The organism is Pedobacter caeni (assembly GCF_900129215.1).
Classification (GTDB): domain Bacteria; phylum Bacteroidota; class Bacteroidia; order Sphingobacteriales; family Sphingobacteriaceae; genus Pedobacter; species Pedobacter caeni.
Genome location: NZ_FQUQ01000002.1, coordinates 1,267,930 through 1,325,600, shown reverse-complemented (window position 1 = coordinate 1,325,600; position 57,671 = coordinate 1,267,930). Strand labels below are relative to the sequence as shown.

Here is a 57,671-nt window from a genome sequence, read left to right as displayed (position 1 = left end):
TTTCCCATCTTTAATTATTGCCAGTAATTCCTGGTTTTGAAACAATTCACCTGCACGCACGCTCCATTGTCCTTTAGCCGAAAAATCATCACCTGTAATAAAACTTCCCGTAACAACTGCAGAAAGCGTTCTCGCCTTATTCGCTCCTATATTTTCCGTTCCAAGAACCACATGGTCTGCATCCATATAATCATACAAATGGGTTTGCCACCAGCCATAAGTAAGGCTATTGAGGGTATATTTTGTGTCTCTTATAGATTTGAAAGCATCACAGGCGATTCTTCTCACATGAATGTATCTGCCTGAGGCCATGGTTGGAGAAATCGCCGCATAGACCAGCATTTTATTGTCCAGTTGCTTGAGCAAAAAGGTCATTCCGGTATCATATGCCTGCATTCCTGTGGTAATTTTTGGATCATAAAAATGATCTGATTCTATTGCAGCATGTCCAAGGAAATCAATTTTGATCATTTCATAGCCGCATTCCTTTAACTTGCCGATCACCAATGCAATCCTTTGCTGCGTGCCGGGATGCGTAGGATCTAAAGCTCTTGCCCCATCAATATCGTGGTAACCAGAACCTACTTTGGTCCAGAGCTCAGAAAATTTGTAGTTCCCTCCTTCCGCTCTTCTGTCGCCTCCTGATTTAAAGCCCCAGTCGGTAAAAGGTGCCCAGTAAATACCCGGTTTTAGTCCCCGCTTTTTTACATAATCTGCAAACTCTTTTAGCTTTGAATAGTCTCCTTCCAGGCCTCCTTTCAGCATATTGTCCCAAAAGGAATCCAGGTCAATGTATAAGGTGCCTTCACTTCTGAATTTCTCTAAGCTGTCTGCAAAGAAATCAGTCACCTTTACCACTTTATCAAAGGAAATTTTCTCCTGCATCACGCCCCAGCTGTTCCATCCCAAAGGAGTTGGATGTTTCCATTTAAACACAATTGGAGGCTCTGCAATTCTGTTTGCTGCTGCATAGGCATTCATGCCCTTTCTCCAATCGTCGAATAAGCCATAAAAAACCTTTGGAGAGGTAACCACATGGCCTGTCAGGATCCCATGAGCAATGGTATCTCTGGTAATGCTTTTTTCCGTAAAACCAGCTTGTACCCTGATAAAGGTATTGCCAATACTATCAACACCTGTAACCGCACCTGTTTTCCAAACCCTATGGTTTACTGATCCGGAAATCACACCTTTGAACGAACTGTTGTCGTAAATGGCAGCAACCTCCGAACTGATCTGTTGCTCATTTTTTGACAAGGACTTTGAATTATAGCTGATAAAGGTGTCATTATCAAAAGGAACAAACACGCTTCTGAGCGCTTTAGCACCATTCAAAATAGGAAGAAGGCCTTGAACAGGGGTCATTTCATTGCTGCTGACATCCGCACCTGAAACTTCGATCTCCACGAAAAAATAAGGTAGCTGATCATAAGTGTAAAATATTTGCCTCATGTCTGGTTTTCCGGGACTGCTCAGGTTAATTGTGTGTCTGGTCCCTTTTCCAAATTGATCTGAAATCTGGATACTGGTATAGTTCCTTGTTAAATAATCTTTTGAACTATACACCGTGCCATTTTCTTTAAGGGTTGAAAAGCCATTTTTCAGGAATTCATCGGAATTCAGATCAGCATTAAAAGTTCCCGACTTCAGGTCATAGCTGATCTTCCCGGACTTCCCAAACTTAAACGTAAGGGCATTGGCCTGGCTCAGAAAGAAGAGCAGGAAGAACAAACATGAAAGTATTTTATTTTTCATTGGAATATAATTGTTTTTTATCGGTGATGAAGCGATCATGCGCATATTCATTGTTGTTTGTAAGCGGTATGCTTATGATGGTTTTATCATCTTGTGTTTTCAATTGTGTGTGTCGAAAATTTTATATCATTAAAGGCGCTGAGATACGATCTCTTTCAGCTCGCCATTCAATTTTACCTTAACCTTTTTTGCCATAGGCGAAGCAATACGATAACTGAGAATTTTGCCGTCTTTCCAATTCATGTCTATGGTAAAATTACCTCTGGCTTTAAAGCCTTTAATGTTTCCGTATTTTTTCCAGGCATCTGGTAATGCAGGCAACAGCTCAATAAAACCATCATGGCTTTGCAAAAGCATTTCGGCAATGCCGGCAGTAGCACCAAAATTACCATCAATCTGGAAAGGAGGTCCGGCCGACAGGATATTGGGATACACGCCCCCACCTGCACCATAATTGATATCGGTTCTTAAGGTTGGTTTTAGGATCTCTTTTAGCAGTTTGAAAGCGCGGTTCCCGTCCTGTAATCTGGCCCAGAACAACAGTTTATAAGCGATCGTCCAGCTAGGACCATCATCTCCCCTGACTTCCAGTGTTTTCTTTGCTGCGGCGGCGAGTTCAGGTGTAGAAAACGGGCTGATCAGCGATGCAGGATATAAACCATATAAATGAGAAATATGCCTGTGTTGCAGATCCGTTTCTTTATAATCCTCCAGCCATTCCTGGATGCGCCCATCTTTGCTGATCACAGCTGCGGGCGGCACAGATTTTAAAGTTTCCTGTAATTCTGCGCTGAATGTAACATCAGTATTTAACAGTTTTGAGGCTTTGATCACGTTTCCAAACAGCTCTCTTACAATTTGGTTGTCTATCGTTGGCCCCATAGAAATGCTTGCCGTTTTCCCATTAGGGAGATAAAAGGAATTCTCGGGAGATACTGAAGGTGAAGTAACCAGCCATCCGGATTTTGGATCTTTGATCTGCGCGCTTTTGTAAAACTCGGCAGAGCCCTTTAGTATTGGATAGATGCTCTTCAGGTATTTTAAGTCCTGGCTAAACTCATAATGCTCCCATAAGTTATTACACAACCATCCGGATCCGGCATTGGAAGCGCCCCATGAAGCACTTTCCCCAGGTTCTGTAAAGCCCCAGACGTTGGTGATCACATGAGCAATCCAGCCATTTGCATTGTAATAGGCTTTGGCCGTTTTCTGCCCTGGTTTTACCAGTCCCCTTACCAATTCTGCCAAAGGCAGGTTCAGCTCAGAAAGATTGGCCACTTCCACAGGCCAGTGGTTCATCTGTACATTTACGTCAAGGTGGTAATCACCATTCCATGGTGTATTGATTTCTTTGGCCCATAAGCCCTGAAGATTAGGAGGAAGTAAGCCTACCCTTGTACTGCTGATGCTTAAATATCTCCCAAACTGAAAGAACAAAGAGGCAAGAGAAGGATCTGCCTCAAAATTTTTATAGAAGCCATCTAACCTGACATTGGTAGGCAGTTTTGCAGATGCGCCCTCCCCAAGGTCAATGCTCAGTCTTTTAAATAGCTTAGCATAGTTTGCCATATGCGTACTTTTCTGCAATTCATATGGCTTTTTAAGGGCAGCTGCCAATACTTGTTTTGTTTTCTCTTTAAAAGGAAAATTTCTGAAATTTGTTGCCGCAGCCACATAAATGGTCACTTCTGTAGCGTCTTTGATGGTCAGCGAATTTTGATCCGTAGTAAGTGCTCCCCCCTTCAGTCTGGCACTAACCCTGGCCATGTATTGCATGCCTTTCCCATCAGTTCCATTATCCAGTTGCCCGGACATCTGCAATTCATTCCCTTCTGTTTGTACAGCATATCTCTCGGGTCTGTTCAGCAGGATCCTGAGGTTCAGCTGGCCAGGCTGATCGGCGGTTAAGCGGATCACACTGACATCATCATCAAAACTGGTAAAGTAGGTTCTTTTATAATTTACCCCATTTACAGTAAAGCTGCAATTGGCCATAGCCTGCTCCAAAGACAATTCCCGATGGTACTGTTTGGCTTCAGGCTGAGCTGTGCTGCCCCCTTTATAGGTAAATTCCAGTTCCAAAGCGCCAAGTGTTTGGTACTTACCCCATTGCGGACCGCCGGAACCAGGGCCTTTACAAACAAAATCACGGTTGACCAGATCCTGAGCTTCGTCATTTTTCCCTTCGAGAATGAGCTGTCTGATCTTAGGTAAACTTTTATAAGCCTCATAATTGTTGGCATCCTGCGGGCTGCCAGACCATAGGGTGATGTCGTTAAGTACTATTTTTTCTTTGACTACTCCACCATCGGGAGTCATCCCCAAACGCCCGTTTCCTAAGGGAAGAGTTTCCTCCCACTGCGCAGCTGGTTGATGATAAAATAGTTTTAAGTTTTTGTTCTGGCCAAAACTGAATAAAGCAGCAGCGATACATGCAGTTGTGAGCAGGCATTGTTTGTTTAGGATCATTGTTTCAAGTTGTGTGTGTGGTTCAATACTGGTCACCTGCCGGTTCGTTAAAAAAACCGACAGGTGATCAGGTAACAATTATAAGGCATATAACCTTAAACTTCTTATTTTCATGTAATGATCTGTATTAAAGGACAAAACCATTCCTACAGAAACAACCATGGTTTCCTTTAATTCAAATTCAAAGCGGTTATTTTTAACCGCAGTGCTCCCCAGTGCTGTTCCCAGCTGATCAACATTTGGAATTCCTGTTCCAGCAGCTGCTACGATATAGGCAGGCGGATTACCATCATAATTATTATCTGATAATTCGCTTGCAAATGAGTATTTACCAGGAGGCAAAGTAATGGTTTGATAAATTTTCCCGTTGTTAATGGCATTTGATCCCCATCCGGCTTCAATATTTATGATCCCGTCATTATCACTGGCATATCCACCCATACCATTATGGTTCTTCATGGCGCTGTTGGTTACCCAGTCGGCCAGGTCTCCCCATCTGTTATTGTCGTACGCGGATCTCTTAAAAGGCACCATATAGTTTTTTAAATATATCGTACTTACTTCTCCTTTTAAAGAAAGCGTTTCGTAGTTCGAGTAGAACTTATCTATGCTCAGGGGGTCGGGTTTATTAATGATCCTGTACTCGATCGGATTGCCTTTGAATTTAGGGAGTGTTACGATCTGGTCTTTTAACTGCGCTACCACTACTGTATCATGAGTGGTATTGTCTGTATGTTTATAGCGGATCTGCATTCCAACTGTACCACTTGCGGCAGAAATATCCTGGAACCTGAGCCTCGCTTCCCCCTGGGCATTAAATTCTGTACTTAAAATTGCCCTGCTGTTTAATGCCGAACGGTAACGTTCTCCGTATACATTCCCCACCACATTCATAGGCACAGAAATATGTCCTTCAGAGTCATAAGTACGGACCTCAAAGCTCAGCGGTCCTTCCTCAAGGTTACTGATGATGTAATTTATGCTATCCTTTCCTCCGGTACGTTTCACCGGCACATCGACAGAATCAAGCTTACTATTCCAGAATACCCTGAACCTGACTACTTTCGGATCCGGATTTAAGGCTCCGGAAACCTTAACCCTGCCATTTCCGGAAAGGATCCTTAAAGAATCGATTTTAGCCGGATAAACCACTTCACCATTCTCAGTGAATTTTTCAAAGTCATCCTGTTTCTGGCATGCTGCGATCATCAAGACAAGCCCCAGTATTCCGATGGTCTTATTTATATTTTTCATATTTTCTAAGCTAAAATCAATTAATATACCCCCCAGATGGATACCTGAGCAATTTCCATAAAATAGCTACTTCTCCAGTTTTTCAGATTTCTGATCCTTAAATACTTGAATTTAGCCGCATCTTCAGGAAAATCAAATGACCAGCCTGCTTTACCATAAGCTTCATCTGCTCCGGTGTCTGTACCCACTGGTGATCCGGAAGGTTTCATCACGGTACTGGTCATCAGTTTGGTCCAGCTTGCCCAGCTTCCATCCTGAGCCGGAGTATTAGATCCCCAGACTTCAAAATCCCTTAGATTTCCTTTATCATAATAACCCGATTCTCTTCTCGGATAGATCACAATCCGGCTCAGCTTTGCTTCCTTGCCTATACTAAAGCTCACCGTTTGTGGGCTACCAGCACTTTCCTGAGTATACATGCATGGCCATTGCCCGTTGTCGGTTCTTTTGTCCCATATCATGTTCAATGTAGTATTGTACATATATTCGGCATCCCCAGGTAACCTTAGTTCCTGAAAAAGATCTTTGTTCAGGAGGTTCTCTTCCAGGGGCGTGAGGTCGATCAGTAAGGTATCAGAACGGTTCAGCCACCTGTCGCGCACATAAAAAGCAAATTTGCCCCGCTTTGGTTTTAATCCTCTGATGCTTGCACTGATGACGGAATCCCTGGTATACACATTGTCCAGATTTGCCCAGTCTCCATTACCTAAAGAATCCAGTAAGGGAACAATCGCTACCGTTGCTTTGAACTTATTAATGGCATTTACCCGAACTCCACCAAATGTGGCACTGGCTTTTAATTCATTAAAAATCAATCTGAACGGAGCAATTAAAGGGTTAACACTTACCGTAACAGGTTCAGAAGCTTTTTCGCTTTTGTTTACTGCATATAATTTGATTTCATGGGGGCTGGTATCTGCAAATCCATCTACAATCAGGTTATTGGTATAACCTGATGCCAGTACTTCTCTTTGCTGCCCGTTGGCTATACTATAAACCGCTTTGATATAAAGCAGGTCTTTATTATTTGGCAGATTATAGCTGATTTTTGCCTGGCCATTTCCGTTTTCCACCTTCACATTACTGACCGGATCAGGAGCATTCGGGTTGTTTTCCAAAATCCCATTGAGCTCCGCCTTATTACAGGAGAGCAGTACAAACAGCGTACAAAAAATAGGGAATATGATATATTTATTTCTTTTCATGTTAAAATCGATTTGAGGTTTATCCTGTTTTTAATTACCATCCCGGGTTCTGAACGAGGTTTGGATTGACCAATAGGTTATTCTCTCTGATCGGCCATAAGTAATCTCTTGGCGCGATAAAACGCTGGGGATAGATATTTATGAGCCTGTAAAACAATTCCGGATGGTCTTTATCCTGATCCCTGTCCCAGCCCGTAATATTTTTATTCAGTTCCTGTGCGGCTAGTTTCCAGCGGCGAAGGTCCCAGAATCTGCTGCCTTCGAATGACATTTCAATATTACGTTCTCTGCGGATGATGGCTTGTAAGCCCGGCTGATTTAATGGTTTAGAAGGATTGTTTGAATACTTGCTCCAGGAATTGACCACGCCTTCCAGCCCGGCACGTTCCCTCACTTTATCCAGGTAAGTATACACTTCCTGCGAAGGTCCTTCAGCTTCATTTAAAGCCTCAGCATACATTAAGTAAAGGTCTGCAAGCCTGATCATCGGAAAAGGGTACTCCTCTATGTGGTTGCTGTTTCCTTCTTTAAAGGCAAACTTCCAGTTGACCAGTTTTTTGGGATAATAGGTGGTTACGGTAATGGATAAACCACTTCCATACTGCCCCAGTTTAAGCTGTGCAGAAAAAGCATTGTCATCAGATCTGTTGCTTTCCATGAACCACTTGCCACCGTCAAAACCAAGGTCTGCATAGAACCGTGGTTCCCTGTCGAAATTTATTCTTGCGGTCTGGTAATTTTCAATGATGTAATAGCGTTCGCTATTTGTTCCTGTTCGGAGTTGTGCTTTGTTAGAGAAATCCAGTGTATGGTCTTCATCAATCGGAACACCATTTTTAGTATAAAACTGCTCTACAATTTTCATTGGTGGGGCCAGAGTTCCGTGTACACTGTTGTTCCCGGAAAAAGAAGGATCTATATGTGCCATAGAAGAATACTGCAGCTGCCAGGTTCTGGAATTAGGATTTCCCCAAATGATCTCAGAATTCCACTTCTCCGTCACTGCATTTCTGATGCTCATTTCCCTAATGGTTGTGCCGGAAAGCGGGAAAGTAGTACCAGGAAAAGTATATAATTTAATTCCTGCTCCTTCAGCAGCAGCTATAGCCTCTTTAGCCGCATTTGCAGCCTTTTTCCATTTATCCGTACTTCCTGTTTGGTTAAACAGGACCTGGCCATCAGGATTTTTAAAATTAACATAATCCTTATTCCCGTTAAATAATGGGCTTGCTGCATACAGCAATACTTTAGCTTTAATGCTCAAAGCAATTGGCCTGGTAATATGACCAAGGTCCGTTGCCGGGATCATCACATTGTTTGGTAACTTTCCAGCAGCCTGATCCAGTAATTTCACGATGTAATTCACCACAGAATCCACCGGCTGGCGTTTTACCTTGGTTTGTTCGATTGGAGTATTTACGGGAAGGCTCACATCAATTACAGGGATTGGCCCATAATGCCTGAAAAGAAGGAAGTGATAATAAGCCTTTAAAAATTCAACTTCACCAAGCCAGCGGTTGCGTTCATCATTACTCATGTCACGTACTTTGCTCAGGTCGCTTACATTTTCGAGGAAAGTATTACAATCGCGGATGGCATTGAACATTCCTCCATCCCAATAATTTACCAAAGGGTTCACTACGCTCTGGTTTCCCCTCGCCATTGCCCAGTTTTCAGCATTGATACTTCTGGAGGGAAAGTCCAGCCAAAATTCATCACCGCCCATATAGGCTATATTTTGTGTCGGCTCTCCATCGTTTGGCAGATAAGAATAACAGGTTGCCAGGTACTTAATGGCTTCATTGCGCATGGTAAAAGCATTGTCCAGCGTGGGTACATTGTCTGGAACTACATCAAGGAAGCTCTTTTTACAGGCATTCAGGCTAAATAACAACACTAAAACCGGTAGGATATATATTTTCGTTTTCATGATTATTCTCTTTAGTTAAAATCCAACATTCAGACCTATGTTATACACTGCCTGAACAGGATACCCAAGACCTTTAGATCCCATTTCCGGATCCCATAATTTAAAGGGGCTGAACACTGCCAGATTGGAGCCATTCAAGTAAAATCTTAAGCTGGATAACCGATAACGGTTGAGCGCTTTTTTGGGCAGGTTGTAACCAATTTCCACAGATTTTAACCTCAAAAAGCTGCCATCACGCTTCCACCAGGTAGAAAACTGGTTGTTGTTGCTATTGAAACCATCGGTAAGTCTCGGCCATAAGGCGTGCAAATTCCGGTTATCTTCCGACCAATGGTCGTCTGCAATTGCTTTAAGCAAACCATTTTGAGAAGAACCATTCAGCGCAAAAGGTGTAATGTTTCCCGGGTCAATGAAGAAAGATGAGCGTGCTGATCCCTGGAAAAACGTACTGAGGTCAAAGCCTTTAAATCCTAAAGAAAATCCAAAGCCATAGATAATTTCCGGATCTGTTGATAAACCGATTGGCACTTTATCCTTATCTGTGATCTGGCCATCTCCATTAATATCGCGGTATTTGATGTCTCCTCCCATGGTTGGAATCAAGCCGCCAAAATTCTGGGTGGGCGAGTTTCTGGCCTCAATGTCGTCCACAAACAGGCGTTCAGCGATCAAACCGTATTTTTGTTCAAAAGGGAAGCCCAATCTGGATAAATGCTTTAGGCCGTCCGGGTAGTCGGGTTCTTCGTTTACCATGACTTCATTTCTGGCATAAGTAAAGTTACCCCTTGCCTGAATCCACCAGTTGGAGCCGAATGTTTTGCTATAGTCCAGTGCCAGGTCGAAGCCCTCATTTTTTGCTTTACCTACATTGGCCTGAACGGTGCTGCTAAAGCCCATTGTACTCGGAATGTTGGAGCGGTCCATCAAAATATTGCTGCGGATTGATTTGTAATAATCAAACACCATTGAGAATCCGTTTTTGAAGTTCAGGTCAAAGCCCAGGTCTGTTGTTGTGGCCTTTTCCCAGGTAATTTCGTAATTTTCATACCTGCTTATAGAATAACCAGGTTTGAAATAATCCCATTTATCTCCCCAGGTAAATCCCCGGAAACGATCATTCGGATTGACATTGGAAAGGTAAAAGAACCGGTCCTGAGGTCTTCCGATCTGGTCGTTTCCAACCAAACCATAGGTCCCTCTGAGTTTAAGTCTGGTGATCACAGATTTAAGCGGTTCAAAAAAGCGCTCCTCAGAGACATTCCATCCCAGACCTGCAGAAGGGAAAAACCCAAAGCGGTGATTGGCCGCAAAACGTTCAGAACCATTATAGCCAAAATTACCTTCGAAAAGATAACGGTTATCATAAGCATAGGTTAATCTTCCTGAAAGGCCTAAATTCCTTGATGGTAATGAAGCCTGTAAATCACCTCCGTTGGCAGTCAGGTAATTTCTAAGGATCCCGATCAGCATCCCTGTAACTGCATGTTTTTCTCTGAATGTTTTGCTGTAGTTAAGTGCAAGTTCACCATATGTTGTCGTGTTCTGATTTCTGTTTCCTGTATCATAACCCAGAAATTCAGTACCACCTTCCGGATTCAGGGGGGAAAGTATACGCTCTGTACTCCCCGGAATAACACTCAGATTGTAATAAAAGGGTTTAAAACTCCGCGACACGTCAAAGTAAGAATAGCGCTGGGTATAAGCCATTAAGCGGGTCGACAAGCCTTCTGTAATTGCCTTCAGGTCCTGTTTCAATTCCAGCTGGACATTTACTGTTGAAGTATTGTATTGCTGATACCCTGACACCATCCTTGCATATGGATTCATGTACATATCTTTTGAATTGCCTATAAAGGCATTTCCAAACAAGGGATGTTTTGCGAATGGTGAATATTCTGCCGGATATACTGCAGGGAACATGACCGGATTAGACCACAATGCCGTCTGAAATACTGCTGCACCGCCATTGATCAGGTTGCCCCATTCATCGCGACCGCCAATAGGACCGGTATAATCATCAAACTGGGCAGAGGTTCTTACGATAGCTTCGGTAGTTGGTGTAAGCTTTAAATTCACGTTAGAGCGCACCGCATAATTCTTAATTTTTATGTTGTTATCAATATTGTTTTTCTTATCCGTTCTTAGAATCCCATTGTCTACATTATAAGTTCCGGCAACATAATAGCGTGCGGTACTTCCACCACCACTTACGTTCATGTTGAAACGCTGGTTATTGGTATAATCTTTAATCAGCTGCTCTATCCAATTGTTACTTGGGTACAGTAAAGGATTGTCGCCCGCAGCAGTATGGTCAATTTTATTGGGAAAATAAGGAAGTGTTTTTTCAGGATCTCTCGTTAAAACGGCTTCATTTGCCAGGTTCATATAGGTGATGTTATCAGCAAATTTGAAATTCCTGGTATTGGAAGACAATGAGTTTTCAAACCTGACATTAAACCTGGCTGTTCCTATCTCACCTTGCTTGGTGGTTACCAATACGACTCCATTGGCTCCCCTCGCTCCATATAAGGAAGAAGCGGCAGCATCTTTAAGTACGGAGAAACCCGCAATATCATCGGGCTGCAACCTGGCAAGATCTGTTCCTGTAGATTCCATTCCGTCAATCAGGATTAAAGGATCTTTTTTCCCGGCACCGAAACTGCCTACTCCCCTGATAAAGAAAGAGGCATTGTCCATACCCGGTTCGCCACTTCGCTGATAAGCCACCATTCCGGCGATACGTCCGGCGAGCATGGTCGTTAAATTTGAAGTGGGACCTTTTAGTTCTTTTGGATCTATAGTGGTAATTGAAGCCACCATACTGCTTTTCTTCTGTGTACCATAAGCCACAATGGCTACTTCTTCCAGGCGGTCCTGTGCGGACACCAATCTTACGGTTACCGGTTTGCCCTTCTGAACATACATCTCCCGGGGCTTGTAACTCACATAAGAGAAAATCAGCGTGGCTCCTTCTCCCGAAACGTCTAGGATAAACTTTCCATTACTGTCTGTCTGAGTTCCCTGTTTGGTTCCTTTAATCATCACAGAAGCATTTGGGACAGGTGCTTTATCGGCACTGTCGATAACGAGCCCTGTAAGCCGCTGTCCGGTATTTTGGGCCTTAAGCGAATTTACATTGCCAATGCAAACCAGCAGCAATAGCCAACAGCTGTACATTGAAAAAAATCTGGTAAAATTATATTTCATATTGATTTAATTTGGTTCAGCGTGTAGTCATATGCCAGCAGAATAGCGGCAGTTGGATCCCATAGATGAGCAGAATTCATAATTTATATTTGGTTGGTTTGTTGGTTTGGCAGTGTAGTATACCCTACACTATACTACACTACACTAGTGCCAAGATTATGGAAAATATTTTACAATCCAAAATTTATTTTTCAGAAGTACTTTTGAAAAACAGAATTAACAGCTCAGGAGCTGTGATCTGCATAAGGAAATGAAAATCAAAGTGATAGGAAACTAATCTATAGAGAATTTCTTCTGATCAGTTCATTTTTCATGATGTGTCTTATGGGTTTTCTGAATAGGACAAACTCTGCTGCCATTTCGCCCATTTTTGCAAAATCAATAGAAAATGTAGTAATTCCGTCAAAAATTATTTCTTTGACATTGTCATCATTATGAGATAGGATCCCTAAGTCCTTACCCGGTTTTAACCCCTTGATTTTAGAGTCCTTAAGGATTTCCCATAATTCTAAATTATGAATGGTAAAGTATACTTTATCTGGTGCGATACTACCTGGTTCATATTTACTTTTTACGATGCCATTGACCTTATAGTCTTTGATAAACCGCTGAAACGAGTTCAGGATATCATTTGGCTCTGCTGATTCCTGCTTAAAAAAGAAAACAAACTGTTCAAATTCTTTGATCCGGTCTGCAAGTTCCTCAAAAGCCTTGTAGGATGACTCTTTAAATTCCTGTACAATAAAGGAATGCTCTTCGCTCAGCTCCAGCTGCCGGTCTACAATCAGCAGCTTATTCATTGGAAATTGTGCGACCAGAGGGATTGCTTCAGGCGAATCAATCGGAGCGATCACATACATCCCGTATTTACCTTTAACGTTATTTATCGTATTCTCAAATACGGCGAAATTGTTATGGTGAAAGAAAAGATCCAGCTGGACATTTTCGCCCAATTTATTCCTGAAAGTCTGGTAAAAGGTTTCCTGAAAGGTATCAAATGCATAGATCAACAAGCAAACCCTAAGATGCTGTTCCGTATCCTCGTTGGCAACAAAATACCCTTTTCTATGTTTAGATTCAATGATGCCCCGGTTTACAAGTTCCTTATAAGCCTTTGCAATGGTTTCGCCGGCAAAACCAATTTCCCTGATCATCCGGTTTACAGAAGGTAAAGCATCTCCCCTGACCAATATCTTTTGATCCAGGGCATTGATGATTCCCTGAACCAATTGTTCATGTTTCGAAAATGTGGACACATCTTCCAGCGCTTTAATTTCTATAATTAATTGATGTAGCTTCATGCAGAAATGCGATAAACCGCAACGATGAGGTGAAGATATAAAAGTTTTTTTAATCAAAGAGTTGCGTCATGGGCTATTTTTCAATTTAGAGACCACCAATGCGGCTACACTATGCCCTATTGTATTGGTGATTGCCCTTGCCTCACTCATAAAACGATCGATACTGAGCAGCACTGCCAAACCTTCTACCGGAATTTTATGGATACTGCTTACTGTAGTAACCAGCGCCAGGAATCCGGTCCCTGGTATACCAGATGCCCCTTTTGAAGTCAGCAAAATGATCAGGACGATGTTACAGAGTTCAGAAAATGTAAAGCTCACATTATTGAGTTGCGCCAGGAACATCACAGATATTCCCAGATAAATACAGGTTCCATTCAGGTTCAGGGAATTACCTGTTACGGTAACCAGTCTTACAACCGGTTGCTTCAGCCCAAGGCCCTCCAGCTTTTCCATCAGTAAGGGGATTACAGAACTGGAAGATGAGGTACCCATCGCATACAAAAGTTCGTCTTTAATCGTACCCAAAAACACAAAAATATTCACCTTGAAAGCAGCGAGGAGGCTTGCAAGCACAGTGAATACGAACAGGAACATGGAGATATATGTTCCTGCGAGCATCTTACCGATCGGCACCAATGTCTCCAGTCCATAACGGCCAACGGTATAGGCAATCCCGCAGAAGGTGATGACCGGGGCAAGCAAAAAAAGATACCTTAACAATTTCAGCAAGATCAGTTTTATCCGGTCAATCACCACGAGCACTTTGTTTCTGTACTTATACTGGTTGATAAACAGACCAATCACAATGGCCAGCACCAAGATAATGAGCATGCTGTTTTGCAGGACCACATTTAGCCATTCATGATAATTACTCTCCTCTACTTTCGGGGGAGAAATTGTCTCTAAAAAGGTCCGGTCTATTCTTCCTGGCTTAATCAGCAACCCACAGCAAATGCCAAAAATGATGGCAGTACTGCTCACAAGGATGAAATAAACCAGGGCTCTGATCGTAATCCTTCCGGCAAGTCTCAGATTTTCCATACTGCCAAACAAGCTCACAATACTCAGAAAAATGACTGGCGGAACAAAGGGTTCAATAACAGTAACGAATGAAGTACCCACCCATTGCATTCCCATAGAAAGCTTCGGAAAACAAACACCGCAGAGCGTTCCCATAACGATGGCAGCAAGTATCTGCAAGCTTAGGTAACGATTCAGCTTGTGTAAGTTCAGCTCTGTTTTTGTCGGGATGCTCAAATCTTCTGGCCGGATTTTTTTGATGAAGATACTCAAAACCTTTAGTTAACCGGCAATCAAAGGGCTTTCGTTTTTTATCGTTTTGCCTGGCCCGTCTCCTTCTCCCCTAAACCTCTGGAATTAAGAATGTTTTCATTTAGTTTATGCCGGCAAATTTTCCTTCTTTAATTTCAGCATCCTCATTGCTCCATTCCTGTTCCTCTCCCTCTGCTACCGGATTGAATTCTTTTTCACTTTTGGCGATGACAATCGTAGCGACACCATTACCGATGATATTCGTCAGCGCACGCGCCTCACTCATAAACTTATCTACACCGAGTAAGAATGCCAGTCCTTCAACCGGTATTTTGTGCAAGGCAGTTAGCGTAGAGGCAAGTACGATAAACCCACTTCCGGTAACACCTGCAGCCCCTTTTGAGGTGATCATTAAGATTCCGATGATGCTGAGCATTTCCCAGGCAGAAAGCTCCACTCCATAAAGCTGTGCAAGGAAAATCACTGACATAGAAAGATAGATTGAGGTTCCGTCAAGATTAAAGGAATACCCTGTTGGAATCACCAGTCCGACCACAGACTTACTGCATCCCATCTTTTCGAGTTTCTGCATAATTGATGGAAGGGCAGATTCTGACGATGAGGTTCCCAGAACCAGCAGCAATTCCTCCTTAATGTATTTGATGAACTTCCAGATGCTCATCTTGTAATATTTCATAATCCCTCCAAGAACAAGGAAAATAAAAATTCCCATGGTCAGGTATACCGTTCCCATGAGTTTAGCCAATGGAACAAGGGTGTGAAGACCAAATTTTCCGACAGTATAAGCCATTCCTCCAAACGCACCAAGGGGTGCCAGGTACATCACATACTTTAATCCAAGGAAAACGATTTTGGACAAACGACCTAAACCCGTCACTGCTTTTTCCCTGTGTTTTGAATAATTGAGAATAATACCCACAATTATGGCAACCAACAGCACCTGAAGCGTCAGGTTGCTCATAAAAAACTCCATCCAGTTGAACTCCTTTGCAGCTCCTGAGGTATATTTAGAAGCATCTCCGACCTGAAGTTTTGATTTATCAATGTTTCCCGGCTTTAACAGAACAGCCATTAAGATCCCAATTGCAAGGGAGAAGGTCGATACGACCTCAAAATATAAAAGTGATTTCAGGCCGATCTTACCTACCTTTTTCAGGTCCCCGATCCCGCTAATCCCAAGAACTATGGTTAAAAAGATAATGGGCGCAATGAAAAGTTTGATGATATCGATAAAAGTCTTTCCAATAATTTCCATTTTCACTGCGGCAGCAGGCGCATAACTGCCCAGTACTATACCGGCAATAATGGCAATAAGTACCCAGAAAGTCAGGTTGGTAACGATCCGCAGCCATATGCTTAATGGTCGTTTCTGTTGCTGAACAGCAGTTTGAGGTGATTTTTCAATTAACATGTGGCTCTTGTTTTATTGGTCTGTATTGATATGGAGGATAAATCTGCAAGAAAGATCAGGTTTTCTATCCTAAGTTTTATATTTGGTTGTTTCCCGGACAACAAATTGCCCTACCCGGAACTTAAATATGGGTATAAGGAGCCTTGAAAATGGATTTATATCAATAAACGACAGGATAAATAAACAAACGACCGAAACTGAATAAACCACCATGAAAAAATGATCCTGCTGCTAAACCTTATCTTTTTAATTTTGGTCCTGAGGCTTTCCTTCGAAAAGAGCGTCATGAATGTCCTCTTGAATGGGAAATGGCCGGGTGTGATCTATATGCAGCATATCCTGTTCTGGCTAGGTTTTATTGGCGTTAGTGGTTACGTTTACCTCAGTTTGTTTAATGTACAGGAAGCGCTATACCGGCTCCTGTTTATGCTGGCGATTAATATTCCACTGTACCTGTTATGCTTTAAAAGACTCGTTCCTCAATACTACCAAACTAAAAGATATGGGGAATATGTGCTGTATACGGCTGGTATTTTTGTGATCTCCAGTCTGATCAGAATACTGCTTGAACCTGAACTCTTCAACAATGGAATTGAAGCCGAAGGAAAGTACATCTTTATGATTTACCTCACACAGATCATCATTATTCTCGTTCCTTCCATGCAGGGCATATCGAGGTATAAACTGATGGTGGAGCAGGAACTGGCAGAACTCGTGATCAGGAAAAAAGAAGCGGATCTGGAGCTGGTAAAATCAAAGATCAACCCACATTTTCTCTTCAATACCCTGAACAATATCTATTCACATAGCTATGCCACAGACAGCGATTCTGCAAACCTGATTAAACAATTAAGTCTGCTGATGCAATACACCACTTACGAGGTGGAGAAAAAGACGATCCCCATAGAACGGGAAATCCAGATGATTACCGCATTGGCAACACTATATCAGCTAAAAAGTAAAAGCAAGCTGGATATGGAGCTTGACTTTGAAGCGAATGAACTTTTTAGTGTGATGGAGATCCCCCCTACCATATACCTCACTCTTTTTGAAAATGCAGTCAAATATTCTGTTATAGGACAGGATGAAGATGCCTATATCAGGCTTAAACTATCGCTCGATGATTCGGTAGCGAGCTTCTCAATTTCAAATTCCATCTCTGAGGAGAAAGTAACAGAACATTCACCATCCTACAGGGGCGCAGGTCTTCAGGTCTTGAAAATGATGCTGGATAACCAATATGGGGAGAATTACACTTTGGAATCTGTGCAGAAGGGCGTAGATTACAGCACCCTATTAACCATCAGAATATGACCGCTATCAAAGCCATTTATGTTGATGATGAGTCTCCGGCATTGGAACTCATTCGTAAATACTGTGACGATCTCCCTGAAATTGAGCTTCTGGCTTGTTTTCTTGATCCAAGGAAAGCGCTGGCCTACGATCGTCTTGATGAGGTGGAGTTGTTTATCCTGGATATCGAAATGCCGGGCCTTTCCGGAACGGAGATGCTGGCGTTGATCCCTAAGGGCAAATTAGGCATTTTCATTACCGCTGATCCGACTCATGCAGCAAAGGCCTACGACCTGGACGTTATTGATTATCTGGTTAAACCTGTTTTTCCGGAGCGTTTTGTTAAGGCTGTTCAAAAGGCCATTGACTATAGAAAGGTAACTGATACCGGAACTGAAGAAGAATTTCTGATCTTCAGATCAGACTATATGTTAAATAAAATCCCTTTGAAGGACATACAATGGATTGAGGGTTTTGGAGAATACCTGAAGGTCATCACCAGATATAAACAATACATGGTTTTACAGCGTTTCTCTGATTTCATTGAAAAGAATGAAAAGCTTGGTTTTGTCCGGATCCATAAGTCTTATATTGTACAGAAAGGGCATATATTATCTCATAACTCCCAGTTCGTCCTATTAAAGGATGGTAAACAGCTTCCGGTCGGGAGAACTTATAAAGATGGAATTAAGTAATTTTCTTATTATTCCATAATTCTATCCACTCTTCTATTTGTAATAATTCTAAATAAGTATATATTTGTCAAAAAAAGCCACACGGTTTCGGACCCGTGTGGCTAAATCCGGATAACCGGTCACCTTTAATCTCTTATTAAAAGTTATGCAAATTAAAAAAATTTTGCTACTAACCGTACTATGTATTTACGGGATCTTAACCTATGCCCAAAACCGGAGTTCCAGTTTAAGCGGGCATTTAAAAAGCAGCTCAGGAACCTCTATTGCTGCAGCCACTGTTAAACTTCAAAATCAGGCTTACAAATTAGTTTCTGATGAAAAAGGGGAATATCGTTTTCCCAGTTTAAAACCAGGCAATTATGTCGTTCATATTTCAGCTATGGGTTTCAAACCCCAAAAGCAGGAGGTCAGGATTAACGAAGGAGAAGATGCCAGATTAAACTTTACCCTTACAGAATCTGCAGAGCAAATGGAAACAGTGACTGTAATCGGCCGCACTCCTATTCAGGAAATCAATCAGCAAGCCTTTAATGTCAGCTCCATCGATGCCAAAAAACTACACAATTCTACCTTAGATATTGCCAGTGCACTGGATCGTGTTTCCGGGGTAAGGGTTCGTGTTGCAGGAGGACTGGGATCTCAGATGGAACTGTCTTTAAATGGCTTTACCGGCAGGCAGGTTAAGTTTTTTATCGATGGGGTACCTATGGATAACTTCGGTTCCTCTTTTCAGCTGAGCAATATTCCTATCAACCTGGCGCAACGCGTTGAGGTTTATAAAGGAGTAGTTCCGGTATGGCTGGGTTCTGATGCACTGGGTGGGGCCATTAACATCGTCACTGATAACAATTTGAAAAGTTATGTGGATGCCTCCTATTCTTATGGTTCATTTAATACCCACCGTACCTTCTTCAATGCAGGTTATACCTCTGAATCGGGATTCAAATTCCAATTGAACGCTTTCCAGAATTATTCTGACAACGATTACAAGGTGACCACAAGTACTGCAGATCTTTTTACAGGTCAGTATTACCCAAACCAAAAGTTTAAACGCTTTAACGACACTTATCATAATGAAACCATTATTGCAGGTGCCGGAGTGGTTAATAAAAGCTATGCTGATCAGTTGATGATAGGTCTCACCATGGGACAAAACTATAAGGAAGTGCAAACAGGCATCCGGATGGCAAGTGTATTTGGTAAGTGGTTCAGGGAAGGTAACATCATCATGCCCACCTTGAAATATGCGAAGAAAGATCTGTTTGTAAAAGGTCTGGACCTAAGGGTAAATGGTAATTTCAACCTCGGAACAGAAAAAAACATTGACACCGTATACCGCCGTTACAACTGGCTTGGACAATTCCGTGAATATGCCGGAGCAGGGAGTGAACGTGAACGCAGTTTGTATAAATACAGAAATAACAATGGCCTTGCAACAGCTAATTTAAGTTATGTATTAAATGAACATCACTCTTTTTCCCTCAACAATGTGTTAAATACCTTCAACAGGAAAGGACATGATGAGCTAGATCCGACAAAGGCCATCTACGAACAACCTTTTATCAGCAATAAGAACATTTTAGGATTGGGCTACAAGTACAATGCATCTGAAAAATGGAATACTTCCCTATTTGTAAAACACTTTTCCCAGTTAAATAAGTTCTCTATTGCTTACAATCCAAGTGGTTTATGGGGAGATGTTGCTTATCAAAATCAAAAAACCGATTATAGTAAACTGGGCTACGGTATTGCCACTACTTATTTCCTGAAACCGAATCTTCAGATCAAAGCTTCTTATGAGAAGAGTTTCCGACTGCCGGAAACTGACGAATTATTCGGAGACATAGAAAACTTAGAAGGGAACATCGGTCTTAAGCCAGAACATAGCTATAATTACAATGCTGGTCTGAGTTTCCAAACCCATATCAATAAGATACATCGCTTTAGTTTTGATGGAAGTGTGCTGTACAGAGATGCTAAAGATTTCATCAGACCATCCCTCAATCAAAATCAAACCAAGAGAACCATGGGAAATTTAGCGAGCGTAACCAATCTTGGCCTGGAAGGTGAAATCAGGTATTCATTTAAACAGCTATTTACCGCAGGAATTAACGCAACTTATCAGAACCTCCGTAATGATACCCGGTTTGAAGAGAACATGGTGATGGAAAGCCCTTTGTACCGGGATCGCATTCCTAATATGCCATTCCTTTACGGCAATGCCGATGCTTCTCTATTTTTCAAAAATGTAGGACAAAAGGGCAATACTTTAACTCTTGGTTATAATGTATTGTATGTTCATGATTACTATTTATCCTGGCCAAGTCAGGGAGAGCGCGCGGATAAATATGATATCCCCCGTCAATGGCAACAAGATGTGAATGCAGTTTATACACTGGGAAATGGAAAATACAACATCGGCCTGGAATGTAAAAACATTACCGACAACAGGATCTATGATAACTTCTCACTGCAAAAACCAGGACGTGCTTTCTATGCTAAGATCAGGTACTTTATCAGCAAAAACAGATAGTCAATGCTTCAAAACTCCAGCAAAACATTTATAAAATTAAATTCTCAAAAGATGAAAACCAACTATACTTTTTTATTACCTGTGCTAGTCCTGGTGACCATGTTTAGCGCCTGTGATAAACCCCTTCCTGATCCTTTGGATCTGGCAGACAATGATTTTGAACTAACAGGAGCGACCAAATACATCATTGCAGCCACTCCGGTCGGTACTTCCGGAATTGCGGATTATCTGTTGACTGCTGCTGATCTGGACCAGGGAAAAATCACAACCAGAGGAAATGGAATGGAGCAGGAAGGTTCTTACCGATATTATGTATCCAATAAAAACAGATTTTTCAGCCTGCTTTATGGTCAGGGAAATCCGGGTGCCGTAACTTCTTATAAGCTTGATGCAACAGGAAAATTAAGTAAACTCACGAATTTCCAAACGGAAACCATGCAGGTTCTCGCTCCGGCTAAGGATGACATTTTCACGATTAAGGTACCAAGATCAGGCAATGAATTTGCAACTATGTTTAGAATCAACGCACGTAAATACCAGATTGTAGGTGAGCAACAGGCAAACATAGTTAAACTGGCCGGTAATGGTGAGCGTGCTCATTTTACCTGTGCAGTGCAGACAGGAGATAAAATTTTCATTCCCTACATGAGTATAAAAGGAGAACCCAGAGGTGGTGATACTTTCGGAACAAAATATCCTGATAGTACCTGGGTAGCAGTTTATTCTTATCCTGAGCTTAGGTTCGAAAAAACCATCCGGGATAACAGGACGAGTTTTATCGGTAATTATTTTGTGAATGGAATGACAGTGACAGATGAGGGAGACATCTATGCTTTCTCTCCGGCAGCAGCTACAAATAATGGAAAGGCAGTTTCGACAAAACCGTCTGCAATTGTTCGCATTAACAAGGGAACCACAGAGTTTGATCGGAGTTATTTCTTTAATGTACAGCAAGCTGCTGGCGGACATCATATTTCTGGTCAGACCTATGTAGGCAAAGGCTTATTTATTCTGGAGATGTATCCTCAGCCCAACTCGCTGGATGGGGAAGGAAAGAAATTCGCGGTAGCCGATGTGGTCAATAAAACCTTCAAATGGGTAACCGGAGTTCCTGACAATATCACAAGTACAACGCCAAATAATTATTCGCCAAAAGATGGAAAAAAGGCCTATATCGGAATCACAACTGCCAGTGAAGGAAGTTATGTATATGTTTTTGACGCAGAGATTGCCGTAGCAAAAAAAGGGCTTCAGGTAGAAGGCGGAACAATTACTGCTATCAATGCATTAAATTATTAAATCTGAAAGGTCTGCCTCTGCATTTCAATTGAGGCAGACCTTTTAAATTAACCCTTGATTATGCACGCTTATTTAAGCTTTGCATCAACTGTTCATACAGGTCCTCTGAGACTGGTTTCTGAGGTTTGATCTTTTTAACTGTTGCCCTTTTCCCTTTGGCTTTAGACTTTATGATCTTCAATAATTCTTTGGAATAGTCATTTTTAAAAGCGCTGATGTCAAACTTTGTTGAATATTGCCTGATTAGCGCCAGACCAACCTGCAGCTCTTTCGGCTTGATGGTGATTTCTTCTTTTAACTTCAGTTCTTTGGCATCTTTGATCTCTTCCTGAAAACGGATTTTCGTAATGACAATAATTCCGTCCATGGGATGGATGACACATAGATGTTCCTGGTTTCTCAGAACAAAACGTGCAACCCCCGCCTTTTTGGATTTCAGTAATGCCTGAAATAACAATGCATATGCTTTTTTTCCCTGAGTGTCAGGTTGAGTATAATAAGAAGTTTCATAATAAACGGGATTGATCTCAGCGATATCTACAAAACTTTCTATTTCTATCACCTTCGTCTTTTCCGGCTTCACCTCTTCAAAATCATGATCATCGAGGACAACATACCGGTCCTTCAGAAAATAGCCTTTTACGATGTTTTCAAAAGGCACTTCCTTATGCGTTTTTTCATTTACCCTCTTGAATTTGATATTGGAATGATCTCTTTCATCCAACATGTCCAAATCAAGATGACTACTTTGAACTCCTGAAAACAATTTTACAGGGATATTCACTAAACCAAATCCAATAGCACCTTTCCAAATAGATCTCATCAATACATTATTTTAGGTTAACGGTTATTTTTAATCACTTTCATCAGATCGATTCCTTTTCCCAGCACAGGTTTAAAGATATCTCCCATTTCATTTGCCCTTGATACCGCATTGAAAATGGTAAAATCCTTCATTTTCAATCCCTTTTTCACTTCCTCCCAATGCAGGGGCATGGAAACCGTGGCCCCGGGTTTAGGCCTTAAGGAATAGGGAGCTGCGATGGTGGCCTGCGACCTGTTTTGAAGGAAGTCCAGGTACATCTTTCCTTTGCGATCGGCAACCACCCGCTCCAGGCTGGTAAATTTTGGCAGTTCACGGTTGACAAGCGTGACAATAATTCTGGCAAATTCCTTACTTTGATCGTAGGTATACTTATTCCCCAGAGGAATGTAAATGTGCAAGCCGGTTGAGCCGCTGGTTTTACAATAGCCAGGTACCCCCATATCATCCAGAATGGCTTTGGTTACCTGTGCAGTCTCGACTACCTGATCAAAAGAGTTCTTGTCCGGATCAAGGTCTATGATACACCAGGTCGGGTAGTCCGGTTTTTTAATGGTACTGCTCCAGGGGTGTATTTCTATGCAGCCCAGACTTGCCATATACAAAAGTGTGGCCTTATCCTTCCCCACCAAAAAGTGCTTATCAGTATCGTCCCCTTCTGCATGATAGAGATAAGTTTTGATCCAGCCAGGCACTTTCCCGGTCACATCTTTCTGGTAAAAGTTCTGTTCGGTAATCCCATTGGGATACCGGTTTAAGGACTGGGGCCTGTCTTTGAGGTATGGCAGGATAAACGGGGAGATCTGATCGTAATAGTTGATCAGGTCGCGCTTGGTTATTTTTTCTACCGGCCAGTAGATCTTGTTTAAGTTGGTGAATGTTAACTCCTGCTGGTTTACCTTTTTCACCTGTGTCTCTTCTCCTTTTTTGATCAACATATCTTTAGGATTAATGGGCTGCGGAACAACTTTATTGACCTCTGTTTCTTTTTCCAGCACCACTTCTTTCGCCTTTTTATCCTCTCTCATCCCTTTAAAAGAAGGATGTCTCATTACTCCGTCTGTGGTCATTTCTGCAAAGCTGACTTCACAGATCAACTCCGGTTTTAACCAGGTCGCTTCTGCCTGAGGGGAATTGAACCTGAACTGGTTGGGCTTATTAATGTCAGGTTCATCAGAAAATGGGCACTTATCTATAATCAGGGGCTGAAACTCCTTAAGCAATTCTCTTTGCATCTTAAGGCTAAAGCCCGTTCCGATCTTTCCTGTGTAGATCAGTTTCTTTTTTTTGAATACCCCTACTAAAAGCGAACTAAAGGGTTTGCTCGTGTCTTTATTTTTAGTGAAGCCTCCAATAACGACTTCCTGACCTTTGCTGGCTTTAATTTTCAACCAGTCTGTGGTTCGATTTCCGGGATGGTAAGCACTGTCGGCTCGTTTTGCGATGATTCCTTCCAGTCCAATGCGTTTCACAGCATTGAGGAATTCTATCCCGGAAGTTTCAAACGATTTGCTCAGCAAAATGGAAGATTTTTCAGGGATAAGTTCTGCAAGGATCGCCTGCCTGTCGACCAGAGGCAAGCCGCACAGGTCATATCCATTGTACCAAAGAATGTCAAAAACATAATAAAGGAGCTCACCATCTGATGCGTTATGCCAGTTCTGTAAGGCAGCAAAATTAGCATTGCCTTTTTTATTGACCACTACGACCTCACCATCTAAAATGGCATTGGCTCCCCAGCTTTTCAGTTGATCATATATCGGATAAAATTTGTCATTAAAGGATTTATCGTTCCTGGATTTCAGGGCTATTTTTCCTTTGTTCATAAAAGCGACCGCCCGGTAACCGTCCCATTTGATTTCGTATATCCAACCAGGTTCATCAAAAGGTTCTGCCACCAATGTGGTCAGCATTGGTTGAACCTGATCAAAAAAAGGTTTTTTAACTGCTTTTTTAAGCAGATCCTTTAATTTGTCATCAACAGGCTTTATTTGTCCGCCTTTCTTTACCAGCGCTTTAATTAATTTTTCGGTTTTTTGATCATCTGGTTTTTTTTCCATCTGTGCAATGGTCTTCCCTGAGAGGACAGATTTCTCCTTTAAAAGAATATCCGTGTCTTTAGCAAACTGATCCTCCAGTTTCATCAATAACCAGCTGTTTTCTCCTCTGCCATAAGCTTTCACCAATGCATAAGTTCCTTTCAGCTTTTTACCCTTGATGTTGATTTTAAGCTTTCCGCTCTTTAGCTGTTGCAGCAACTGCTTTTCCTGCTGTTTCAAATCATCTGTATCCGGTTCTGCAGGTGAATAAGTTCCCTGGTCCCAGACGATAACTGTCCCCCCTCCATATTGACCTTTGGGAATGATTCCTTCAAAATTCCGGTAATCGTAGGGATGATCTTCCACCATCATGGCCAGGCGTTTAATTTCCGGGTCAGTAGAAGGGCCTTTTGGAATTGCCCAGCTCTTTAATACCCCTTCCATTTCCAAACGAAAATCATAATGCAGGTGAGAAGCGTCATGTTTCTGAATCACAAAACGCAACTCCTTCCCCGTTCCCTTCCCTCCTTTGGGTTCCGGGCTGTTTTTAAACGATCTCTTTTTCTTGTATTCAGTAAGACTCATAAGAAAATGGTTTTTTATAGCCTAAAGCAGGTTGAAAGAAAACACTGACCTAGATAACAAGCTTAAAAGCAGAAAGTTTAGCTTTTTAATGCCTGTCCTGCGTGTTCACATTATTTAACAAATATTAACACTAGTTAACGCAACATTGTTGTATATTAGAATATAATTTAATTAGGGATGATTAAATTAGTTGATTATGGCCGGTAGCAGTTTGGTAGCTGCTACCACTTTTTCTATATTTACCATAATGACAAGGCTATTCATCATATCCATACTACTGCTACTTTGTGCCACTGTACCAATAAATCTAGTGGCTCAGACTTCACCTAAAAAAAACAATTCGGTGCGCATCAACGGCCAGTTTCGATATGCTGACTTTAAGATAAAAAGAGGACAGCTGGGCAAGATTAAAATCGGCATGACGGTTCGGGAGGCTGAGCAGAAGTTTAGCGGTCTAACCAGGAAAACAGATGAAGCGGGAAATTTTGGTTTTGATGGTGGTGGCCCTGCTTACCTTTACTATTCAGGGAAGAAAGTGGTGCTGGGGCTGATTCCCAAAATGGATACAGATACGATAATGTGTATCATTGCTGCAGATAAAAGGTTGTATACCACTAATCGACTGAACCCAAACTCCAGCGTTAAAGACCTTTTGAAAAAATATCCCCGGATGAAAGTTTACTGGGATGAGATGAATGGTTGGGAATTTTTTCAGGATCATAAAAATAACTGGAACTTTGTGTTTATGACGGATGAAAAAAGTAGAATAGGAAGCTATCCGGATCTGAATGTTCCCTCAAGACCTGAAAGAACGACAGCAAAAACAGATTGGATCACCATACTCTAAAAATTAAAGTGAACATTATTAACGATAGAAAAAGCTATTCATCAAGACAAAAATCCTTTTAACAATATTTAACATTTATCAACGCAACATAGTTGTATATTTGTAATGGATTTAATTAGGGATGATTAGATTTTTTTAGTAAAAAGGTAGCAGGTTTTTAACCGCTACCTTTTTATTTATTCAGAACTGTCAATGCTCCATTTTCCTCTTGCCCTAGATTTATCGTTATAATTCCTTTTATCAACGCATCAGAATTAAAAGAGATGCTGTTGATACCTGTTTCCACAAGTAATCGTGTAAAAGATTCCGAGTCACTTGCTGCCTGTCCACACAATCCAACACTTTTTCCCAGAACATTTGCCTTTTGAATCATCTGGATGATCAGCTGTTTACTGGCAGCATTCTGTTCATCAAAAAGATCAGCTATCAGTGCAGAATCCCTATCTATACCTAGTGTAAGCTGCGTGAGGTCGTTAGATCCAATAGAGAAGCCATCAAACAATTCAGCAAAACTTTCTGCAAGCAATACATTACTGGGTATTTCAGCCATCACAAGGATTTCAAGTCCATTTTCCCCGCGTTTCAGGCCGAATTGTTCCATTAATCCAATCACTTTCGCCCCTTCCTCCACTGTCCTGCAAAATGGAATCATCAGTTTGACATTAGTCAGCCCCATTTCCTCTCTAACTACTTTCATCGCCCGGCACTCCAGTTCAAACCCCGCTTTGTAACGTTCATGGTAATACCTGGACGCGCCTCTGAATCCGATCATAGGGTTCTCCTCCTGCGGCTCAAAATTCTTCCCCCCAATCAATCCTGCGTATTCGTTTGATTTGAAATCGCTCATACGAACGATCACTTCTTTCGGATAAAATGCCGCAGCAATCATGGCAACTCCCTGAGCGAGTTTTTCTACGAAATAAACTGTTTTATCAATATAATTTTTAGTTAGTGTTTCTATTTCCAACCGGTCTGATTCTTCAGTAATGCGCTCAGGATTCACAAGCGCCATAGGATGTATCTGAATCCAGTTACTGATTAAAAACTCCAATCTCAGCAAACCAACACCATGGTTAGGATAAAACGACAAAGCAAAGGCCTTTTCAGGATCAGCTAAAATAAGTTGTGCTTTAGGAGAATCCGGAAGATGGAAAGTATTTAATTCTGTAACTGTTTTCATCCACTTCAGTTCACCTTCTAATACATATCCTATTCTGCCTTGCGAACAATCGATAGTTACCACGGTGCCATCTTTGATTTGCGCCATCGCATCACCAGTCCCCACAATTGCAGCAACACCAAGTTCTCTGGCAATAATTGCCGCGTGACTGGTTCTACCTCCTTTATTGGTAATGACCCCAGCCACCTTTTTTAATATCGGATCCCAGTCCGGACTTGTTGTATCTGTAACGAGAATGTCACCCTTGTTTAATTTAAATGCATCATCTGGAGAGCTGAGCATGCACACGCGTCCACATATAATCTGACTCCCAATCGCTTCTCCTCTGCTCAATACACTACCTTTCTCCTGAAGCTGATAAGTGACCAGCTGAGACAAGGTGTTTCTGCTATGGATCGTTTCAGGCCTTGCCTGAAGAATATAAAGCTGGTGCCCAATTCCATCTTTTGCCCATTCGAAATCCATAGGTTTTTCATAGTGACGTTCGATAATCAGGGCCCATCTTGCCAGTTTCTCAATTTCAGCCTCATCCAATACAAACCGCTGACTCAATTCGTATGGGGTATCTGTATTAATCACCTCATTCACATCATCATCAGACTCTGCATAAACCATTGTTTTGCTTTTACTACCCAGTTTTTTTTGGATTATCGATTTAAAACCTTTTTCCAGACTGGGCTTAAACACAAGAAATTCATCAGGAGTGACTGTTCCTTTGACAATATTTTCTCCCAGCCCCCAGACTCCTGCTATGTGCACTACTTCCCGGAAACCGGATTCCGGCTCAAGGCTGAAACCAACTCCGGAACATCCAATGTCTGAGCGAATCATTTCCTGAACGCCAACTGAAAGAAATACTTTACTATGCTCAAAACCTTTATCTTCCCTGTATTTGATAGCCCTGTCAGTATAAAGTGAGGCAAAGCATTTTTTTACTGCATTAAGTAATGCATAGCTGCCCTTAACATTGAGATAGGATTCGTGTTGTCCGGCAAAACTCGCATCCGGTAAATCTTCAGCTGTTGCACTACTGCGAACGGCAACTTCATCCGCTCCATCACTGAACATATTTTCATATGCGCTACTGATTTGGATACTCAGGTCGTTTGACAGCCGTCCCGACATCATCAGTAACCGGATCTTTTTTCCGATTACCTCCAGATTCTCATAGCAGTTTCTGTCCAATTCTTTTAACAAAAGTTCTAATGGTTCCTTCAGATGATTAAACTGTATAAAATCCTGAAATGCAGTTACGGTGATTGCAAATCCTTTGGGAATCAGAATACCTCTTGGCGTTAGACGGTTAAACATCTCTCCAAGAGATGCATTTTTACCACCAACCAGAGCAATATCCTCCATACTAAGTTCACTAAATTTTCTAATGTACTTTTCCATAATTGAAGCTATTTATAAAAAAATCTTCCTGTAATGCACAGAATATGCCTTCTGAAGAAATGATATTTTATTGAATAAAAGAGTTAAGATTAAATCATCCTGATGAACCTAAACATCTGGAACCTTTTAAATCTAAATACCTGCAGAAGTACTGCAGGTATGAAATTAGTCGATTGCAATCTGTTTCTCTTTTTTTTTGCCGGCTCCGGATTTTTTGAGCACAATTTGCAGGAGACCATCGCTATACTTTGCTTTAACCTGTTCCTCACTGACATTCTCAGGGAGATTAAAGCTCCTGGAAAAAGAAGATTTTGAGAATTCCTTCCGGGTATAATCTTCATTTTCCTCTTCATTTTCTTTACTCGTTTCTGCACTTATGGTCAGCATCCCATCACCAGTACTCACTTTAAAATCTTCCTTTTTAAACCCTGGTGCGGAAAGCTCCAATTCATAACTTCCCTCTTTATCCCGGATATTTACTGCAGGAAGAAACTCATTATCAAAAACTGATTTATTAAAAAAGCCATCAGCATTCCAAAAATCTGCCATCATAGATCTAAATGATGGAAATCCGTTTGATTTTACTAAAGTTTTCATAATTGTTTTTTTTTAATTTAACTGGTTAAAGTTATCAAAGTGATCATTCGCAGCCAGTGACAGCGGTCACCCCTCTTATTGATCTTAATCATACTTCCCCACATGATAATTTAAGCAATCCCGGCTGGGCTCAACGATAAAAAAGGAAGTGAGAATAAAACCATATGTTGATGAAAATCAACACTTAACATGATCAAAATCAATTCAGAACAGCTTAAATATCCAGTCCTTTGTCTTAAGTAAATTTTTAATTAATCTGAAGAGTTATGAAAACAGACAATCAAATTCAAAAAGACGTAATTGATGAGTTAAAATGGGAACCGGCCCTTAACTCGTCAGAAATTGGTGTAGCCGTTAAAAATGGTATTGTAACATTATCCGGCCAGGTAGATACTTACTTAAAAAAACTGACTGCAGAGAAAGCAGCTAAAAAGGTGTCTGGCGTTAAAGCAGTTGCTGAGGATATTCATGTCGGAATCTCCCCTTCCTACAGAAAAACAGATACTGAAATCGCCGAAGCAGTATTAAATGCGTTGAGGTGGCATACCGCAGTGCAGCATGAGCAGGTCAAAATAAAAGTCGAAGATGGTATTGTACGTCTTGAAGGTGAAGTCGAGTGGGAGTTTCAAAAAAACAACGCCAGACTCGCCATAGAAAATCTCAGCGGGGTAAAATCCGTGGTTAATCTGATTAAAGTAAAGCCAAAAATTGATCCCTTAGAGCTGGAAAAAAAGATTAAAGCCGCATTTCAAAGAAGTGCAAGTATTGATGCAGCCAAAGTGCAGGTGGAGGTAGTCGACAACAGAGTAATCCTTAAAGGGAACGTACGATCATTCGCAGAAAGTGAAGACGCAGAAAATGCTGCCTGGGCCGCTCCTGGTGTCTTAAGTGTTCAAAACAAACTAGATATAATAGCGAAATCTGAATACGCCTTTTAATTGAGCAGAAGAGACTGTTCGCAATTCTAATTGCGAACAGTCCTTAATTAATCAGTTGATTTCAGGATAAAACAACAAACAAAGCCTGAACATATTCTTACCAGGTAACAGGCTAAACATTACCAGTCTTTGAGGGCATAGCCAGTAAAGGAATCTTGATGTGATAACTCATTCGCCTCGTTTTGCTTGGATCAAACAGGCTCTCTAAAAAGCTTCTTCTATGGCTGAACATCACCAATATATCAATACCATTAACCATGATATAATCTTCCATTGCCTGTTCAAAGTCTGAACCATATATATTTTCTGATACAGACTGAAGATGATATCGTTGATCTAAATATGCGCTGTAACTTTGGATCGCCCTGTTATGTTCAACAGCAGTCAACGCCTTATCCTTTTTTTCATTTGTAAACACGGCCACATGTAGTTTGACCTGAAAAAGCTCAATAATGTCATTCAAAGTTGCCCATGACTCCTCATCTTTCTCAAAATGATTGGTTGCCAGAAGGATTTTCTCTGGTTTTAACCATTTATAGTCTTTAGGGATTGCCAATACAGGAATAAGGCTTTTACTGATAATTGAAGCGGTGTACGTACCCCAAAGCTTTTCGTTGAGTTTATTTGCCCCTTTGGTTCCCATGACTACCAGCGTTGCATGGTGATCAATTCCGGCTTGAACAATATTTCCATATACCGGACTTTCATAAACGACCGTTTGAATAGGTATCTGATCATCAGCCATCACTCGATTTTTTAGTTTTGTCATTTCCTCATAGGCCTGTTCACGCAATATTTTAACATATTCAACAGTCGGCCCCGCATAATCAATATAGATCGTTTCTGCCAGGTCCAACACATGGACTACAACAATTTCTAACTGAGATAATTTCGCTATCCCAATAGCAAAATTAAGTGCATTGTCAGCACATTCCGAAAAGTCAGTAGGTACAAGTATCGTTTTCATAGTTTTTTCATTATAAAATCAGGCACATTTTTTAGGGGCGATAAATAATGGCATATCCCGTTTAATCATTAGCTCATCTGCAAGTCCCTGAACAAATAGTTCAGCAATCGGGTTCAGCTGATGTGCTCCAAGAAGTAATAATTTATTTGTTGATTCCTCAATATTCGAGAAGATCTGTGTTTTAACAGGCCCTTTTAATACCTGATAGGTAATGTTTGAAAAAACATGGTCTGTCAGTCTCATCATCTGCAAATTTTCAGGAAGATATAAAACTTCTGTATCCTCATCGTTCACTGTTAATATGGTAACAGGAAGGTCTTTAAGCGTATTAAACAGGTAACCAAACATTTTGATGGTAAATATTGATGACGGACTTCCGTCGTAAAGACAAATCAATTCTGATATAGGCTTAAAAACATCTGGCACAACCATCACCGGACAATGGGTATGAGCAAGCAGGTCAGCTATGAAATCATGAGACATCAATTCATGAGACCTGGAAAAGGTCTCATGCTCATTGATGATGATCAGGTCAGCAAACATGCTTTCATATATCAACTCCTGAACTGGCACACTTTCATCACGATGAACGGCATATCGAATGCCTGCTTCTTTACAAACTTTTTCAAAATGAAAGACTGCCAGATCACGTTGTTGTCTATCTTTTTCTTCCAGTACCTCTATCACCTCATCCGGATCGGCTTCATGTTTCAGTACCTTCCCCAGATTATAATTGTGATAAAAGAATGCATCCAGAAAAACACCGGTCAGTAAGGCGCCCGAGTCTTTGCATAACCAGGTTGCATAGTTAAGTGTACTTTCAGACATTTTATATCCGTCAAATACCGCAATAAAATTTTTCATATCAATCTGTTTTAAAATCACATTTTCTGATCTGACACCTCATCTGTGATGATGATCAATTGTAAAAGGCAGGTTCAGGTATATCAATTTCCAATTTGCTTTCCACATCCACAATTCCGGGCGCAGCCCATGCTGCCTGTTCTGCGTCTTCCCTTTCTGCAAAGGACCGGACTTTCCCTCTAAGCACCACCTTATCACCAGTCACCTCTATGGTAATCGCTTTGGAATCAATGCTTGCACTTCGCTGAAAGGCAGCCGTGATTTTCTTCTGAATGTCCTGGACTCTGGTTTTTGGTTTTAGGGTAATCAGGTTAAATACCATTTTAACCCCTGGCAAAAATTCTATTGCTTTTTTCGCTTGACTACGCTGATACTCCCATTCCGCTTCTCCCTCAAGTTTGACGAAACCATTCTCTACTTTAATTTTAATCTTTTCCTCCTGGACAGCTGAATTCCATTTCAATGCAGTCAGTACAAGCGCGGCAATTTCCGCATCAGTTTTTTCCCCGACCGGCGACATTCCTACCTGAATATCTTCAGCAACTATTTTAACCCCAGTCACTCTTTTTGCTGCCTTTTCAGCGGTAATCTTTTGGTGATAGTTATCCACTTGTCCGGAAAGAGTGACCACTCCGTTTTTACAGGCTACTCCAATTTCTGAAGCATTTAGTTCAGGCTGCCATTTAATTTCAGCCATTACATCTTTTTGAATTTGCGCATCGCTTTTCATAATCTAATAAATTAATAACCAATTGTATTACCATACTAATTTCCCTAAAAAAGGGTTCATTTTCAGTGCGCTGAATCACGAAAAACCATGATTATAATCAGGTATAAATCTGTAATAACCAAGCGCACTTCTCTTGCTATATTTTGAATATTAAATAGAAGCGCAAATCTTAAAATCAGTTCTGTATTTTATTTATTCCTTTCCAGCTAACATTTGCCAGGATACCACCAAAAGCCAAACATGAAAGTATTCCCAATACTATCCAGCCAACTACCGGCAGCATCAGCAGGAAATTAATGATCAGGAAAATAACAAGTGCAACCAGAGAAAGCGTCCAGAATTTCCAGTCCCCCTTTGTAATTCCATTCATCCAGTTCGCGGCGGAGACCGAAGCGATAAAACTGCCCAGCAATATTAAAACTATATATGCTGTCAGGATCAGGATTCCCAACGGAAGCCCGATCAGCGTTGCCATCATCAGATATATGGCAACCGGGACAGCTGTAAAAAAAAGCATGCCGAGAAATGCGGCTCTCAATGGATGATGCAAGACCTTATCAGCAGCTTTTCTCAGTGTCTCACTGAAAAGGTATTGAAAAAGCAAAATGAAGCAAAAAACCCCCGCATAATACCATACAAATCCCAGGATGGACACAAATTGAGGATAAAAGAGTCGATCTGTTATGTCCTCCCGGATCAGATCTTTAATCAAATCATTTATATTTTCCATAACAACAATTCCGTTCTGAAGCTAAATTTACAGGTATAACAAAACACTTAAAATGATCGCTGTCACGGCTTTACATGATCATCAACAATTGGCCTGATCTGCATGGCTACCCCTCTCTGTAACACATAATCTAAGGCACCCAACCTATTCTTAACGTGATACATAACAAGTACTTAATTGACTTAAATCATTCTTTACCTGCCTTATTTATTTAATATTTGTTAAAAACAACCGCCATGAATTATCAGAAAATAACAGCACTTATCGGAGCAGAGGAAGACCTCTTCTCTCATACCTGTCAGACGATTCCAAAGGAAAAGTTAAACCTTCCTGGCCCGGACTTTACCGATAGGATATTTAGCCAGTCTAACCGGAGTATACAAACCCTTCGAAGCCTGGAAAGCATTTACAGATCCGGACGGCTTTCGGGAACAGGCTATCTTTCGATTTTACCGGTAGATCAGGGTGTTGAACACAGTGCAGGTGCCTCTTTTAGTGCAAACCCGATGTATTTTGATCCCGGGAATATTGTTAATCTGGCTATTGAGGGGGGCTGTAATGCAGTAGCAAGCACAATTGGAGGTCTCGGTATTGTGGCCAGAAAATATGCCCATAAAATCCCTTTCATTGTAAAACTAAATCATAATGAATTGCTTAGCTATCCCAACAAGTATGACCAGATTATGTTTGGCTCCGTACAGGAAGCCTGGAATCTTGGAGCGGTTGCCATAGGTGCGACCATCTATTTCGGATCGGCAGAATCCGACCGTCAGATCGTCGCAGTTGCTCAGGCCTTCGAACAAGCCCACCAGCTTGGCATGGCTACCGTTTTATGGTGCTATCTACGGAATGAGCACTTTGTTCAGGATGATGTAGATTATCATACTGCTGCAGATCTTACTGGTCAGGCGAATTACCTCGGCGTCAGTATTCAGGCAGATATCATCAAGCAAAAACTTCCTGAAAATAATGGAGGGTATAAGGCATTATGTAAATATGGACTGAGTTACGGAAAATATAAAGAAGAGATGTATAGCGATTTAGCCAGTGCACACCCTATAGACCTTTGCCGTTATCAGGTGATGAATTGTTACCTTGGACGGGTGGGACTCATCAATTCAGGTGGCCCATCTACTGGAATGAAGGACCTGAGGGCAGCTGTTCGTACTGCGATCATCAATAAGCGCGCCGGTGGCATGGGAATGATTGCAGGAAGAAAAGCATTTCAAAGGCCCTTTGAGGAAGGTGTTCAGCTGATCAATGCGATTCAGGATGTTTACCTGGATAAACAGATTGATATTGCCTGAGTGAAAAACCTCAGGCAATATCAGACTGTAAATAAAAGCAGCTCCTGATTACGTCTCATTATCTTTACCGGAATTTGTAACTCCGTCTGTATTTTAACCCTTAAAGCTTCCTGAGCAGAAGGCTCACCATGAACGAGCATAATCTGTTTAGGGGCAGTATGGTATTTCCTGATCCATCCCATCAATTCGGCCTGATCTGCATGGGCAGACAGCCCCATGATCTCTGTAACTTTGGCTTTCACACCGTAATATCGGCCATGGATTTTTAACTCATGTGAACCGTTTAACAAAGCTCTGCCACGTGTTCCTTCAGCCTGAAAACCAATGATCAAAATGGCATTAGCCGGGTTTGGAAGGTAATGTTTCAGGTACTCCAACACACGCCCACCAGACAGCATACCGCTGGCAGCGATCACAATTTTACTTTTTTTATCCTTGATGGTCTGGAGTGTACCCATATATTCTTCATTAATCGTAACACGGTTGCTCATCTTCAGATAGTTTTCTTTACTACATGTTGCGTATTCATCAGCATAACGGATAAAAATCTTTGTTGCTGACGCACCCATTGGGGTATCCAGGACTACAGGTAAATATGTGGGAATCTTATCTTGCTCTTTTAACAGTCCCAACATATAGATCAGTTCCTGGGCTCGTCCCACAGCAAAACTGGGGATCAGCACATTTCCTCCACGTGACACCGTCTCGTTAATCAGATCAGCCAGTTCCTGATATACATCTGCATCGCCATGAAGTCTGTCGCCGTAAGTAGATTCCATCACAATATAATCTGCAACGGTAAAGAAATCAGGTTTTGGAAGCAAAGCACTTTGATTTCTACCTATATCTCCCGAAAAAACAATGATTTTCCCATAACAGGAAAGTTCTACTGAACAGGCACCAAGAATATGTCCGCAGGTTTTGAAACGAAAGTGTAGATGATCGCTTAAATCGATCTTTTCATCGCAACCAACAATAACAAAATGATTGAAAGAAGTCTTTGCTTCCTCAATAGTATATAGTGGTTTTGCGGGTTTATGCTTGGTATAGTGATACCTGTTTGCTCTTTCGGCATCCTCTTCCTGCAACTTTGCACTGTCCAGCAAAATCAGCTCACTAAGCTCGCTCGTTGGTGCACTCATGTATATCCGTCCCTTAAATCCGTTCTTTACGAGTAGTGGAATATAACCACAATGGTCCAGATGTGCATGTGTCAGAATGATCAGATCAATTGCAGATGCTTCTATGCTGAGAGATTCCCAATTCTGCTCACGCAGATATTTAACTCCCTGAAAAAGACCGCAATCAATCAGGATGTTTAGTTCAGGTGTCTTTAACAGGTGCTTTGAACCGGTTACGGTTTCTGCAGCACCAAGTGATTGTAAGGTGACTTGGTCCATTTTAACTTCAATTAGTTTAGTTAAAAGTGCCGGAATAACATGAAAAAAAAAATGACCTGCAGCACCTGAAATCATGATGCTAAACACAACCTTAAATGCCCGGGATCATAGCGATTACTTAAATCAGTACCGATATTTATGTACACCTAATTCTTTCAGATCATGACCTCAATTCTCAGCGTTACCTTTAATCCGGCAATTGATAAGAGTACACTTGTACCTGAATTGATCGCGGAAAAAAAATTGAATTGCAGCAGTCCTGTTTATGAAGCCGGAGGAGGAGGCATCAATGTGTCAAGGGCCATTAAAAGACTTGGAGAAAATACTACAGCAATCTATATGGCCGGAGGATATACGGGAAGAGCATATACCAGGCTTCTGGCTAAAGAAGGTTTTGACCTTATCCCAGTAAAAACCAAAGAAAGCACCAGAGAAAACCTGGTTGTAAAAGAGATCTCCAGTCAAAAGCAATACCGTTTCGGAATGCCCGGGCCTGCAACCACTAAAAGGGAATGGCAAAACTGTCTGAAAGCTATAGCTAATTTTAAGCAGGCAGAGTTTATAGTAGTGAGTGGGAGTTTAGCACCTGGAATACCAACCGGCATCTTTGCTGAAATCACGCACATTGCTAAAAAAAATAAGGCGAAGCTGATTGTAGATACTTCGGGGGAAGCTTTAATACAAGCCGTAAAAGCTGGTGTTTATTTAATTAAGCCAAACCTCCGAGAGTTAGGAACTTTGGCAGGCAGGGAAATTCTAACCCTCGATCAGATACATCTTGCCGCAAAAGAGGTCATTAACAAATTTGAATGTGAAGTGATTGTGACATCAATGGGTTCACAGGGTGCGGTACTCATCAGCAAAGATTTATTCCTCTCCGTTGTCCCTCCGAAGGTAGCTGTTCAAAGTACTGTTGGTGCAGGCGACAGCATGCTTGCCGGCATTGTACACAGTCTTGCTTTAAATAAAAGCCTGACTGAAGCGATTCAATATGGTGTTGCTTGTGGAACCGCAGCTACCATGAACCCAGGGACAGAACTTTGTCACCCTGCAGATGTAGCCCATTTGTATCGTCTTATTCAGTCCTCTTCCTCCATTTGAGCAGCTCATACCAGATCACACTGACGAAACCAACCATCACACTGATTGTTAGCTGCCCGGCAGTTAGTGATTCAAACTCGAAAAACCTTCGGAGTGGACCAATATAGAGCAACAAGCCATAACTAATCACAGTGATGCCTATGACCAAAAACACCAGGTTGTTTTTATATTTGATAGTAGTAAAAATGCTGTAGTAAAAAGACCTGTTAATCAGGGTTAAAAATACATTTGCAGTGATCAAAACAGTGAATACCATCGTTCTGGTAATTTGTTCATTCCAGTTAAAATGGGTGGCGTACTTATAAACAAATAAGCTGCCAGCAGCGATAACCACCCCCTGTGCCACACTGGTAAATAACTCTTTACTATTAAAAAAAGTACTTACAAATGGTCTTGGTTGCTGAAGCATGGTATTTTTTTCCATTGGTTCGTTCTCATAAATAATGGAACAGGTAGGCCCCATAATCAACTCCAAAAAGATAATGTGGACCGGAGAAAAGATATTCGGATAAATCCATCCTAAAGCAAGAGGAATAAATACGGTTAGAATGATAGGGATATGAATAGAAATGATGTACTGAATGGCCTTTTTCAGATTGGTGTAAATCCTTCTGCCCATAGCAATAGCCAAGACCATTTTTTCAAGGTCATCATCCACAAGAATCAATGAGGCAGCCTGTTTTGCAATTTCTGTACCCTTTTTCCCCATAGCAATACCAATATGCGCCGCCTTAAGTGCGGGACCATCATTTACTCCATCTCCGGTCATGGCAACGACTTCATTATTAGCTTTCAATGCATTGATAATTTTGAGTTTTGCCTCAGGAAACATCCTGGTAAAAACGAAATGGTCGTTTACCGTTTTCTGCAACTCAACATTTTCCAGTTTCATCAGGTCTTCTCCACTGATCGATTTATCGAAGCCCCTGAATCCTACTTGTCTGGCAATTGCAGCAGTAGTCAGTGCGTTATCTCCGGTAATAATCTTGACAGAAATTCCTGCTTCATAAAAACGTTCGAAGACCGACTGGATATTTTTCTTTGGGGGATCATAAAAAGCCAGAAGTCCTCGGAACAAAAATTTAAAGTCCTGTTGTGCGGCAGGGAAATCGGATCCTGGAAAAACCGCGTCGGCTACCCCCAGTATACGGTATCCCTGCCCCGCCAATTCTTTTACAGCCGTCCCTATTTTGCTTTTTTCCTCTGCTGTTAATCCTGAGACTTCCATTAGCGCTTCAGGCGCTCCTTTTGCTGCAACAATACGGTTTCCAAGACTATCCTGAAAAACGTGTGTCATCATTGGCGGCTTTCCTCCCAACGGATATTCGTGAATCATTTTATAGTTTAACCTTTCGTCTATCCCGTTTATTTTGGCATAAGCCTGGTGTAAAGCAATTTCCATTGGATCAAAAGGAATAGGTTCACTGGCCCACATTGCAGTCCTGACCAGCACCTGTTCCTCTGCGTGCAGCATTTCATTGGGACCGGTCATTTTTTGGAATAAGGGAACATATACACCGGCAAGGCTCATTTTGTTCTCAGTAATCGTTCCTGTTTTATCCGTACAGATTACGGTGGCACTCCCGAGTGCTTCTACAGTTTTCATCTGTTTCACCACCACACCCATCTTCATTAACCGCCATGCCCCAAGTGCCATAAACGTACTGAAAGCCACCGGAATCTCCTCCGGCAAAATACTCATCGCTATCGTTAATGCCTTCATCAAACTGTCAATCACACTTCCCGAGTGGTAGAAATTAATGGCCCAGACGATTATAAAAACAATTGCACCGGCCATGACCATTTTCTTCACAAAGTTGCCGATCTGCAATTCTAAAGGAGTGGGTTCCTCTTTTATATTTTCAAGACTTTTACCGATTCTGCCGAGTTTAGTTCCCTCACCAATGGCAGAAACCCGGACAATTGCCAACCCACTTGCTACAGTAGTCCCTGAATACACCTCCCTATCTTCACTGTTATGGTCTTTATGCACCGACATGGATTCTCCGGTAAGAATGGATTCATTAACCGAAAAATCATTTGCATGAATAATAATTCCATCAGCAAGAACAACAGTTCCTTCCTCAGCAATCAGACAGTCCCCAACCACGATCTCTTCGGTTTTCAACGGTTGTACCTTTCCATCGCGGATAACTTTACCATCGGGGCTGGTCAGTTCTTTTAGTTGAGCCAATGCATTTCTGCTTCTTGAATCCTGATATAAGGAAATTACAGATACCAAAACTATTGCTGTGGCGAGAAAGAGTCCATCCCCAATTTTTCCGTTGATAAAGTAAATTGCAGATGCAACAAACAAAAGAATCACCATAGGCTCCTTAGCCAGGCTTTTCAACGCATGCCACAAGGCATTTTCTTTCTTATGATTTAAAGAATTAGAGCCATATTTGGTTCTGGATTTAACGACTTCAGGAGCGCTTAGTCCTTTTATACCATGCATTTCCATTGACAACTATTATTACACCTTTTATATCTCCAGGTAATAATAAAGCTAAGCATTTTTGTACCTGGAAAATCATCTCCTGGCTCATCACAATAAATGATCTTCATCAGTTTCTATTAATCAAGGAATAATACCTAAATTAGAACATTCGTTCTCAACCAATTACGCTTCTTAATAAACCGTCATGAAAACTATTCTGATCATCGAAGACAATAAGGATATCAGAGAGAGCTCTGTAGAAATACTTGAACTTTCAGGCTACCATGTGTTACAGGCTGAAAATGGAAAAATTGGTGTTCATTTGGCCATTCAGCAGCGACCTGACTTGATCTTGTGCGACATCATGATGCCAGAAATGGATGGATATGGTGTCCTTTACCTTTTGGCAAAAAACAAAGAAACGGCTGAAATTCCCTTTATATTTCTAACGGCTAAGACCGACCGCACCGACTTTAGAAAAGGAATGGAAATGGGCGCTGATGATTATCTGACTAAACCATACGATGATATGGAATTGCTAAATGCAGTGGAGGCCAGAATCAACAAGCATCATAGGCAACATGTTCATTTTGAATCTATATTTAACGGCCTTCAAACCCTTCCTTCAGCCCATGGTGACGAGCTTAAGGAATTGATTTCAGACAGAAAACTAAGGCACGTCAAAAAGAAACAAATCCTCTATTACGAAGGAGATACTCCGCAGGGTTTATACCTCGTATTGGAGGGTGTTATCAAAACAATAAAGATTGTTCCGGACGGCAGACAACTCATTACAGGTTTGTACAAATCCAATGATTATATCGGGATGGATGCATTGGTTCTGGATCAGCCTTTTAAAGACACTGCTGAAGCCGTAGAACATACCTCATTCTACTTAATACCAAAGGAACTGGTCATAAATCTGATCAATAAATCAAATGAAGTAAGCAGACAGTTTATCAGGATATTATGTCAGAATGTTCATGAAAAGGAAGAGCAATTATTGGAATTAGCCTACCTCTCAGTCCGCAAACGGCTGGCCCAGGTTTTAATCCGGTTAAGTAAAAAGTCGCCCGACACTAACCAGTTAAGTATATCAAGGGAAGAACTAGCTGAGCTCGCAGGAGTTGCCATTGAAAGTGTGAGCAGAACATTAACTGATTTTAAAACTGAAGGAATGATTGAAAAAAATGGCAGTTTTATCCAACTCATGAATATGGATAAGCTCTCCAAAATAAGAAATTAATTCCTGGCGATTCCAGGAGGGAAGATCAACATTGGAAACTTCTGCGTAGCCAAAGATTTCATCACTGTCCCTTCTTTGAGCATCCTCGAAAGCAGCGTATGTTGCTGATGTGTCATGGAAAGAAGATCCGTTTCTCTTTCTTTATAGAACTGCACAAGTCGATTAAACAGATGTTTTCCCTTGATCTCCTTAAACAGTACTCTTGGGTATATATCTCCACTTAACTTTTTCACAAAATCCATTACTTCGTTATTGTGATTGCTCTCCTTCGCCCCGTAAAGGCTTATGTGAACAATTTCTAACTGGTACGCAAACAATTTACCAAGTTCAACAAGGTATTCAATTGCAAAAATATCGGATTTATGGTAATTAGTAGCAAAAACAACGCGGTCCAGAGCAGTAATAGATCCATTTGCAGGTACTATCAATACCGGACAGTCTGCCGCTCCAATTACTGCAGAAGTATCACTCCCTATTAAAACATGATCAATTTTACTTCCCGAAGGTGCTCCCATTGCTATCATTTCCACATTTCCATTTTTAACAAGCTCCGTTACGTGAGCACCAAGATCTCCTTCGGCAATCTTCCTGGAAATGCCGGGTTTACGCGAATCAGTCTTCATCAATGAAATCAACCTCATAAGGTGATCCTTAACTTTATCCATCTCTGTTTTACAATGCATTTTCCACGAATCATCACCCTCTCCCTGAAAAATCCCAGGATAAAAAGGGTTTACAGGGATCGCGGAATCTGCATAGAATAATAGGAGATTGGCATGAAGTCTCCCTGCAAGCATCACAGCTGTTTCAGCTGCAATTAATGCGCTTTTTGAAAAGTCTGTTAATACAAGTATCGTTTTCATAATCAAGACATTGGTTCATCAAGACCAATATCTTCAGATAATGAGCATTTTCCTATGATTGTCATCAGGCAAATCCATGATAGCCATCATTTTCATGCAGGCATTTATTCTCTAAATTGTATAGATAATCCTAACTAATAAAAAATGGAAACCTCCAATAGAACATCAAGGGCATTCTATCAACAGCTGGCAAAATTATTTTATGCAGTAGCAGCAACCGATGGTAAGGTAAGGCCCGAAGAAATAGATGAACTAAGGAAAATCGTGAAAAATGAATGGCTATCAATTGATACCTCTTTTGATGAATACGGAACTGATTTCGTTTATTATATTTTAATTACGTTCGACTGGCTGTACGAAAATGATTGGGACATTAAAAAGGCCATTCCGGAGTTTAAAATCTACAAGAAAAACAATGAGTATTTGTTTCGGGATCCGGTCAATCAGCTCATCTTCAGAACAAGCGCAGCTATCGCCTCAGCATTTGCTCAGAGGAATAAATCTGAACTTGTATTTCTAAGTCAACTGGATATAGTATTAAAAAATAAAGAACCATTACACTGAATAAACATGAGATAAAATTATGAAAGCGATTTTTTATAGTACTAAAATAAATGAGAAGGATTTGCTGATAGAATCTAATCAGCAAAAGCATGAAATTACATTTACTTCAAAAGCATTGGATAAAGACACCATTTGTTATGTAAAAGGTATGGATGCTGTGGTAGTTTTTACTAATGATGACCTTGCCGCCCCCATCATCAAAACACTCGCCGAACATGGGATAAAATACATCGCAACACGGTCAGTTGGCATTGATCATATTGACCAGGAAGCTGCAAAAAAATACGATATCAAAGTAGCGAATATTCCTGATTATTCTCCGCAAGCTATTGCAGAACATGCAGTGATGCTTGCCATGGCATTAAGCCGTCATCTGATTCAATCAAACCAGCAGTGCAGGGCATTTAATTTCTCGCTAGATCACCTTACAGGTTTTAACTTTTATGGAAAAACAGTAGGTATAATAGGCTTAGGACATATCGGAGCAGCAGTAGCCCCCATTTTTCATGGGCTTGGATGCAAAGTATTGGGGTATGATACTGCCTCAAAAAAGACAAAACATGTGAAATTTGTTGATCTGGATACTCTTTACCTGGAATCAGATGTAATTTCACTCCATATTCCCCTCAGTCCGGAAACACGACATATCATCGATACCAGTTCAATAAAAAAAATGAAAACAGGTGTAATGATTATCAATACTGCCAGAGGTGAATTAATCAAGACAACAGATGCATTAGAAGCTTTGAAAACCGGAAAAATAGGCTACCTCGGTTTAGATGTCTACGAATATGAAAAAGGTTTATTTTTTGAGGACCATGAGGTGGACCAGTTCAGGGATTTTTTATTTTCAGAATTGATGAAAAACCCTAATGTACTCATCACACCACACCAGGCATTTTTAACTAAAGAGGCACTCCAGGAGATTTCAACGCAAATTATAGCAACACTGGATCACTGGAACTCCCTTATTCAGGAATGACCAATAATGGGATTTCAATCTGTTCAGACAACTTCTCCGGTAACTCCTCTTTAAAAAAACGCTTAAATCTGTTGGTTTTATCCTTAACGATCGCCAGCATGTCAGGATCACCATTGATTGCCGACGATAATCTTTGGTTTTTTAACAGATGATCTATATGCACCACTGATAATTCCGCATCAAAGGCTCTGGCGAATTTACGAAGAAATGGATGATCAGGAACTTCAGTAACTGATGAACTACAGGCAAATCCTATTTCGTTAACTTCTGCCGGCAATGACTTATAAGGAACCAGGAGTACAGGAACATCAACATGATCCAGGATCTGCTGACTTACACTCCCAATGAACAGCCTGACAATTCTTGGGGCTCCATACATACCCATTACGATCATAGAAATCTTCCTGGAAGCAATCAGGTCTGATATCAGGACCTCAATCTCTCCCATTTCTGCGATACAACTGATTTCAGGGAAATAATCACCTGAAGCAGGCTTCTCATTTCGTAACTTTTCAGCCAGAAAATCAAGCTGTAATCTGGCTTCTTTAAGCACAGCTGCCGGATTTTCCAAGGTTACAGAGCCCTGAAAAGGGACCTGCGTTTTCATTCTCTTTCTACCTGCATGAAAAAGAACAATATCTGCTCCTGTACGTTTTGCAACATGCCATGCAAATTCCGCTGCATTCAATGCAGGAAGAGAAAAATCAGTAGGTACCAAAATCGTTTCCATCTTTATTTTTGTTAATTGTTTTTTAATCGTTAGTCAGGGTCATGGTTTTGCAATCTCCAAAACAACACGCCCCTCAATTTCACCAGACTTCATCTGATCAAAAACTGTATTAATATCCTCTAATCTAGCTCCATGAACATCGGCCTTTACTTTGCCATCAACCGCAAAAGCAATGGCTTCCTGCATGTCTTTCCTGGTTCCAACAATAGAGCCTCTAACCGTTATCCTATTTACAACGGTATCAAAAATGGGCAGAGGAAAATCTCCCGGTGGCAATCCGTTTAAAGAAAGCGTTCCTTTACGCCTTAAAGCAGATAGCCCCTGACTAAATGCGACAGGAGATACAGCGGTAACCAGGACGCCGTGCATTCCTCCTGTTAATTTCTTTAAAAATGCACCAGGATCCTGATCTTTGGCATTAACAGTGATTTCTGCCCCCAGACTCTTAGCCAGATCAAGTTTATCATCTGAGATGTCTATTGCAGCCACATGCATGCCCATTGCTTTCGCATATTGAACGGCAAGATGGCCCAACCCTCCGATACCGGAAATCGCCACCCATTCTCCTGGTTTCACTTCTGTTTCCTTTAAACCTTTGTACACCGTTACCCCCGCGCATATGATCGGAGCCATCTCATTGAAGTTGATTCCTGAAGGAAAATGTGCAACATATCTTGCGTCGGCAATTACATATTCCGCAAAACCACCATCCACGCTATATCCTCCATTCTGCTGTGTATCACAAAGTGTTTCCCAACCGGTAATACAATATTCACAACCTCCACAAGCACTATGCAGCCATGGAACGCCAACGATATCTCCTTCCTTGACCTGATAGACACCCTTTCCCAGTGCTGCGACATATCCGATAGCCTCATGACCAGGTATAAGCGGCATTTTTGGCTTCACCGGCCAATCTCCACTACAGGCATGAAGGTCTGTATGGCAAACACCACAGGAAATAACTTTCACCAGAATCTGGTTTTCCTGAGGCTCCCGGACCTTCATTTCCTCTATTTTAAGTGCAGCTCCGAATTCATGAATCACAGCAGCCTTCATCGTTTTTGGTATCATTATGTTTAAGTTTTTGAATGGTAAGCGTTAAAAATTTCTGTGTAAAGACTCAGGAAAGACAAGTAATGGGATAGCTATCCTATTTTTAATGCGCTGTGTATGGCTTCCTTTAAACAATCTGTTAAACAAACTTTTATTTCTGTGCACCATTGCCAGCATACTGATTTTACCTTGTTCGATGAGCCAGTCTAAACCTTTATCGACCTCTACATTCCAGATATATTCATAATATATTTTATGGTAATTCACCTTATTGGTAATTTGATTGAGAAATGCATCTATCGCCGGCTGGTCCTTAGGCTGATGATCTGCACTGGAATCACTAATGTGAATGATCAGAATTTCCGCATCGAAAATGCGTGCAAAACCAGAGAGAAGGTGGATCTTTTCTACATCGCCCTCATTCAGGTCTGTTGCAAATGCAATCTTATCTATTTTTCTGAACCTCGCCTCTTTCGGAATCAGAAGGATAGGAAAAGCGGCCGACTCTATCAATGCACGACTATTTCCTCCCATCAGGAATTTATCCAGACCAGTGGCCCCAGACATTCCCATTCCCACAAGGCTGATGTCATGGTGATGCGCCAGATTGCTGACTACCTCTTTCAGTCCCCCTACCTCTGTTGTATATTCAATTTCAGGATGATGAAAATCGGCCGCACTTTCCAGTTCAAAAGTTGCATTCATACTTTTAACCAGACTCCTTAGCTCTGTATCAGACTCCTCTTTCAATGCACTATAGTCTGCCAGTGGCCAGGCAACACGATTTGCCATTAGTGCTTCTCCAGGAACCAGAATTGCATTGCATAATTTCACATCTGCCTTCATCTCTTTAGCCAGGTGCATGGCGTAATGTCCTGCATTTTTTGCAGGAAAAGAAAAATCAGTAGGCACCAAAATCTTTTTCATAATGAACCGTTTAGTATTTTTTTAATTTTGTGGTGAAGGTTGCTTCTGGAGTCTGGTATAAAGCCTGTTCAAGTGCCTTGTCCATATTATAAACATCTTCATAATTCTTGATCTGGCCATCCACAATTTCACAAGTCAGATATAGTGTCTGTATGGGAATGCCACTTTTCAGGGTAAACGTTTTAGGTTCGTAAATAGCCATTGCCTGATGCAGCACTTTGATACTTTTCGGTGTTCCATCAAATTCCAGTAATAGAGCCGCCATTTTTCCTGCTTCCTCCACACGAATACATCCATGACTTAAAGCACGAAATTCCCGGTTAAACAACTGCTGTTCAGGAGTATCATGAAGATAAATACCAAAAGTATTCGCGAATCTGAAGACCACACGTCCCAACGCATTGTCACAACCAGCAGACTGACGCAGAAAATATTGGCCAGGATTCCTTTTGATCATTGCCAGGTTATTTTTAATAGGATCAATATAGTTTCCTTTAAGGTCATAGATCGCAAAATGATTCGTTTCCAGAAAACCAGGATTTTTTATAATCTTAGGTAACAATTCATTAACAAAAATTTTCCCCGGAACCCTCCAGTCCGGGGCGGTGCTAAATTGACTCAGCACACTTTGTAATATCGGAGTTGGCCAGGCAGCTTTTCCTACGATTACTTTGAACTGGTAAACGCTATCAGGGAACTGCAGGGCTAAAGAATAGGAAGGAATATTGATCCGGATAGAAGGTGTTTTTTCCAGACCTGCCCAACGTAACCTTTCCATATTAATGGCTAGTTTTCTTACTGTTTCTTCCGGAACTTCATAGCAGTCGTCCAGATATTGGCCTTTCATCAGCCTCATATGCTCCTGCATCAGGATATATGCCCTTGATTTTGGCTGCAAATTCAGGATCAGATTCATAAAATCAGATTGTGTCTTTGCATCATATAAAATCTTTTCTGCACAAAATTCAGGAACGGCTTCATTATCTAATCTTTCCGCTGTATAAACCGGGTTTAGTTTCCCAAAATGAAGGTGATAAATGAAGGTGATCATTGCATCTGTAAGCATCATATCAAACCGTGCCTTTTGAGCCGGACTTACAGAGGATGGTATCCTGTAGATATTATGCATCGTCTCATATTCCAGCTCACTGGGATGGTAGTCTGCATGGCTCAGACCAAATTGCAATACGCAGTCCAGCATCAATAAAGCTTCCCATGTCCTCCTGATTTCCTTCTCATCTTTTATCCAGCCAGGATTAAGTTCTGATTTTAAATAGAAGCGTTCCACGGATTTAGGGTAATTAAATGAAGACATAGCCGTTTTATTTGCCAGCATCCCCTTTATTGCCACTTTCATCAATGTATCATTTTCAACATTAAAAGTTGTTTTATCAGAAAGAACACAAAAAGATGATTTAGACTGAAAAGAAAAGTGCAGTAAGACAATGATCAGAATTAACACCGCGTATATCCTTCCTTTATAGCCAGAATGAGTGTTTGCCAATTGTTTCATAACATCATATTTGATAAATTAAAGTTGATGACTTTCAGGTAGAAAAATAATGACGGCAATCATATTTAGCGTTGATAATCAACACGAAAAGAATGGAAAATCACTGATATTCAAAAAGCCAACGGAATGGTTTTGCGTTTTTTTCAGCTTTTAGTTTATACTGTTTAATGCTCTTTTCCTTAATCAGATTTAGTGCTTCTTCAATGCTGTTGGTTACCAAAAACAAATTCCCCTCCTCCATACTGACCGTCCCCTCCTCCTGCATTTTATGAATGTGTTCAAGTAGCTCCTTATGGTAGGCCTTGTCAAAAATTATGATCGGAAAATTCTTAATCTTACGAGTTTGTATGAGTGTTAGCGCCTCAAAAAACTCGTCGAGAGTACCAAAACCACCAGGCATTACGACAAAAGCAAAAGAATATTTAACAAGCAAAACCTTACGTACAAAAAAATGATGGATGTACACCCATTTATCCAGATAAACATTTGGTTTCTGTTCTATTGGCAGTTGTATGTTGCAGCCTACAGACCGGCCATTAACATCCCTGGCTCCACGGTTTGCCGCTTCCATTAAGCCCGGGCCACCACCAGTGAGAATAGTAAATCCAAGTTTCGCAAATTCTGCCGCAGCATTCCGGGTAAAGGTATAATAAGGATGGCCTTCTTTAAAACGCGCAGATCCAAAAATGGTAATACAAGGGCCAAGAAAATGAAGACTTCTGAAACCCCGGATAAATTCAAGCAATATCTTTAGGGTAAAGACAAACTCTTTCCATCGTGATTGGGGACCTTCAAGGAAAACAATCTCTGATTTGCTCATTTTGTAATCATTTAACTGCGGCTAAATATCAATACATCAGACTTTAATACAAATGACCACAAACACTTCAATATTTGATATGTATCATCTCTCAAATATCCATATCAGGTAAGCGATCCAAAAACCAAACACAAATAGAAAAATATTTCCATTATCTGATATACTAAAAAAAATAACGCAATTCATTTTGACGCATGATCAACAAAACAGCTATATTTTTCAAATAAAAGAAAGCATTGATTTAAAAATATAGTGCACAGAAAACCATTCAGACACGCTTTTTAATTTTTTCGATATATCAGCTTGATTATTAATTGTTAATGGCAGAATTTTTGACGTAATTTAACAGGATAATTATTTTACACCTTAAAACTAAAAGTTATGGCTTTCAAAGCAAGATTAGACTTTTCAGCTGAAGTATGTAATGTGCTTCAATGTACCTGCTATTTAAACCCCGACACACCCCTCGTCAAAGCGTTGGCAAGTTCTCCATATAAATGACCGGCATTCGATTACAGACAAACAAACAATCTATTTTCTAACGCTCTACCTTACCTTCTGAACCATGGTAAACAAACTAATTCTGGACTTCAGCATTGAGCAGATACCAGTAACGCACTTTAGTCGTTTTACGCTTGACCAACGTTTTAACGAACACCATACTTTTGAACTCCGCATCAACCATGACCAGTTGGAGGGAACCAGTAGTATTACGCTTGCGAAATCCAAAGATTTTATAGGCAAGAATTTAACTGTTCAATTCGGGCTGGAGGGAGAGCCGTCGAATATCTTTACCGGAATTATCACTAAAATAGAAATTGCCCAGACACACGGTTTTCAGGGTGATATCCTGATTATAGGTCATAGTCCGGATATTCTGTTAGAAAGAGGGCCTGATCTTGGCTCCTACCTGGATAAAGACTTGAAAACCATTCTGCATAAAGCAACCAATGATACTCCGGAGAATGACCTGAATTTTCAAATTAATCCTGTCTACAGAGATGTCATTGATTACATCATCCAGTATAAGGAAAGTGACTTTGACTTCATTAACAGGCTCTCTGCTCAGTACCATGAATGGTTTTATTATGATGGCAGGATACTTCATTTCGGCAAACCGGATAAACAGGAAGAAATTGCCCTGGTTTATGGAAGGGATCTGCACAGCATGCAATACGGGATGCAGGTAGCCCCGCTCAGTTACAAAAAATTCGCCTATCATTCTCAACAGGATGAACTTCTTAGTGCAGAACCCGGGGCAGTAAGCTCTGGTTCAGCCGACGTATCACATGCGATATCGGCCTCCAATGAGGTATACAGTAAACGTTTTAACCAACCCTTAAATGTACGGGTAAACTCTCAGAAAGAGATCGAGACCTTCGTAAATGATGAACAGAAAGCACTTGTTTCCGGACTGGTTAATATTACTGGTCGTGGAGACAATCCCAAAGTTGGTCTTGGTAAAATAGTAGACATTAGTACCAGCATGCGCAATGGACAGGATTTCCAGGTAGAGGACTTCGGAAAGTTCGTGGTAACCGCTATCCACCATGAAATTGATGGCATCGGCCATTATCAACATACTTTTGAAGGCGTTGCCGCAGATAGTGAAAAGCTTCCTGCACCTAAAATCTCCAGACCTTTTGCAGATATGCAACTGGCTGATGTGGTAGACAACGATGATCCAAAAGGTCAGGGTCGTGTTAAGGTGTTATTCAAGTGGCAATGTCAGACCAACGATGCAACCGAGTGGTTAAGGGTGCTGACACCGGATGCCGGTGGTAGTGTCCAGGTAGAAATGAACAGGGGCTTTGTTTTTGTTCCCGAAGTGGGCGACCAGATATTGGTCGGTTTTGAAGATGGAAATATCTCCAAGCCGGTAGTGATGGGAAGTTTGTTCCACTCCAGGAATGGCGCAGGTGGGTACGACAATAACCATCTAAAAAGTATCGCTACCAGAAGTGGCCATCTGATCGAATTTAATGACAGCCCGGGAAGCGAAACCATCACCATCACTGATAAAAGCAGCAATATCATCAGGTTCAATACAAGCACATCAAGCATCGAAATCAGTGCTCCCGAAAATATCAGCATCAAAGCAAAGAATATCGACATCAGTGCTGATCAGAATGTCTCCATTTCTGCGGGTGAACATATCTACAGTAATGCTGGAGGAAATATTGCCACCAACGCCGGTGAACATCATTCTGTTATGGCCGAAAACATTACCATGGTGGCGAATCAAAAGATCAACAGTACCGCTACAAATATTGAAAAGACAGCCGAGCAGATCAACATGAACAGTACAAAAGAAAACATCGAGTTTCATAGTACTAAAGAAATCATCAATAACAGTGGTAGCAAAGTAAAATTGTTTTAGGGTTCGAGCTATGAGTAAGATCAGGTACAAAGCGCTGGAACAACCTTTAAAAATGCTTTATAAGGTGGAAATTTCAGAAAAGACTCTGGAAAAAGAAACCACTTCTTTAAGGCTCTTCGAGATTGACATTGTTCCGGAAAAGGTCTCTTTCTGGTCTGGAAATCAGAATATAGAAATTGTACGTAAACCCAGTATGGTAAGTGGCATCCCTGACAACAGTGTGGATGCTTTTGTCCAGCAAATCGCTGTGGCGCTACATCAGCTGACGTTTAAACTCGGTTTTAACGGGATGCCGGTCTGCGTTGAAAAACAGGATGAACTGTGGCGTAAATGGCTGACGATAAGATCAAACATTGCGGATAGTTATACCGGAGATTGGGTTGATAAAGCGCTATGTGAGATAGATCAGAAAATGCTTCCTTCCGATCAACTTACCCAAAATATCATGCAGGATTTGTTCTTAAATGAATATTTCAGGAATGTCTATGATTTCGCTTTTGTGGAAGATCAGTTCAAACGCCGGAGAACAGTATACGGCCTATGCCCTCTTCCTTTACAGTTTATAGAAACCTGGACACGTCAATCCTCTACAGAAGGACAGATGATCAGTTTTTCCGGCAGGTGCAATGAAAGCAGCAATACCAGCGATTTCAAAAACTGGTTAAAAACCAAAACCAATGATCAGCTCTCTCAGATTAGTGTAAATGGATCTTATCAGATCAACAGCAATACGGGTTGGTGCAATGCACTGGACAGCAGCTATTCATTGGTAGCCAATAACAGTTACGAAAAAACGATAAAAGTTACTTTAACAACCAATTAAATATAACTGACATGAATTCGAGTACAGGCCCTGAACCAATTAGCGGAACAGAAAATTTAGGGGAGGATGTGGCTACAGATCAGGAATCTGCAGAGACCGAATCAAATCCACAGAAAACGGATGAGCCTAAGCAAAGCGCTGAAATCACAGAATTATTGGTATGTCAGGGCGCAAAATGCACCTGTGATAAAGCAGTAGATGCCTCTCCAAAGAAGCTCAACGTGCTTAGTCATAATAAGTATATCATTAACGACAATGGCGAGTCAAAACTATTGGCAACTACTTTAGAGAACAAAATACTGAATCTTAATTTTGGACAATGCAAAGTTCCTGATCCGAGTAAACCCGTACCCTGTACTGCAAAGCTGCAGTGGAAAGATTATTATGAGAAAGCAGAATTGCCTAATGGTGCTTATGTACTTACAGATAAAAGCACGGCAACCTGTACCGCAAAAGGTGGCTCAATAAAGATTGTTCAGCATGGTCAACAAGCCAATGTTACCGCACAGGAAGTAGAAAATGCCAAAGCTGGCAGCTGGCCTGCAGATAGCCCTTTATTAACCGAAGAACTGATCCATACCGAACAGGAAGTTAAAAATGAGGATAAAGATGGTGCAAGCGTAAAATCTATACAGGTGCTGGAATACGGGGAACAACAACCACTGAACACTCCGGTTACCTTTAAAGCTAATTTTACAGGTAAGCCAACTGCTGAAGACAAACAGGGGGTAAACTGGGTGGTTTATGATGTGAATGGCGTACCGATGCAACTGAGAGCAGATGCGGGAGAAACCATTACCATTACCTTTAAAAAAGCAGGAACTTACCTTATTGAAGCTTACGGTAAAACCAATGGTGATAAGAAGGTAACCAAACCTTATACCATTAAAGAGAATGAGATTGAAACGGTAACCACTGTGGATGGAAAAGATAAGGTGAGGGTAATGGAGCCTGTGGAGTTCCGGCTGAAAAGTTTGTTTCAGACCGTAGCAATACCAGGCGATCTTGATGCCATTACCTGGACCGTAACAAAAATGAGCGGCATTGGTACTCCTACCCTCTTAATACCAACAGGCAAATTGACACAGGTGCTTTGCGATGAGGAATGCAGCTATGTTGTAGCAGCCTATTTTAATGGTGTTCCAAAACAATCAAAAGTAATCAACGCTATAAAAAACGGAATTCAATCGGTTACGGCCTCTTCAGAAAGTATCAGGATCCATGATCAGGTCACATTTACGGTTAAAGATCAGTTTAAGATCTCTCCTGCTCGCCCCACTGAGATTGCTGCTGTGAAATGGAGCTGCAAAGATGCCAGTGGAAAATCTGTTCATGAATTTACTACAAAAGTGGGAGAAACGATCAGCCATAAATTTGATCAGCCAGGTGAATATACCATACAGCCCTACATGATCCAGCAAAGTTCAAAAGTTGCTGTTAAGATCGTCGTGGCTCAACCGAAAATGGTTAATGCGCAATGGGAATATCCTGAAGGGGGCAAAAAAAACAAAACCGGCTGGGGAGAACCGAGCCATGCTGCAATCATATTTGAATCCGCAGAAGGTCTTGCGGTAACGCTGGAGTATGGGTATTTGGATGCGGAGAAAAAACCACATGCTATACATAGGATTACCGGATTGAAAATACCTAAAAGTCAGGTTTTGGATTTGAAAGGCTGTGATTTTGTTCCAAACAGGGATAAATATGGAAAACAGTTAAAAGAAGGCACTGAGTTCTATTTTAAAATACTATCAGTAGATAAAGCGTATCCTATATTAAGCGCTGATATCCCTCAACCAGTAGATAAATTAAAACTGGTTACCAAAGAGGAAATTGTAAGTATAGAATTTTTATCGGCGAACAGGCTGGTTATACAGGCCGTATATGGCAGCAAAATGCGTTGCCGTATTCGTACGAGGAACTTGAGCACGAAAAGCGTAAAAGTAAGAATATACAGGAAAGAAAGTCGTGCGGGCAAGGATGCACTTAGAATGGATACCCGTGTACACAAGGAAGTTTATAATTTAAGTGCAACCGGCATAGTAGAATTCGATTTTACTTTAGATAAAAGCTGGGAGAAAAGTTATAGTGAAAAAATACATTATTTTTATGCTGTTGTAGAGGAGATGGAATTCCGGGGCGCCAGTAATACCCTGGTTGCTTTTAAAAATGGAGTGGCTGTTGTTGGTGGCCAGGTGCTGGTAGGTGTGGCTAAACAGGACGGACATCAAGGTGGTGATTGTCCGAGGTGTAATGAGAAGATTACTCCGGAAGAATTGAAACAAATATTTAAAAAAGCAGATCCAGCCACATTGAAATCAGTAGCAAGCGCTTATAACAAATATATGGGAGACCTCGGTATGAATACCTGTTGGGTTAAAGCACATTTCTTTGCGCAAATCAGGGTAGAATCAGGACCTGGTCTACACGTGAAAAGTGGTGAAAATTTCAATTGGTATTGGAAAAGCTTGTCGGCTTATTTTGGAACATTTAAAACTCCTGAAGGTCAAAAAAAAGCAAAAAAATGGGGTAGACCTGAAAAAGAGCCCAAATTACCTGGTGTAAATTTAGAAGACCAAAAAAACATTGCAAATTGGGCTTATCATAAAGATGGCAAAACAGGTAGCCAACTTGGGAACAAAGAAGCTACTGATGGCTGGGATTTTAGAGGTAAAGGTCTTATACAATTAACAGGGAGATCTGCTTATGAATTTGCAAATTCATATACAAAAAAAGAAGGTTTTGATATTGTTTCAAAGCCGGATTTAGTATTAAATAACATAACCGCAGCGACCCTTTCTTCCATGGCTTTTTTTAAATGGAAGAAAATAACTACTAAAGCCAATGGCCAATCTGATGCCAATATAATTTCCAGTTCTGTAGGAAATGAGGTGGAGAATAGCTATACGTTAAAAAAGGAAGCATTTAGAGATTATACATCAAAAATATTTAGAATAAATGAATGTAAATGGGGTAAACTTAAAGATGCAAAATCAAGTGGAAAAAGAGCACCTTGGATGGAATTTGCATTAACAGAAGCAAAGACTTATGGTGGCAAAAATGAGAAGACAATTGACGAAAGAATTAGGGTCTACCATTCAAAAGGAGGTAATCAGAAGAAAGCAGGAAATCAAACAGCATGGTGCGCTTCTTTTGTTAACTGGTGTATATTGAAGTCTGATTATAAAATATTGGCATCAGCCTCTTCACAGAGTTTTATAAGTAGCAATCAAGTAGAAAAATGCACCATTTTTTATGGTGCAATCGCTGTATTTACAGATTGTGACATTAATGGCAAGACAATAATGGATGCCAATGGCAATACATTTGGACATGCTGCATTTATATTTGGGAAGTTAGCTAACGGAGAATATTGCCTTTTGGGGGGGAATCAGGGAGATAAACTAAGAGTATCAAACTTTGATTGTAGTGGAAAAGTTTTTTATAGTTACACAAAAAAAGACGGCACAAAGATTTACAAAAAATTTAAGGCTTTTTATAAGCCAAAAGGGTATGTCATAAGAGAAATAGATAAATTAAATGATGATTACGCCAAAGTTAGCGATGCCAATATTAAAGTAATTAAACAAGCTCTGAAAGAGAATAAAAATGGAGAAAAATCACAATAAAATAAAAATGAGATTAAATATATTAATAGGAATGGCTATTGCTATTATTTCTTGCAATAGTACAGAAACAAAAGAACACGACTTAAAAAAAGATAGTATGCTAACAAATGTTTTAATTCGTCAACTAAAAGATGGTCCGTCTTCCGATTACAATCCGACTGAATATGGTGAAACGGATTTTGAAGTAACAATACCTATTTTAAAAAACAAATTAGAAGAGAATGGTTTCAAATACATCAATAAAGCAACATTTGTAGAAAAAATAAAATTGTATTTCAACAGAACGATTGATACAAATAATGTTGACAAGTATCTATATGTAGATTATCTAAAGCCATGTAACCGCAAGTTACACTATCACCCTAATGATTATATTGAATTAGAAGGAACATTAGTATTAAAAAACCAGTTTTTTATTACGGATTCTTATTCCATTCCTGAAATTATCGATTACCAAAGCAAATTTGCGGAATTAAGTTATCTTGAAGATAAACCAAGATTCATTTATGATGGAGTTGAAAAAGAAAAGGTAGAAATTGATCGTTGGAAAGACGTGAAGGATCTTCAAAAATTGCGAGAAAAAAACATACAGGTTTTAGTTCATCGTAATAAATATCTCTTTAATGATGATAAAGCTAGTTTAACCTGGTTAACATTTAATGACAATACTTTTTTAACACGCCTTCTTGTGCTCTTTGGCTATGATCAGGAACCAAAAGTTAACAAAATGGTTCTTGATTCAGTTTACAAAGAAAATATAGACAAGGGTGAAACATACAACCAATGTATTGCCAACCTATTTTTCATTAAAGATTGTAATGGAAAACTGCAAATTAGAAACGGTTTATTAAAATATGTAGAAGATAATACAAGTTCAACTGATAATCGATTTCTTTATGCTCTTGGTGACTACGTCTCAACACTATATAATGGAGACATAAATGAACTCTTCAATGAGGACCCATCCAAAAAATTCACTTCCTTAGAAAAAGCAAAAATTGTCGCATACATTGCCAATATTGAAAACCCTGCAATAGAGAAGTACAAGAAAGACCAAGTAATCTGGGGTAAAACTGCATCTACTTTATACAATCTCTCAGTCTCCCACCCCGAAGTCATTAAATTAATCCAACAGAATAATTATTTCGAACTATCAAGAATGAAAACCATTATTGAAAAACTTCAGGAAGAAGGCCCCGTCGAATAATTAGATTGAAAGACATAATTATAATTCATAGACTTCCCTTATCTATTCGTGTGGAATCTATGAATTATATATTTATTGATCTTCTAAAATCAAGAGATTTTTAAAATACAAAGGAAGTATTACGAACACTAGATCTGCTCTTGTATTGAATGTTGTTCTGTAAATTAAAAGCAATAAATATTGAAAGAGTTTTATATCAATCAAGAGGTACTATATCTCTAGAACAAATAACTCTTCAACAATGATAGACAAGCTTTAAATCTGTTAAAAACAAAAGATCAATATCTTTTAAAAGACCTGATTACTCATTTTGATTACAATGGAGATAAAGACCCACATAAATATAATAACAGCGACGAATACATTACTTTTCTAGGTGAGAAATCACTGAATGCCGGAGGCTTGGGGACTGTACAAAGTTTTCTCCATAAACACCCATCTATTAAGGATCAACTGGCAAAACAGAATTACTATAATTTTGAACGGTTAAGAATGTTTAGTGAAAATTTAAATGTAGCGGACAATACTTCAGAAACATTTACAATAAAGGATCCTGATGGTTACACCAACTTATGGAAGGAAAAAAATGCGCAGTCAGAGATTTTACAAAAAGTAAAGTCAGGACAAAACGTATAAATTTTAAATGATACGGGAGACTGGTTCTTCATTAGAACAAAAGCAAGACAGGAAGGATATGTTCATAAAAGCAGAGTAAAACCATGACAAGAAAAAGATCGCTATATGGCTTATTGATCGTATTAATCTACGGGTGCCAGCAAGCCCCATCCAATAACAACGAGGCTAAACATCAGCAACAAAAACATCGTTCGAATTACTTAATGAAGTATACCGATAGTACAATGCAAAGTTATGCTGAAACCGCCTATTCGGGCTTGGTTAATCATCAATATAAATTTCCCTCCTCTACTAATTTTGAGCAGATCATAAATGATGTTTACCTTATTGATATTAAAAAATCGAAATTTGACGATATAGATTTAGTTGATGATAATGGGCCTATACCGATTGCCATTAAACACAAAAACTTCATTTACATATTTGATCACATGCCCGAGGGGGAAGCAATTGTGAATGATTCATTAACGTTCCATTTGAACAATTACCTATTCAATAAAAACACAGAATCCAGAAATTCATTACTAAACTCAACTAATGAACAATACCTGCTTGATTTGGTAGAAAAATTTGGCTATACGAAAGACGAATATCTCCTAAAATATGTTCTAAATAAAAAGCACAAAAAAGAAGAGTCTGACCAAATGGGTACAACGGATGAATAGCAAACGGAATATTAATACCGAAAAAAATATAAACATGAC

The 57,671-nt window shown here is 40.6% G+C and carries 42 protein-coding genes (2 of these 42 only partly in view); 17 read left to right on the top strand and 25 right to left on the bottom strand.

The features are described from left to right. The 9 genes from BUC20_RS13060 to BUC20_RS13020 all read right to left on the bottom strand — a co-directional run. Positions 1–1,755 carry the 5' portion of an alpha-galactosidase gene (locus BUC20_RS13060; RefSeq protein WP_143166780.1) on the bottom strand. The gene continues 258 nt to the left of window position 1, outside the view, so 1,755 of the gene's 2,013 nt are visible here — the first part of the coding sequence; it begins with the start codon at positions 1,753–1,755; the stop codon falls past the left edge of the window. A 129-nt stretch (positions 1,756–1,884) separates the two neighbouring features. Beyond that, positions 1,885–4,224, bottom strand: a complete 2,340-nt coding sequence (locus BUC20_RS13055) for a glycoside hydrolase family 95 protein (RefSeq protein ID WP_073231820.1) — start codon at positions 4,222–4,224, stop codon at positions 1,885–1,887. Between the two features lie 78 nt (positions 4,225–4,302). After that, complete coding sequence (locus BUC20_RS13050; protein ID WP_073231449.1) at positions 4,303–5,478, bottom strand: DUF4998 domain-containing protein; 1,176 nt, start codon at positions 5,476–5,478, stop codon at positions 4,303–4,305. Positions 5,479–5,498: 20 nt separating this feature from the next. Further along, positions 5,499–6,683 carry a DUF5000 domain-containing lipoprotein gene (locus BUC20_RS13045; protein ID WP_073231448.1) on the bottom strand — a complete coding sequence of 395 codons (1,185 nt, stop codon included), beginning with the start codon at positions 6,681–6,683 and terminating at the stop codon, positions 5,499–5,501. Positions 6,684–6,717: 34 nt separating this feature from the next. After that, positions 6,718–8,613 (bottom strand): RagB/SusD family nutrient uptake outer membrane protein, encoded by a 1,896-nt coding sequence (locus BUC20_RS13040; RefSeq protein WP_073231447.1) that lies wholly within the window; start codon positions 8,611–8,613, stop codon positions 6,718–6,720. Positions 8,614–8,628: 15 nt separating this feature from the next. After that, positions 8,629–11,790, bottom strand: a complete 3,162-nt coding sequence (locus BUC20_RS13035; protein WP_073231819.1) for a SusC/RagA family TonB-linked outer membrane protein — start codon at positions 11,788–11,790, stop codon at positions 8,629–8,631. Between the two features lie 308 nt (positions 11,791–12,098). Then, the gene (locus BUC20_RS13030; RefSeq protein WP_073231446.1) at positions 12,099–13,121 is read right to left on the bottom strand and encodes a GntR family transcriptional regulator; all 1,023 of its coding nucleotides are present in this window, start codon (positions 13,119–13,121) and stop codon (positions 12,099–12,101) included. Between the two features lie 66 nt (positions 13,122–13,187). Then, positions 13,188–14,417 (bottom strand): cation:dicarboxylate symporter family transporter, encoded by a 1,230-nt coding sequence (locus BUC20_RS13025; protein ID WP_084528812.1) that lies wholly within the window; start codon positions 14,415–14,417, stop codon positions 13,188–13,190. Between the two features lie 100 nt (positions 14,418–14,517). Further along, positions 14,518–15,828: a cation:dicarboxylate symporter family transporter gene (locus tag BUC20_RS13020; protein ID WP_200800937.1), complete on the bottom strand. Its 1,311-nt coding sequence runs from the start codon at positions 15,826–15,828 to the stop codon at positions 14,518–14,520. A 219-nt stretch (positions 15,829–16,047) separates the two neighbouring features. On the opposite strand from BUC20_RS13020, the gene BUC20_RS13015 reads away from it, so the two are divergent. From BUC20_RS13015 to BUC20_RS13000, 4 genes are all read left to right on the top strand, one after another. Continuing rightward, positions 16,048–17,142: a sensor histidine kinase gene (locus BUC20_RS13015; protein ID WP_084528810.1), complete on the top strand. Its 1,095-nt coding sequence runs from the start codon at positions 16,048–16,050 to the stop codon at positions 17,140–17,142. After that, the gene (locus tag BUC20_RS13010; protein ID WP_073231442.1) at positions 17,139–17,816 is read left to right on the top strand and encodes a LytR/AlgR family response regulator transcription factor; all 678 of its coding nucleotides are present in this window, start codon (positions 17,139–17,141) and stop codon (positions 17,814–17,816) included. The genes BUC20_RS13015 and BUC20_RS13010 overlap by 4 nt, the downstream gene beginning before the upstream one ends. Positions 17,817–17,961: 145 nt before the next feature. Further along, positions 17,962–20,349: a TonB-dependent receptor gene (locus tag BUC20_RS13005; protein ID WP_073231440.1), complete on the top strand. Its 2,388-nt coding sequence runs from the start codon at positions 17,962–17,964 to the stop codon at positions 20,347–20,349. A 51-nt stretch (positions 20,350–20,400) separates the two neighbouring features. Next, positions 20,401–21,648 carry a DUF4374 domain-containing protein gene (locus tag BUC20_RS13000; RefSeq protein WP_073231817.1) on the top strand — a complete coding sequence of 416 codons (1,248 nt, stop codon included), beginning with the start codon at positions 20,401–20,403 and terminating at the stop codon, positions 21,646–21,648. A 58-nt stretch (positions 21,649–21,706) separates the two neighbouring features. Here BUC20_RS13000 and ku read toward each other — a convergent pair whose 3' ends face one another. Further along, complete coding sequence (ku, locus tag BUC20_RS12995) at positions 21,707–22,471, bottom strand: non-homologous end joining protein Ku (RefSeq protein ID WP_073231438.1); 765 nt, start codon at positions 22,469–22,471, stop codon at positions 21,707–21,709. A 17-nt stretch (positions 22,472–22,488) separates the two neighbouring features. Continuing rightward, a complete protein-coding gene (gene ligD / locus BUC20_RS12990) occupies positions 22,489–25,095 on the bottom strand; it encodes a DNA ligase D (RefSeq protein ID WP_073231436.1) in 2,607 nt (868 codons plus the stop codon). A gap of 196 nt (positions 25,096–25,291) precedes the next feature. Here ligD and BUC20_RS12985 point away from each other — a divergent pair, with 196 nt between their 5' ends. Further along, entirely contained in the window at positions 25,292–25,942 is a 651-nt protein-coding gene (locus BUC20_RS12985) for a hypothetical protein (protein ID WP_143166779.1), read from the top strand. 172 nt (positions 25,943–26,114) lie between these two features. Here BUC20_RS12985 and ppsA read toward each other — a convergent pair whose 3' ends face one another. Together ppsA and BUC20_RS12975 are read right to left on the bottom strand one after the other, a co-directional pair. Then, positions 26,115–28,517, bottom strand: a complete 2,403-nt coding sequence (gene ppsA / locus BUC20_RS12980; protein WP_073231432.1) for a phosphoenolpyruvate synthase — start codon at positions 28,515–28,517, stop codon at positions 26,115–26,117. Positions 28,518–28,682: 165 nt separating this feature from the next. Next, on the bottom strand, positions 28,683–29,114 hold the full coding sequence (locus tag BUC20_RS12975) for an Hsp20/alpha crystallin family protein (RefSeq protein ID WP_073231430.1): 432 nt from the start codon (positions 29,112–29,114) through the stop codon (positions 28,683–28,685). Positions 29,115–29,380: 266 nt separating this feature from the next. On the opposite strand from BUC20_RS12975, the gene BUC20_RS12970 reads away from it, so the two are divergent. Continuing rightward, positions 29,381–30,052 carry a BON domain-containing protein gene (locus BUC20_RS12970; RefSeq protein WP_073231428.1) on the top strand — a complete coding sequence of 224 codons (672 nt, stop codon included), beginning with the start codon at positions 29,381–29,383 and terminating at the stop codon, positions 30,050–30,052. A gap of 112 nt (positions 30,053–30,164) precedes the next feature. On the opposite strand, the gene BUC20_RS12965 is transcribed toward BUC20_RS12970, so the two are convergent. From BUC20_RS12965 to BUC20_RS12950, 4 genes are all read right to left on the bottom strand, one after another. Further along, positions 30,165–31,019 (bottom strand): universal stress protein, encoded by an 855-nt coding sequence (locus BUC20_RS12965; RefSeq protein WP_073231426.1) that lies wholly within the window; start codon positions 31,017–31,019, stop codon positions 30,165–30,167. An 18-nt stretch (positions 31,020–31,037) separates the two neighbouring features. Then, the gene (locus BUC20_RS12960; RefSeq protein WP_073231424.1) at positions 31,038–31,883 is read right to left on the bottom strand and encodes a universal stress protein; all 846 of its coding nucleotides are present in this window, start codon (positions 31,881–31,883) and stop codon (positions 31,038–31,040) included. Between the two features lie 55 nt (positions 31,884–31,938). Then, positions 31,939–32,613, bottom strand: coding sequence for a BON domain-containing protein (locus tag BUC20_RS12955; protein ID WP_073231422.1), 675 nt, complete (start codon positions 32,611–32,613; stop codon positions 31,939–31,941). Between the two features lie 175 nt (positions 32,614–32,788). Further along, on the bottom strand, positions 32,789–33,343 hold the full coding sequence (locus tag BUC20_RS12950) for a DUF8173 domain-containing protein (protein WP_073231420.1): 555 nt from the start codon (positions 33,341–33,343) through the stop codon (positions 32,789–32,791). A gap of 236 nt (positions 33,344–33,579) precedes the next feature. On the opposite strand from BUC20_RS12950, the gene BUC20_RS12945 reads away from it, so the two are divergent. Continuing rightward, complete coding sequence (locus BUC20_RS12945; protein WP_073231418.1) at positions 33,580–34,650, top strand: class I fructose-bisphosphate aldolase; 1,071 nt, start codon at positions 33,580–33,582, stop codon at positions 34,648–34,650. Positions 34,651–34,670: 20 nt separating this feature from the next. Here BUC20_RS12945 and BUC20_RS12940 read toward each other — a convergent pair whose 3' ends face one another. Next, positions 34,671–36,050 carry an MBL fold metallo-hydrolase RNA specificity domain-containing protein gene (locus BUC20_RS12940; RefSeq protein WP_073231816.1) on the bottom strand — a complete coding sequence of 460 codons (1,380 nt, stop codon included), beginning with the start codon at positions 36,048–36,050 and terminating at the stop codon, positions 34,671–34,673. A 162-nt stretch (positions 36,051–36,212) separates the two neighbouring features. Here BUC20_RS12940 and BUC20_RS12935 point away from each other — a divergent pair, with 162 nt between their 5' ends. Continuing rightward, a complete protein-coding gene (locus tag BUC20_RS12935) occupies positions 36,213–37,151 on the top strand; it encodes a 1-phosphofructokinase family hexose kinase (protein ID WP_084528808.1) in 939 nt (312 codons plus the stop codon). Here BUC20_RS12935 and BUC20_RS12930 read toward each other — a convergent pair. Beyond that, positions 37,126–39,615, bottom strand: a complete 2,490-nt coding sequence (locus BUC20_RS12930) for a cation-translocating P-type ATPase (RefSeq protein WP_073231414.1) — start codon at positions 39,613–39,615, stop codon at positions 37,126–37,128. The two genes, BUC20_RS12935 and BUC20_RS12930, sit on opposite strands and share 26 nt — an antisense overlap. Before the next feature lie 181 nt (positions 39,616–39,796). On the opposite strand from BUC20_RS12930, the gene BUC20_RS12925 reads away from it, so the two are divergent. Continuing rightward, positions 39,797–40,837: a response regulator gene (locus BUC20_RS12925; protein WP_073231412.1), complete on the top strand. Its 1,041-nt coding sequence runs from the start codon at positions 39,797–39,799 to the stop codon at positions 40,835–40,837. Here the strand turns inward: BUC20_RS12925 and BUC20_RS12920 are convergent. Then, positions 40,834–41,700 carry a universal stress protein gene (locus BUC20_RS12920; protein ID WP_073231411.1) on the bottom strand — a complete coding sequence of 289 codons (867 nt, stop codon included), beginning with the start codon at positions 41,698–41,700 and terminating at the stop codon, positions 40,834–40,836. The genes BUC20_RS12925 and BUC20_RS12920 overlap by 4 nt on opposite strands. A gap of 144 nt (positions 41,701–41,844) precedes the next feature. Here BUC20_RS12920 and BUC20_RS12915 point away from each other — a divergent pair, with 144 nt between their 5' ends. Continuing rightward, entirely contained in the window at positions 41,845–42,264 is a 420-nt protein-coding gene (locus BUC20_RS12915) for a hypothetical protein (protein WP_073231409.1), read from the top strand. 19 nt (positions 42,265–42,283) lie between these two features. Continuing rightward, entirely contained in the window at positions 42,284–43,246 is a 963-nt protein-coding gene (locus BUC20_RS12910; RefSeq protein ID WP_073231407.1) for a 2-hydroxyacid dehydrogenase, read from the top strand. On the opposite strand, the gene BUC20_RS12905 is transcribed toward BUC20_RS12910, so the two are convergent. The 5 genes from BUC20_RS12905 to BUC20_RS12885 all read right to left on the bottom strand — a co-directional run bounded on the left by BUC20_RS12905 (position 43,233) and on the right by BUC20_RS12885 (position 48,292). Beyond that, positions 43,233–43,976 carry a universal stress protein gene (locus BUC20_RS12905; RefSeq protein ID WP_073231405.1) on the bottom strand — a complete coding sequence of 248 codons (744 nt, stop codon included), beginning with the start codon at positions 43,974–43,976 and terminating at the stop codon, positions 43,233–43,235. The two genes, BUC20_RS12910 and BUC20_RS12905, sit on opposite strands and share 14 nt — an antisense overlap. A 39-nt stretch (positions 43,977–44,015) precedes the next feature. Next, the gene (gene adhP, locus BUC20_RS12900) at positions 44,016–45,050 is read right to left on the bottom strand and encodes an alcohol dehydrogenase AdhP (RefSeq protein WP_073231403.1); all 1,035 of its coding nucleotides are present in this window, start codon (positions 45,048–45,050) and stop codon (positions 44,016–44,018) included. 27 nt (positions 45,051–45,077) lie between these two features. Beyond that, positions 45,078–45,959 (bottom strand): universal stress protein, encoded by an 882-nt coding sequence (locus BUC20_RS12895; protein ID WP_084528806.1) that lies wholly within the window; start codon positions 45,957–45,959, stop codon positions 45,078–45,080. A 10-nt stretch (positions 45,960–45,969) separates the two neighbouring features. Beyond that, positions 45,970–47,472: a L,D-transpeptidase scaffold domain-containing protein gene (locus BUC20_RS12890; RefSeq protein ID WP_073231401.1), complete on the bottom strand. Its 1,503-nt coding sequence runs from the start codon at positions 47,470–47,472 to the stop codon at positions 45,970–45,972. 100 nt (positions 47,473–47,572) lie between these two features. Then, complete coding sequence (locus tag BUC20_RS12885) at positions 47,573–48,292, bottom strand: LOG family protein (protein WP_073231399.1); 720 nt, start codon at positions 48,290–48,292, stop codon at positions 47,573–47,575. A 565-nt stretch (positions 48,293–48,857) separates the two neighbouring features. Here BUC20_RS12885 and BUC20_RS12880 point away from each other — a divergent pair. The 6 genes from BUC20_RS12880 to BUC20_RS12855 all read left to right on the top strand — a co-directional run. Then, on the top strand, positions 48,858–50,672 hold the full coding sequence (locus BUC20_RS12880; RefSeq protein WP_073231397.1) for a type VI secretion system Vgr family protein: 1,815 nt from the start codon (positions 48,858–48,860) through the stop codon (positions 50,670–50,672). Positions 50,673–50,682: 10 nt separating this feature from the next. Beyond that, entirely contained in the window at positions 50,683–51,495 is an 813-nt protein-coding gene (locus BUC20_RS12875; protein WP_073231395.1) for a hypothetical protein, read from the top strand. Positions 51,496–51,506: 11 nt separating this feature from the next. Beyond that, on the top strand, positions 51,507–55,124 hold the full coding sequence (locus BUC20_RS12870) for a PAAR-like protein (RefSeq protein WP_073231393.1): 3,618 nt from the start codon (positions 51,507–51,509) through the stop codon (positions 55,122–55,124). Further along, the gene (locus tag BUC20_RS12865) at positions 55,105–56,331 is read left to right on the top strand and encodes a hypothetical protein (RefSeq protein WP_073231391.1); all 1,227 of its coding nucleotides are present in this window, start codon (positions 55,105–55,107) and stop codon (positions 56,329–56,331) included. Before BUC20_RS12870 ends, BUC20_RS12865 begins: the two co-directional genes overlap by 20 nt. A 719-nt stretch (positions 56,332–57,050) precedes the next feature. Next, a complete protein-coding gene (locus BUC20_RS12860; protein WP_143166778.1) occupies positions 57,051–57,632 on the top strand; it encodes a hypothetical protein in 582 nt (193 codons plus the stop codon). Between the two features lie 34 nt (positions 57,633–57,666). After that, positions 57,667–57,671, top strand: the beginning of a protein-coding gene (locus BUC20_RS12855; RefSeq protein WP_143166777.1) for a hypothetical protein. 1,228 nt of this gene lie beyond the right edge of the window; 5 of the gene's 1,233 nt are visible here — the first part of the coding sequence; the start codon lies at positions 57,667–57,669; the stop codon falls past the right edge of the window.

Coding starts and splice junctions, on each gene's coding strand:
- BUC20_RS13005 (WP_073231440.1), top strand. CDS start 17,962: ATGCAAATTAAAAAAATTTTGCTACTAACCGTACTATGTATTTACGGG.
- ligD (WP_073231436.1), bottom strand. CDS start 25,095: ATGAGTCTTACTGAATACAAGAAAAAGAGATCGTTTAAAAACAGCCCG.
- BUC20_RS12930 (WP_073231414.1), bottom strand. CDS start 39,615: ATGGAAATGCATGGTATAAAAGGACTAAGCGCTCCTGAAGTCGTTAAA.
- BUC20_RS12880 (WP_073231397.1), top strand. CDS start 48,858: ATGGTAAACAAACTAATTCTGGACTTCAGCATTGAGCAGATACCAGTA.
- BUC20_RS12920 (WP_073231411.1), bottom strand. CDS start 41,700: ATGAAAACGATACTTGTATTAACAGACTTTTCAAAAAGCGCATTAATT.
- BUC20_RS12925 (WP_073231412.1), top strand. CDS start 39,797: ATGAAAACTATTCTGATCATCGAAGACAATAAGGATATCAGAGAGAGC.
- BUC20_RS12910 (WP_073231407.1), top strand. CDS start 42,284: ATGAAAGCGATTTTTTATAGTACTAAAATAAATGAGAAGGATTTGCTG.
- BUC20_RS12965 (WP_073231426.1), bottom strand. CDS start 31,019: ATGAAAACGATACTTGTACCTACTGACTTTTCGGAATGTGCTGACAAT.
- BUC20_RS13045 (WP_073231448.1), bottom strand. CDS start 6,683: ATGAAAAGAAATAAATATATCATATTCCCTATTTTTTGTACGCTGTTT.
- BUC20_RS12945 (WP_073231418.1), top strand. CDS start 33,580: ATGAATTATCAGAAAATAACAGCACTTATCGGAGCAGAGGAAGACCTC.
- BUC20_RS12950 (WP_073231420.1), bottom strand. CDS start 33,343: ATGGAAAATATAAATGATTTGATTAAAGATCTGATCCGGGAGGACATA.
- BUC20_RS13010 (WP_073231442.1), top strand. CDS start 17,139: ATGACCGCTATCAAAGCCATTTATGTTGATGATGAGTCTCCGGCATTG.
- BUC20_RS12935 (WP_084528808.1), top strand. CDS start 36,213: ATGACCTCAATTCTCAGCGTTACCTTTAATCCGGCAATTGATAAGAGT.
- BUC20_RS12940 (WP_073231816.1), bottom strand. CDS start 36,050: ATGGACCAAGTCACCTTACAATCACTTGGTGCTGCAGAAACCGTAACC.
- BUC20_RS12960 (WP_073231424.1), bottom strand. CDS start 31,883: ATGAAAAATTTTATTGCGGTATTTGACGGATATAAAATGTCTGAAAGT.
- BUC20_RS12955 (WP_073231422.1), bottom strand. CDS start 32,613: ATGAAAAGCGATGCGCAAATTCAAAAAGATGTAATGGCTGAAATTAAA.
- BUC20_RS12885 (WP_073231399.1), bottom strand. CDS start 48,292: ATGAGCAAATCAGAGATTGTTTTCCTTGAAGGTCCCCAATCACGATGG.
- BUC20_RS12905 (WP_073231405.1), bottom strand. CDS start 43,976: ATGGAAACGATTTTGGTACCTACTGATTTTTCTCTTCCTGCATTGAAT.
- BUC20_RS12975 (WP_073231430.1), bottom strand. CDS start 29,114: ATGAAAACTTTAGTAAAATCAAACGGATTTCCATCATTTAGATCTATG.
- BUC20_RS13015 (WP_084528810.1), top strand. CDS start 16,048: ATGATCCTGCTGCTAAACCTTATCTTTTTAATTTTGGTCCTGAGGCTT.
- BUC20_RS12865 (WP_073231391.1), top strand. CDS start 55,105: ATGGAGAAAAATCACAATAAAATAAAAATGAGATTAAATATATTAATA.
- BUC20_RS12875 (WP_073231395.1), top strand. CDS start 50,683: ATGAGTAAGATCAGGTACAAAGCGCTGGAACAACCTTTAAAAATGCTT.
- BUC20_RS13035 (WP_073231819.1), bottom strand. CDS start 11,790: ATGTACAGCTGTTGGCTATTGCTGCTGGTTTGCATTGGCAATGTAAAT.
- BUC20_RS13030 (WP_073231446.1), bottom strand. CDS start 13,121: ATGAAGCTACATCAATTAATTATAGAAATTAAAGCGCTGGAAGATGTG.
- BUC20_RS13000 (WP_073231817.1), top strand. CDS start 20,401: ATGAAAACCAACTATACTTTTTTATTACCTGTGCTAGTCCTGGTGACC.
- BUC20_RS12860 (WP_143166778.1), top strand. CDS start 57,051: ATGACAAGAAAAAGATCGCTATATGGCTTATTGATCGTATTAATCTAC.
- BUC20_RS13055 (WP_073231820.1), bottom strand. CDS start 4,224: ATGATCCTAAACAAACAATGCCTGCTCACAACTGCATGTATCGCTGCT.
- BUC20_RS12890 (WP_073231401.1), bottom strand. CDS start 47,472: ATGAAACAATTGGCAAACACTCATTCTGGCTATAAAGGAAGGATATAC.
- BUC20_RS12870 (WP_073231393.1), top strand. CDS start 51,507: ATGAATTCGAGTACAGGCCCTGAACCAATTAGCGGAACAGAAAATTTA.
- BUC20_RS12915 (WP_073231409.1), top strand. CDS start 41,845: ATGGAAACCTCCAATAGAACATCAAGGGCATTCTATCAACAGCTGGCA.
- BUC20_RS12985 (WP_143166779.1), top strand. CDS start 25,292: ATGGCCGGTAGCAGTTTGGTAGCTGCTACCACTTTTTCTATATTTACC.
- ku (WP_073231438.1), bottom strand. CDS start 22,471: ATGAGATCTATTTGGAAAGGTGCTATTGGATTTGGTTTAGTGAATATC.
- BUC20_RS13050 (WP_073231449.1), bottom strand. CDS start 5,478: ATGAAAAATATAAATAAGACCATCGGAATACTGGGGCTTGTCTTGATG.
- BUC20_RS13020 (WP_200800937.1), bottom strand. CDS start 15,828: ATGTTAATTGAAAAATCACCTCAAACTGCTGTTCAGCAACAGAAACGA.
- ppsA (WP_073231432.1), bottom strand. CDS start 28,517: ATGGAAAAGTACATTAGAAAATTTAGTGAACTTAGTATGGAGGATATT.
- BUC20_RS12970 (WP_073231428.1), top strand. CDS start 29,381: ATGAAAACAGACAATCAAATTCAAAAAGACGTAATTGATGAGTTAAAA.
- BUC20_RS13040 (WP_073231447.1), bottom strand. CDS start 8,613: ATGAAAACGAAAATATATATCCTACCGGTTTTAGTGTTGTTATTTAGC.
- BUC20_RS12895 (WP_084528806.1), bottom strand. CDS start 45,959: ATGAAAAAGATTTTGGTGCCTACTGATTTTTCTTTTCCTGCAAAAAAT.
- adhP (WP_073231403.1), bottom strand. CDS start 45,050: ATGATACCAAAAACGATGAAGGCTGCTGTGATTCATGAATTCGGAGCT.